Source organism: Blautia sp. MSK.20.85, assembly GCF_013317245.1.
Classification (GTDB): Bacteria; Bacillota; Clostridia; order Lachnospirales; family Lachnospiraceae; genus Blautia_A.
Window position 1 is genome coordinate 1 of record NZ_JAAIUN010000013.1, and the last position, 57,671, is coordinate 57,671.

Here is a 57,671-nt window from a genome sequence, read left to right on the forward strand (position 1 = left end):
TACCGGAATATATGGCTCCCATTCTCCGGAATGGTGGCTCTCAAAGTCCGGACAGGTGGCTCTGAGAGTCCCGGAATAATCATGTAAGAAACAAGACAACTATTTATAATGGAGGGTTATTACATGAGAAGAAAAAACACATTCTACAAAGCAACTGCATTAGCTATGACATCTGTTCTTACATTAGGAGCTCCCGTAATTGCACATGCCGAAAACACAGAAGGAACTGATCTTTCCGATGAAGGATACCCGGAAATTAATCCCGAAATCGCAACTCTGGAAAACCAGGAACTTGAAATATGGCTTCCTGCCGATCAGGGACAGGATCCTAATTTTCAGACTGTAAAAGAAAAATTCGAGGAAAGTTATCCAAACATTACTATCAATTATAATACTTCCATTCCATGGGAAGAAATGCCATCCAAAGTAAAACTTGCAGTAAATAGCGGTGCTGCTCCAGATCTTGCATTGCATCATTCCTTCGTTGCAGGTGCACAGGGATTTGCAGAGCCACTTGATGATCTCTGGGAAAAATGGGGTGCGGAAGATGAATTCATGGAAAGTTCTCTTCAGGACTGTACCTGGAACAATGTAAAATATGGTGTTCCGTTCAATATTACTTCTGTTTGTCTCTTATATAACGAAGATATGTATAAAGAAGCCGGCATTACAGAAGCTCCGACAACACTGGAAGAGCTCCGTGAAGTGTCCAAAAAACTTACCGATTCTTCAAAAGGTCAGTATGGTTTTACATGCTACGCAAATCCATGGGGATTATTCGGAGTTGTTGCTGCAGAAGGCTACAATTTAATTGATGAAAATAACAATCCTACAGTAAATGATAAAGGTGTTGTAGACACTTTGCAGACTTATATCGACATCGCAACCGTTGACAGTTCTTCTATCATTCCTCCGGCACAGGAATCACAGGCTGAAACTGCAACTGCTATGTATGGCTCCGGACGTGCCGCACAGATTCTTACAGGTGCGTGGGACATTGCCGCTTTGAAAAATCAATATCCAGATGTTTTTGCTAAAACCAAAGTCGCTCCAATGCCAGGAAGCAACCATAGTGGTGTAGCCGGTGGTGGAAGTCTCTTTATCCCTCTCGGAGCCCAGCATAAAGAAGCTGCTTTTGAACTTATGAAATGGTTAACTTCTGACGCATTTATTATTCCTTTCAGTCACAGTTTTGGACAGTTTCCATGTAAAGAATCCCAGCTGTCTTCTTTCTCAGACGAAATGCTTGATCCGTTCCTTGAAGCCCTTCCAAACGCAAAACCATACGTATTCGAAGCATTCCCTGAATCCGCAGATGCTTTTGAACAGGCTATCCGTGCCGGTTTTGATGGCGGCGACTTCGCAGCTATGATGGACAGCGCACAGCAGATCGCTGAGGGCGAGTTTCAGGAAGTTTTAAATTAGTTTTTAATGCAGCAGGGTCTCATACCACCCTGCTGCTATAGGAGATATGACCATGAAAAAAACATCTTCAAAAAAGCCACTTTCCAGAAGTGTTCTCCGCGGATACTGTACATCTTATTTATTTATTCTTCCTGCAATGATTTATTTTGCTATTTTTTCATTTGCCCCCATTATTTATATGGTGTATCTCAGTTTTACAGAATATAAATTTCCGGGAACTCCACATTTTAACGGACTGGCAAACTTTATCAAAGCATCCAAAGATACTCTTTACTGGCAAAGTGTATGGAATACTCTTGTATTTACATTTTTTGCGACTATATTCACTGTAGTTTTTGCACTTATAATCGCTGTATTTATGAACAGAAAATTCAAGGGAAAACGTGTTTTCCGCGTTATCTATTACCTTCCGGCTGTTGTGTCTGAAGTTGTAAACGCAATTCTGTTCCTCTGGCTGTTCAACGCCCAGTTCGGAGTTATCAATACCACCTTGATGAAAATTGGTATAAAAAATCCGATAGCATGGCTCCAGACTTCTCCATATGCAATGATCGTAATCATTCTGGTGGCTGTATGGCGTGGCGGATGTTGGAATGCACCTATTTTCTTGTCTGCACTCGAAGGAATCTCCAAATCTATTTATGAGTCAGCAGAAATCGATGGTGCCAACGGATGGGTAAAATTCTGGAAAATCAGCCTTCCTTCTTTAAATGATACCATGGTGTACGTTGTAATCATGACTATCATCGCAGGCTTTCAGGTTATCGCATACTGCGATGTCCTCACAAACGGTGCTCCATTTAACACAACCCTTGTATCCATCAAATATATCTGGAAACAGGCATTTGAATTCAACAACATGGGATATGCATCTACCCTGTCTCTGATCTTATTCCCGGCACTAATGGTTGTTACTTATTTCCAGGTAAGAGGGTCCGATAAGCGAGGTGATAACTGATGAAAAATAAACGAACTCCTTTAAACTCCTTCATCATCGCTGTTATTGCGATTCTTCTGACGATTCTGATCGCCGGACCATTTGTTTTTATGATACTGACAACCTTCAAACAGATTGGAGAAGTCATGCGCTTTCCGCCTAAACTGCTCCCTGATTCCTTTTATCTGCAAAATTATGTAAAAGCTCTGCATTCCTATATTCCAAGAGCTTTCCTGAACAGTCTTTTTGTAAGTGCAATGTCTGTTATCGTTACCTTACTGTTATCTCTGCCGGCAGCGTACGCCTTTTCCAGACTTAACTTTCCGGGACGTAACTTTTTCTTTATGCTTACACTTTCAACCATGATGATTCCTCAGGGACTTCTGGTTGTACCAATGTTTAACATTATGAAAAATATGCCACTGGTCTCTTCTGAATACGGCTGGATCGATACTTTTCCAGGATTGATTTTCCCATTTTTGTCCATCGGCTTTATTACATTTTATGTACGTCAATATTTCCTTGGCATTCCCAGAAGTCTGGATGAAGCAGCTCGTATCGATGGAGCCAATAAACTGCAGGTATTTTTTATGGTCATACTTCCATTGGCAAAACCAGCTTTATCTCTGGCTGTTATTTTCTCTTTTATGAATAAATGGAACGACTACTTATGGCCTATGGCAATCATACGATCGGAAAACCATTATACCATTCAGATTGCAATCAAAATGTTCCAGGGACAGTTCAATACAGACTGGCCTATGATGCTCACCGGTGCAACCGTATCCGTTATTCCAATCCTTATCCTTTACGTTGCTTTTCAAAAAGGCTTTGAGCAGGGTCTGTCCGGCGCCAGTGCAGGTATGAAAGAATAACATATACATATTAATTATTTTAAATCAAAAAAAGAGGTGCTCCTATGAAAAAAATAAAAGCAGGCGTTATTGGCGGCGGAAATATTGCAGAATTTCATCTTAACGATATGGTAAAAAACGAAAACATTATTCCTTATGCATTATGCGATGTAAATCAGGAAAGCCTGGATAAAACAGGTGACCGTTACAATATTCCGAAAGAAAATCGTTATACAGACTATAAAGAACTTCTCGCACGTTCGGATATTGATATGGTTTCCATATGCACGCCTAATGTAACTCACTTTTCCATTGCAATGGATACTGTAAAAAGCGGAAAAGCCTATGTATTGGAAAAACCAGTAGCAATGACATTAGCCGAAGCAAAAGAGCTTTATCTGGCAACAAAAAACACCGGTCTTACAAACGCCGTCGGTTTTTCCTACCGTTATCTCCCGGCGGTTCAGAAAGCCAAAGAAATTATTTCTTCCGGCGCTCTTGGCAAAATCCATCATGTCTACGCACAGTATATTGAAGGAAAAGATGATAATGAAAATATTCCTCTGCTGTGGCGTTATCAGAAAGAACTGGCCGGAAGCGGCAGCCTTGGCGATCTGGGTTCACATATGCTGGATATGATGCGTTACCTTGTAGGCGATTTCAATGAAGTCATCGGAACTTCCGGAATCATCATACCAAAACGACAGAAACTTGACGGAAGCGGACTTGGCGATGTCACAACCGAAGATTATTTCCATGCCATGGCTACTATGGAAAATGATATCAGTGCTACCATGTGCTTTACCAAATTTGCATGGGGAAGAAAAAATTCACAGCGTCTGGAAATCTACGGAAGCCGTGGTGGTCTGATCTACACTCTGGAAAATGGTCTCAGAGGTTCTGATCATCTCAAAGTCTGCCTTGGAAACGAACTTGCTTTAACCGGTGATTGGGTTGATATGAATCTCAAAGGTTTTGATGGTGTTTATAATACCAAGAGTCAGATGGATTGTTTTGCAGAAAAAATGCTTGGAATTAAAAATACAATACCGGCAGATATTGAAGATGGTTACTATGTTCAGGGAATCATTGAAGCTATGATGAATTCCACTCAAAGCCGCACCTGGCATAAAGTCAGTGATTATATTATCAAATAATTTTCTCTCAAACGGAGGTCTGCTATGAAACTTGGATTATATACAGAATGTTTTGGAAATCGTTCTTTTGAAGAAATGCTCTCTTTATCCCAATCTATGGGAATCAAATATCTGGAGATCGGAACCGGAAACTGGTCTAAACCAGCTCATATGGATCTGAACCTTCTTTTATCCAGTTCAGATGCCCGGGATGAATATCTGGGAAAAATAAATGAAAAAGGACTTTATCTGGAAGCTTTAAACTGTTCCGGAAATCAGCTGGAACCATCTGATACTGGTCGTGAGCACGAAGCTGTTGTATACAAAACTTTTCAGCTTGCTGAGCTTTTAGGCGTAAAAAAAATAGTCATGATGAGCGGTCTTCCCGGCGGCGGCCCCGATTCTCCTTACCCTGTATGGGTAACAAATACCTGGCCACACAATTTTACAGACATGCTTAACTATCAGTGGGATTCCATAGCTATCCCGTGGTGGAAAGAAGCTGCCAAAAAAGCCTCTTCTCATGGAATAGAACAAATTGCTATTGAAAACCATCCTAACAATCTTGTTTACAATGTAAGCACAATCCGCCGTCTCCATGAAGAAGCTGGAGAAATCATCGGTCTTAATCTTGATCCCAGCCATTCTTTTTATATGGGCGGTGATCCAATAATCATGGCAAAAAAACTTGCGACAGACGGCCTTATATATCATGTACACGGAAAAGATACCAGAATCGAAAAAGATATCGCTGACACAGAAATGCTGTTTGAAACCTGCGATCATATGGCTCCTCAGAATATCCGCCCCTGGAATTATGTAGCCGTAGGTTATGGACACGACCAGCTCTGGTGGAAAACCTTTATTGCAGCGCTGAAAATGAATGGCTATGATGGTGTTGTAAGTATTGAAGTTGGTGACACCTTGATGGATGATATCACTGCAATATCAAAATCCGCCGAATTCCTGAAAAAGGTTCTGATTTAAAAAAGTTATTCACAGATCCTCCTTCACCTGCTTTACTTATCCACACCTTAAAATGACTTTTCAACACCTTACAGTGCCCGTTTTGTCCGGGCACTGTTCTTTTTTTGCAGACGTTTCCATACATCAGATTCTTCTGATTGTGAATAGCTTAGTCTTATGAAAATTCATCTATTATTTTCTGACTTCTTAACTATATTCTTTTAAATTATGTCTTTTGCGCAAAACATTTAATGATATTTAGAATTTAAAAATGTCAATGGTTTTACAGTTTTTTTTTATTCGTTTTGCAAATTTATCATTTTACACAAAACATATGTTTAAATTTATTTATGTAAATCAGCTCATCCACATGGTTATCCTTGTGGATAATGTGGATAAATTTGTGCATAACTTGATTATTGGCGGATTTTCGGATTTTTGTCATGTGGAAAACTTTTTGCAAAGTTTTTCACTTATCCACCATAGTTCGACAGGTTTTGTGCATATTGCCAGAACGACCTTTTCAGGGCTGATATTGCCCGTATCCGCACGCACCTGTCTAACGTTGCCAATCCTCTCCGATGTTTATATCAAGCCTTTCTTTTTGCAGCTTTTTATGATGTTTCTCCTGCGTGCAGTCTTGACATCATTTCTGTTTTTTTGTTAAGGTGAATACACTAAAACAACGTGTGGATTTTTCAGTTCCGGATTTTTTCCGAAGCTGGGTATCCGGGGCGCAGCTCTGGCTACTGGCATCGGCGTTCCAGCGATCCTGAACCTGGCGCTGCCATCGTTCCTGTCATGGTTTATCACAACACGTTGAAAAAAGCCTGAGAATGCAAATGTCCGGCCCACCGACCTGTTTGCAGCCACCTGCAGTTTTACGTCCCGAAAACACAAAAAGCTTCGATCCACTCTCTGAGCACATCGCTCATCGATGAGAGTTGAATCAAAGCTTTCTTTTTTAACCAAATCAGGAAAATCCCATGAGTGATCGCTGATATCCGCCTGGCTCAAACGGATATCCATGATCTGCGTTCATTTAATTCGCAGAAATTTCCTCTGTATCTCTTACAGCAGTCCCTTCTCACGGATCAGCTTTAAAGCGCCTTCATCGGCCACTACCGTCACATCCGGGTGAAGCTGCAGGATAGATGCCGGCACGTTGGGCGTGATCGGTCCGTAGAGAGATTTGTAAAGAGCCTCTGCCTTTGCCTCTCCGGTAGCGACCAGAAGGATTTTCTTTGCAGTCATGATGTTTTTGATACCCATGGTATATGCCTGCTTCGGCACATCATCCATAGTCTCAAAGAATCTTGCATTTGCCTTGATGGTGCTCTCCGTAAGGTCTACGCAGTGAGTCTCCTTCTCAAATGCTGCACCCGGCTCGTTGAAGCCGATGTGGCCATTTCCGCCGATTCCAAGCAGCTGCATATCGATACCACCCACGCTGCGGATGATCTCATTGTAATCCGCACAGGCTTTCTCACTGTCCTCTTCCAGTCCGTTTGGCACATAGGTTCTTGCCTTATCGATATTTACATGGTCAAACAGATTTGTGTTCATAAAATAACGATAACTCTGATCGTTGTCTCCGGAAAGTCCTTTGTATTCATCAAGATTTACGGATGTGATCTGCGAAAAGTCCAGATCTCCTTTTTTGTACCACTCAATCAGCTGCTTGTACATTCCCACCGGTGTGGAGCCTGTAGCAAGTCCAAGAACAGCATTTGGCTTCATGATGATCTGTGCAGACATGATGTTTGCCGCTTTTCTGCTTACGTCATAGTAATCTTTCCCTGTATAAATGATCATAATCTTTTCCCTTCTCCTTATGGTAAAAAAGAACAACCGGATAACTGAGATTCTCATATCTCCTGCTTTTCCTGTTGTTCTTTTTTATTATTGATTCGTTTTTTTACTCAGCCATCTCTACTTCGAGAACATAGTCTACCGGGTCAGGAAGTACCGGGTCAGGTCCCAGATCAACGAATGCGATATCCGGGTAATCGCTGTGCATCCATGCGTTGGAGATCGGCACCTCATGTCCGTCATCCAGCGCACGCACCTTCACGATCTTATCCTTATCAAATCCCAGAAGCGGAAGTGGTCCCAGTGTATTCTCATAAATATGCACATAGTATTTGTTTCCGTTTCTGGTGATACGTCCGTAATCCGGCTTCGGAATGTTTTCAGCCGGTACACAGCCGTAGATACTGTCATGATTCTTATCCATCCAGCGGCCGATCTCAGCCAGGATCGCAGATGATTCCTTCGGGAATTTACCTTTGGCATCCGGTCCTACGTTCAGGATCATATTTCCGCCCTTGGAAACACACTCTACCAGCTTCTTGATCAGCATGGAAGCCGGTTTGTAATAATGATCGTTTGCACAGTATCCCCAGTTGTTGTTCATGGTGAAGCATGCTTCCCAGACCATCGGGTTGCCTTCCTTATCGCAGATTCCTTCCGGCGGGATGATCTGCTCAGGGCTTACGAAATCGCCATGGTACGGTGTCGGATCACACTCATACAGGGATCCTCTTCCCTCTCCGCTGGCTTCCAGACGGTTATCGATGATAACCTGCGGCTGTAAGCTGCGCACCATGTTGATCAGCTTGGTTGCGCCCCATTTTTCCCCTCTCATATCGTCGTAGGAGAAATCAAACCAGATGATATCGATCTGTCCGTAGTTTGTACAGATCTCTTCTACCTGATTATACAGATATTCTGTATAACGTGAGAAATCACGGTTCTCATTTCCGCACTCTTTGTGGTTTCTCATCGGATGGATACGATCTCCGTAATGCGGATAATCCGGATGATGCCAGTCAAGCAGTGTGAAATAGATTCCAACCTTAAGGCCTTCCTCACGAAGTGCCTCTACATACTCCTTGATCAGGTCTCTTCCTGCCGGTGTGTTTGTCACCTTGTAATCTGTGTATTTACTGTCAAATAAGCAGAAGCCGTCGTGATGCTTCGCTGTCAGGACTACATATTTCATACCTGCAGCCTTGGCCTCTTTTGCCCACTGCTTCGGGTTGTAGTCTCTTGCATCAAACTCTTTCATAAATGGAAGATATTCTTCCTCAGGTATTTCCTCTACGCTTCGCACCCACTCGCCTCTTGCAGGGATAGAATATAATCCCCAGTGGATAAACATTCCAAAACGGGCATCCTGGTACCACTCCATACGTTTTTCATATTCTTTTCTGTCAAACTGATACATGATTTTTTCCTCCTGTTTAGATTAAAAGCATCAGCCTTTGATAGCTCCGGAAAGCATACCTTTTTCAATCTGTTTATGGAACACGATGTAAATGATAAGCATCGGAATTACGGACATTACTACATATGCAAACTGACTTCCGATCTCCTGTGTATGTGCAGAAGAGAAGTTCAGCATCGCACGTGAAACTGTGAAATATTTGGTATCTGTCATCAGGATCATGGAGAATACAAGTTCACTGTATCCATAGATGAATACGAAGATCGCCTCTGTTGCGATGATCGGCTTGCAGACAGGGAAAAGGATCTTCCACAGCAGCTGCCAGTTGTTACATCCATCAATGATCGCCGCCTCATCCAGGTTCCTGGAGATTCCATCCATGAATCCTGTATAAAGGAATATCGCCTGGGACATACCAAACGCAACATAGATCAGGATCAGGAAGAACAGGTTGTTCTTTGCATTTAATGCTGTTGCAATGTTGTTGATCGGGATCAGTGTACAGTGAACCGGAACCATTACTCCAATCATGAAGAATACATATACCCATTTCAGGAATTTGTAATCTTTTCTTGATAAGATGTATGCTGCCATCATTCCGACTACAGTATTAAATACAGTTGTCAGAGTTGCTACAACCAGGGAGTTCTTGATGGTATTCAATGCATCCGCTGTTTTGTTTGCGCTGATATAGTTCTGGAACATAATCTTCTTAGGGAAGCTTAACAGGTTCAGGTAAATCTCTGAGTTTGTTTTGAAGGAAGCCATTACGGTCACTACTACCGGAAACAGTGTAACAACTGTCCACAGGATCGCAATAACGTACAGCGCTATCTTTCCTCCATGCATTTTCTGTTTATTAGCTGTTTTTTCCATATCGTCTCTTCTCCTTCCGCCTACATTGCAAGATCTTTATCTTCACGGAACAAATGATTGGTTATAAGACTCAGTACAACACCCAGCACTAACAGAATAACGCCGTATGCACTGCTTCGTCCGAACAGCTTATAGGAGAATCCCTGTGTATAAAGCATGATTGAAGGTGTGGAGCTGATATCGTTCGGGCCTCCTCTTGTCATTGCCCAGATGATATCGAATACTTTCAGACATCCTGTAATACACAAAATAGAGAATACCTTGAAGGAGTTTTTCATCAGAGGAAGGATGATATAGCGGATCCTCTGCCATCCTGTAGCACCATCCAGCGCTGCAGCCTCATTTAACTCATCAGGGATCGCCACCAGACCAGCTGCAAAGATCAGCATGTTATATCCGGCATACATCCATTCGTTTACCAGAACAACGATCCAGACGTTTACAGTCTTTATCGTCAGCACATCAGGGATCGTACCATGAAGGCCGAAAATATTTTCAATGGTATTAAAGATACCAAAGTTCGGATTTAACATAAATGTCCACATCAGGGCTACTGCTGTTGTTCCTAACATATTCGGAAGGAAGTAGCAGGTTCTGAAGAATCCGGTTCCCTTGATCTTTGCAGTTACCAGCATTGCGAGACCAAATGAAAGCGGCATCAGGATAACGAAACCACCGATCATAAAGTACACACTGTTGAGCATTGCATTCCAGAACAGCTTATCTGAAAAAATCTTCTGATAGTTCTCAAGTCCTACCCATTGCTTTGCCGCACCAAACATACCGTTCCATTTACGGAATGATAAGCCTACGGTATCAAAAACAGGGTAGATGACAAAAATAACAGTTATTAAAATTGCCGGAAGAAGGAACGCTAAAGAAAGCGTAAGATCTTTTTTATCCAGCTTCTGTTTTACCTTTGGTACAGATTTACCTGCCATATGTATACCTCCGTAATAAACAAGGGGAAGCAGATGATGCTTCCCCCTGTTTCTCTTATCCACACATCATGCGTTCAGTCAAAATTCTCTTTATTCGTAAGCAGACATTTTGTCAACGATATCGTCTCCAACTTCCTGTGCACTTGCGCCTGTCGCTAATGCCTGAAGAGAATTACGGATTGTATCCATAGCTGCTGTGTTGCTGTCATATGTAGGAATCTCAAGTTTAGACTCTGTATTCTCAGCCATGATCGCATTTACATCGTCAAGCAGATAGTTACCTGTATCGATCGTAACCTTCTCAGCATATGTTGTCGGGCTGGATTTGCACATTTCGTTGATGGAATCTACACTTGTAAGGTATTTGATGAATTTAACAGTTGCTGCGATTTCCTCATCGCTCTTGTTTAATGTAGTGATGTAGTATGTATCAGAACCGCCGCCCATCTCTACAGTCTTGTTTGCTTCGTCGATATAAGGAATTCTTGTAACACCGATCTTCTGAGCATCGAAGAGAGTTGTATCGGAGTCATTCTGGAAGTTACCGCAGTTCCATGTTCCGTCAACTGTGAATGCAGCTTTTCCTGCCTCGAACATATTTCTCTCTGTGTTGAAGTCTGTGCTGAGGATTCCATCTCCCCAGTATCCTGCATCGATCATATCTTTCATCTTCTGATAGATTGCAACCATCTTCTCGCCGTTGTAAGCCTCTTTGTCGCTTGCAAGATCATCTGCGATGCTTGTTCCGTAAGCTTTCAGAGCAAGAGCACTCATCAGATGCTCGAAGTGATAGTTATCTTTGTCAGAGTAGTTGAATGGCTGGATTCCTGCATCTTTTAATTTTGCGCAGGCATCAACAAGATCATCCCAGGACTCCGGAACATCTACGCCAACCTGATCAAGGTAATCTTTGTTGTAGTAGAGACAGAGCTGATAAGCGGACCACGGAATACCATAGGTTCCTTCAATGCCGTCAAACTGTGTTGTCTCCCATGCAAAATCCTGAACTCCCTCTTTCCATTCCGGATACTGTTCAAAGTATGGTGTCAGATCCAGTATATATCCTGCATCTACATACTCTCTTGTACGGCTTCCGCCATACTGAAGGAATGCGTTCGGTACATTACCGGAAGCGAAATCTGTTGTAAGCTTCTCTTCGTAATCAGACTCTGTAGAAATACTCTCATCTGTTACATGGATCTTTCCTTCGTTCTCTTTATTGAACTCTTCAAGTGCTTTGTAATACCATTTAGCCTGTCCGTCTGTATCAGATCCGTTGTTAAATCTGAATGCTACACGAAGCTCAACGTTTTCAAAATCCATATTGTCTACATCGTAGTTTGTGTCACCCTTTGCAAATACGGCGCTTCCTGTTACGCCTACTGTTGACATTGCTGTTACACCGGCGAGACACAGTGTTGCAACTTTTTTCATTCGTTTCTTCATGAATAAATCCTCCCTTAATATGATTTTTTATTATATAGTTTTCCCATTGATGTTCATAAATTGATCAATCGATGATCGCCTCAAAGATCGGCTCTTCTTCCTCAAGCTCCAGGCATACACAGTAGTTCTTTGCCCCCTGAAGCTTCTCCGGAAGCTCTACCTCTATCATCGAGTTTCCTTCGCAGCACTTTAATGCGCGGCACGGAAGCTTTTCTCCTGTGCTTACCACATATGCACCCTTTAACTGATTACCGATGTTCAGCAGTTCAACTCGATATCTCGGTGCAAGGACGTGTACGTAAAGCTTATGTGGTCTCTTTGTAAATTCAATGCTCGGGATCTCATACGGATAGATACCAACATTCTTGGTTCCGTAAATTGCTTCCGCATTCTCAGTCACGTATTTACCAACCTCATTCATAACCTCGACACAAGCTTCCGGAACAGTTCCGTCTGCCATTGGTCCTACGTTCAGCAGGTAATTTCCGCCTCTGCCGACGATCTTGAGAAGAAGGTTCAGGATATCATCCGGATTCTTCCAGTTTGTATCGTATTTATTATAACCCCATGTATCATTTACAGTTGCCGGTACTTCCCAGTCACCGTCGTATGGAAGACGTGGAATAAAGTTATCACCGGTGGTCATGTAATCGCCCTTCTGGTGTCCGATACGTCCGCTGATGATGCAGTCAGGCTTAATACCCTTAACCCAGTCTCTTAATTCCTGAGCTTCGTCTGCGGTCATTCCCATCGGAGTATCAAACCAGATCAGGGAAATATTATCGTAATTCTCAAGAAGCTCTTTTAACTGCGGTTTGCATTTCTCATCGAAGTATGTACGGAATTCCGGCTTCCATTCGTTCTTGTCTTCGTAATCCTTCTTATAGGCATTGTCATCATCCCAGTCCTGAGCCTGTGAATAATAGATACCCATTGTCATGTCATATTTCTTACAAGCATCGGAAAGCTCTCTTAAGATATCTCTTCCTGCAGCCTTCACTACATTAAAATCACTGACCTTGGAATCGTACATTGCGAATCCCTCGTGATGCTTGGAAGTAAGAACGATATATTTAACACCCCACTGCTCTTTCGCTCTTTTCACAAACATGTCCGCGTCAAATTTGTCCGGATGGAACTCATCTTTCAGCTTTCTGTAATCTTCCTTGTCAATGTTGAGATTGTTCTCGATCCACTCTGCGATACGGTCTGTCTTGGTGACCTCGCCGGTCTTCGGATCTTTCCATTCTCCTGCAAGGATGGAATAAAGTCCCCAATGGATGAATAATCCGTATTTGGCATCTTTATACCACTGCTGCTTTGTGTCTGCCATAACCTTCTCCTTGTTTCGTATAGCTGATTTTCTTGTTGCATAAAACGTTTCGTTTTTTGTTAAGACTATCTTACCGCATCCGAAGCAGCTTTTCAAGTAAAATCATAGGGCAAAAATCATTTTTCCTATTTTTTTACAATTATTTCGTCTTGTTTTTGTGTACTTTTTCGTATCAGGTTTTGTTAAACGTTTCATTTTTATCAATTTTCTGTACAATACGCTCGTTTTTTCTGATACTTTATGTGTAAAAAATGCCATGTGTATTGAGGCATTTTCTTTTTCATGATATAATATGAAAATACTCTATTATCTGTAAATGTATCAGAACCGGAGGTTTTACATGAACGTTACGATCAATGATATCGCCCGTGCGACAGGCCTGTCCACCGCAACGATCTCCAAATATATAAACCACAAAAAAATACGGGAAGAAAATCGTATCCTTATAGAAAAGGCAATTCAGGAGCTTGGATATACCCCAAACCGGAATGCCCAGCTTCTCCGTGCCAAAAACACACATACCATCGGTATCCTGATCTCAGATCTTGGTAATTATTTCTGGGGCGAGCTTGTCAACTCCATTATCAAGCATTTCACGGATCATGGCTATACAGTTATTGTCTGTTCTTTCTTTTTTGAACATCAGAAGGAGATCGATACGATACAGGATATTATCTCCCAGCACTTTGACGGAGTCATCATGCTCCCATCCTGCTGGCATGATGACCTGTACCAGCTCTTACAGAATGCCGGCATACCGGTTGTAATGCTCGATCAGATTCCTGCTTCCATGAGACATTTTCCTGTAGACTGTGTTATTTCTGATAATTACAGAGGCGGTGCACTGCTGGCAGAGCACCTTTTGGAAAAAGGCCACACAAAGGTCTGGATCATGGAACAGTATCTGGACTCCTACACCATCGAGCAGCGGATCCAGGGCTTTGTGGATGTATATCAGAAAAATGGCATTGACCTTCTGAAACAGCAGGATTCTTTTCCCCCTGTTTCTTTTGGTTCCACTGCAGAAACGATCACCCAGAGCAACCTGCATTTCCAGAAGCTTATTGATTCTTCCGATCCCCCTACTGCTGTTTTTTTTGACTGCTATCTCTCCGCAATGGGCGGTTTAAGCGCTGCCAGCCAGGCACGAATTTCCGTTCCTCAGGATATTTCCTTTGTGTGCTTTGATGATGATCCGCTTTTCAAGACCATGAGCGCGACTATGACCTGCGTCTCACAGGATCTGACAAGCATGGGGAAACATGCTGTGGAATTACTTTTAAAAAGGATCCATGGAGACTATACGGATTTTCCCAAAATAGACATGCTGGATGTTGTATTCCACCCGCGGTGCTCCGTAAAAGACCTGTCCGAACACAACAGTACAGCATCCGGAAAGGATTGATTTATGAGTGCAACCATCAAGGACATTGCCAGAGAAACCGGTCTGGCATTGGCCACCATTTCAAAATATATCAACGGCGGAACTGTACGGCCGCAAAACAAAAAGCAGATCGACGAAGCGATCCGGAAACTGAATTACGTTCCACGAAACACGGCCCGGGGACTTCGTTCCTCCAAGACTTACCGTATCGGTCTGGTATCCGGTCCTCCCAATACTCCGCATAATGCTTTTCTTCTGAGCAAAATAGAAAACACCATGCGCGCTCACGGTTATTCTCTCACATTTATGAGCGGCGACAAATATAAGGATCATGTCAATAAATTCGTCCCTCACATGCTCCGCTCCGGGATCGACGGCCTTATCATTACCTCTTTCAGTCTGAACCAGGACATCTGTTCTGCTGTGGAACACGCCAAAATCCCTGTTGTGGAGCTGGAAGAACACAGCCATTTCCACCGTACAGACTGTGTACAGACCAGCTGTACCTCCGGAGCCTACGAGATCGTGGAGCATCTGATAAAAATGGGGCATCAGAAGATCGCCCTTGTCACCGGTTCCCCTGCATCCTATACTGCATGTGAACGAAAAAAAGGCTATCTCCGGGCACTGGAAGACTACGATATTCCTGTTAACCCCGATTATATCATCGCTGAAAATTACACAAACGACTTTGGATATCAGGCAATGCAGAAATTATGGAATCTTCCGGAACGTCCGACTGCCGTATTTTCTGCGAACTATACACTATGCCTCGGTATTTATGAAGCGATCTACAGCCTTGGCATCCGGATCCCGGAAGACCTGTCTGTTGTCTCCTTTGATGATTTTGAACTGTCCATGCTGCTTTCTCCTCAGCTGACCGCTGTCCGTCAGCCGCTGACCGGTCTGGCAGAGCAGGCCTGTGATCTGCTGCTTCGCAGAATGAACGGAGACTACAGTGATTTTCCAAGGACGATACGCCTGAAGCCAGAATGTATCTACCGGGATTCCGTGCGTGATCTCTTTTCTGACGCTAAGTAATGCAAAGCAACTTTTATTACGGCAATTTCGGGAAGCACAACAGGCATTTTCATTCCGATCTACCCGCATATTCTGAGCATCTGAACCACTGCAATAATTTCACAGCTTTTACAAAAGGCACAGACCGTCACCGACACAGTCGATGATACGGTCTGTGTTCCTTCTGTATATATCCGTTATATCTGTCACAGCAGTCTCAGCAGCATATCTCCGGTTCCCACATTGTATCCGCTGGTTGCATAGATCCCATTCAGGCTTCCGTTTGTCACAATGATCAGCGGAAGCTTATCCGGATCTACGTACATTCTTCTTCCCAGTGTATTGATGAGCTCTGAAAAATCATCATATAAGATCTGAATATTTCCAAGCTTGCCCAGTGTTCTTGAAAGGGTAGGGGTCTCCAGCGCTTTTTTGCTTTTTACTACAAAAATGATCCTCTTCGCATATCGGGAAAAAGCTTCTTCCTGCTCCATCATCTCATTTAAGATATGCTCCGTCGGTTCTTTCTCCTCTTCCAGAAACGCCAGGATATGCTTCCCATCTGCCGTCAGTTCTGACGCCTTCACGGTGCTTCCATCTTCTTTTCTGAGAGTAAATTCCGGTATGGAGATATTCTCCAGCATGTCTTCCAGGTTTGCATTCCGAAATGCCAGCTCCACCCTCTTCATTTCTCCGATCTGAACCTCAAAATAATACTCCGCTGCAAATATATTTCCATTTGGCAATCTGTTTGAGGTAAGGATCCTGTAATTTCCCGCTTCCAGCGGCAGCTTCATCACCTGATCTCTGAAATTTTCGGCTTCCAGCTTCCGTGTGATATATTTTCCGGCTTCCAGTTTTGCGATGCTCCAGTTCTGGAAATATTTCCACTGTGTATCCGCACTTGCCTTCAGAAGGATCGATGCCTTTTTCTCCGTTTCCGCAGATACCGGGATGAATTTTCCGTTTTTCATATACTCCATGGAACGGTCATGAGGGTTCAGGCGTGCCGGAATTCCCAGCGTTCTCGCCATTGCCACAAAAAGGATCTTCTTTGACAGAAGACTTCCTGTTCCCGTTTTCAGACATCCGGACGGCGTGGTGATCACACTGCTGCGTTCTTTCTCCGGGCTGGAAACGATCTTATCCTCAATCCACTTCCAGATCTTCGCCGGTTCCTTTTGCAGCATATTTTTTTCTTCTTCCGACAGTTGCTCAAGAATCGTTTTTCTGTATTTCTGCAAAACTTCATCGTCAACTCTCGGGTTCAGTACATATGGTACAAAAATATCTGCATCCATGTTTTTTTCATACGGTAATGCAGATTTCAGGTGCTCCTCCAGAACCTGGCTGATACAGTCTGTTCTGTCTTTCTCTGTGAGGACTTCAAGGAGTTTTTTTCTCATTGAAGAATCTCCAGTTTCTTTTTCCAGGAATTTCCGACACTCCAGATTGCTCAGGTTTCTTACCTTCTGTTCCCTGTAAGCGTTTGCCTCTGCCAGACGTCTGCTGCCTCTTTCCTTCTGCTCCGATGTTGGCATATCTTTATTTACAGGTGCATCATGAGGTGCGATCATATCGATCTCCGTCCACTCCTCATAAAAAATACCCTTTTCCTTTCCTACGGGCATCAGACAGATCTCACAACAATCCTCTGTTTTTGTATCCATGCTGTTTTCTGCATGCAGCCATTCTCCATCTGCATACATCCTTGCAGAAATATGGATACTTCCAAGCCCTGTTGTCAGGCTGACTTTTCCCAGACTGTCGGTTTTCAGTTCTGCGATCGGGGCATATTCCGAATAATTCAGCACCTCAAAAGAAACTTCTGCACCTTCTGCCGGTTTTCCATGTGAATCCTTTACGGACACAGTGATCTCTTTTGTCAGTGCATATCGTTTCAGCTCGTTGAGCATAGTCACCATACCATCTTTGCCGATCACTTCTCCCTCCGGGATCATGGTATCAAAAACTCTTGAATGGACCATCATGGCCCTTGAGGAAGCGTTGGTAAACCATCCCTTATTCAGGATCTCCTCCGGCTCACAGGCTCCCAGAAAATACCAGCTTCCATCGCACCAGATTTCCACCCACGCATGATTGTCATCACAATGAGACCACTTTGGTGCATATACCTGACGGGCAGGTACACCAACACTTCTCAGTGCATTAACGGTAAATACAGATTCCTCTCCGCATCTTCCGTTTCCTCTGCGGTATACGGCAAGTGCAGACAGGGTACGATCATCTGTACAATGATAGGTAGCCTCCTGTGCACACCAGTAGTTCACCTCCAGGGCAGCTTCCCGGAAGCTCATTCCCTCAGTTCTCTCTCCGATCTCCCTGCGGAAAAATGTACGGCAGGGTGCGATCTCCTCCTCATTTACTCTATGAAACAGCACATAATTCAAAAAGATTTCCTCCGGCAGCTCTGCCACCCCGGAGTTTTCCTTCCATAAATATACGCCATTCTCCGCATAATCCAGGAATACTTCAAACGCGTAATTTCCGATATCACTGTACGGCATGAACGCATATAAATATTTGCACGCCAGAGCCACTTCGTCTGTGCATTCCGCAAGCTTTTTATCAATCTCCGCAAAAACCTGCGGTAACCCCATCATCTGCTCCCGATATTTTTTTTCGATCCGATCACGGTTTTCTTTCAGAAAAATCTTCCCCTCAGCCATTATAATTCCTCCAGAACTTTCTTTGCAGCACGAACATTTTCAATATCTGTACGCCATATCTCATATTCACTGAATGTCGGAAGTCCCATATTGACACCTTCCTTGCGAAATTGCATCGCACTGTCCGTTACAACCTTGCCGCTCATATGATAAGCCTTGATCCCGGTAAGAGGATAAAGCTGGCGGATCACTTCCGCACCGACGCCACTCCCCGCCTGGATGGTGATACGTCCCTGACTCCTGGTTTCCAGTTCCTTCAAAAGCTCCGCACCCTGAAGGCAGGTATTCTTCTGTCCGGAGGTAAGGATTGTATCGATTCCCAGAGAGATTGCCTGTTCCATAGCCTCGATCGGATCTGCGCACACATCAAAAGCCCTGTGCAGCGTAACAGACATATCTCCCGCCGCATCCATCAGCTCTTTCATCTGTTCCATATTCAAGGTGCCATCCGGTTTCAGGATACCTACCACGACACCCTCCGCTCCCATTTTGCGGAAATCCTTTACTGCATTCCTTATCATAGAAAATTCCGCATCTGTATAACAGAAATCTCCAAACCGCGGACGGATCAGCGCATGGATCCGGATATCTGAACGCTTCCTTATTTCCTCAAAAAGCCATGGGCCGGGAGTTGTTCCCCCGATGATCAGATTACTGCAAAGCTCCAGTCTGTCCGCACCACCCTCGGCTGCTGCCATGGCGGATTCCACAGAATCCACACAGGTTTCCAGAATATAGTCTTTCATGTAAAAATCCCCCTTTGTTACTGTCTGCTCAGAGTAATTTCACTCCGGTATTCCTCAGTATGTTCACAATGGTATCATCCGGAAATTCATCGGTAATGATCCCACTGATATCATCAAAATGTGTATATTTATAAGATTCGTTAAAATAAAACTTCTCTCTCTCCATAACCACATATTTATGTCTGCTGCTCTGCACTGCCGCCTTCTTGGTCAGCCCATCCTCCACTCCGGATGTAGTAACTGCAAAATCTGTCATATCCACGCCACAGCTTCCCAAAAATGCCCGGTCAAAGCTGTACTGCTTGATCACCTCAATGGCCGCAGCTCCCATAAATCCGTTCACCGAACGGTACATAGTTCCCCCTGTGCCTATGGCCGTGATGGACGGATTCGCAGCAAGGATCTGCAGGATATCGATCATATTGCTGACAACCACAACATGCATACCCGACGAAGCGATAAGCCTTGCCAGCTCTATATTTGTAGTGGAAACATCCAGAAAGATCGTTTCGTTATTTTTGATCAGCTTGAAGGCTTTCGCAGCGATCACTTTCTTCTTATCAAGATTGTACATACGCCTGTCTACTACGTTTCTCTCCAGAGGATACTCCTGTGACAAGATCGCTCCGCCGTAAGTCCTCTTTAATCTGCCTGCATTTTCAAGGATCTTGAGATCCTTGCGGATACAGTCCTCCGTAACCTGAAACATCTCGCTTAATTCTTTGACCCTGACTTTTCCTTTTTCGCGGAGACATTTCTCTATTGCATTCTGTCGTTCTTCTGTAAACATGTTCCTATCTCCTCTTCCCTGATTTTTCTATAAATAATCATCTATAAAAGTTCCAGAAATCAATGCTCCGCAAAACAATATCCGGCGCATTGATCTCTGGAAAGTCTGTAATTTCAGTATAACAGTTCGGTATCTTACTGTCAATTATTTAGTATTATTTTTTATTGTTTTATCGTATTTTGACCAAATCAAGTAAGTTCCATGATTCAATTGCGAACATCCACTTGCCCCTGTTCCGGAAATCCCTTACAAAGCTGCAAATATCCCCCTGACTCAAAGCCACATGTTCTCTTGCGAAATTATAAAGGTCAATAAACATTGAAAATATTGAATAACTTATGGGGACTTGCCTGTACTCTTCCGAAACAGACAAGTCCCCACAGTTCCATAACAAATATCCAGTTATGAGCAGATAAAATCAGATTTTTACTATCTGCACATATATTCATCCAGCTCTCTGATAAATTTCCCCGGCATCTTTCTCTCAAATGGGAAAACCTCCGCATTCCCCAGTTCATCTGCAATACATCCCAGAAGGATCGCACTTCTCTCCAGCGACCAGGCAGACAGCAGATCAATGGTATCGTAACGGGTATGCATGCCAAAACCATCCCGGTTCAGAGTCATGGCCGGAATTCCCTTCCATGCAAAAGAATTGGAATCACTTCCCCAGATCTGATTCTTCACAGACGCTCCGATCCCTGCTCCGTCAGCGATCTCAAGAAGCTTATCACAAACAGAAGCCTCTCCCGTCACTCCCAGAACATTTCCTCCGATCAGCTGCCCGGCCAGATCTACATTCATATTAAAACGATGCGGTCCAAGCTCACTCTCATGAACTCTGATATAATCCCGGCTGCCCAGCAAGCCCTTCTCCTCAGCACCAAACCACACAAACTCCATAGTCCTGCGCGGTCTGTACTGCTGAAAATATCTGCAAAGCTCCATGATGATCGCCGCTCCGGCCATATTATCATAGGCCCCCGGTCCCTCCGGTACCGAATCATAATGCGCCGTAAGCGTTAAAATCTCATCTTTCTTATCCGTACCTTCAATCCTCGCCACTACATTTCGGGATGTACAGGCCGTCACTTCCTGTTCTACAGCCAGACAAACCACAGCTGCACCCTCCGTCACCAGCTCCACCGCATCTTTATAATGAAGATTCGCACCCGGGATCCTACCACTATATTTTTCCTGCATCTCGTGAATATCCTCTGAAGACTCCGACAATCCTTCTATCTCTCCTTCTGCATTTCCCGGAAAGATCATCGGCAGGCTACGCTGACAGGGAACCCTGTCCACTCCTTCATCCAGCGGAGAACCCTCCACACTGACAAAACCAACAGCCCCGGCGCTCACCAGTCTCTGATACACATCACCACTCACCCGGCCATTCACCATAACGATCTTACCCTTCGCCCGGGAAAGACTGACAGCATCTCCATTCTCCACATACAAAAAATCCGCTTTCAGACCTTCTGCCCCAGTATTTCCACATCTTCCATACCCGGTCACCACATACTCCTTCTGATAAGGCTCCACAACCTTAAGCACCGCCCTGTTGATCCGAAAACCCCAAAAAGAAAACTCCTCCATCCAATTCTTCACTCCGAAGCTGTCCAAAGTATCCCTGATCATCTTCGCCGCCTTCACTTCCCCAGCAGTACCCGCTTCTCTGACAAAATCAAACCCGGCCAGAAACTCCATCTGCCGCTTACCACTGATTTCCTTCGTATTCATAACCCCACAACCTTTCTGAATTTTATCTAAGTCCCCACCCACTGCTTATTGCTTTTCGCAACCCCGCAGGGAACTTCCTTGGTTCGGTTAAATTATACACTATTTTTCTTCAAAAAAACTGCCCGCAGCTATTTTTCAGCCAACCCAACCAAAAAATCTCCGCAGACAGTTTATATTTCATATCAGTAAATCATTTATATCTATATCCTAAGCCACAAACGAACCAACCGCAGCCGGAGCCCGGTAATCATAGTCGGAAACCTTAATCCCTGTAGCTGCTGTACTGGCGTGAACGATCTTGCCATCACCAATATAAAGAGCCACATGATCAATACCACCATCACCATAAAAAACCAGATCACCAGCCTCAATATCCGCAACACTCTTCTTCTCAGAAGCCGCACACTGAGCCGCAGCAACACGAGGAAGCTCATACCCAAACTCCGCAAACACTGACATCACAAACCCCGAACAATCCGCCCCGTTAGTCAGACTCGTACCACCATAAACATAAGGATTCCCCACAAACTGCAGCGCAAAATCCACAATCCCCTGTCGCATCTCCAGACGCGCCTCCTCAGCAGCCTTCCGCTCCTCTTCCGCCTTACGCGCAGCCTCAGCAGCCGCTTCAGCCTCAAGCCTCTCCTGTGCGATCACCTCAGCCTCAGCCTTCGCCTCCTGATACCCCTGAACCTCAGAAACCGTCTTATCCGCCAGAGCACTGGCAAAAGCAGAAATAGAATCCGCTCCATCCGAAAAACCATCCTCAATGGAAAGCACCTCCACATCTCCATCAGACACAGCACTAACATCATCCACATCCGCAAAAACAACAGAAGGAACCACACCCACAAGAACAGCACTCAGAACAACAGCAGCAAATTTCTTATAAAACATAAACAATAAAACTCCTCTCAGAAAACCACGCAGCAACACAATCCATCCATTCAGACAGAGATTCACAATCCACTTCGCCACGCTCCTCGCTCACTAATTTGTTACAATTTTATTAATTTTGTTACGTAAGTGTGTATCCTACCATAAAAATCCCCACCTGTCAAACCCTTTCACAAAACCTTCACACACCAATCAGCCATCCAGCACAGCGACGATGGCACATCCCTCACCTTCAGGCCACAGGAAACTCAGCCTTTCCTCCCAGCCATCCAGCGCAGCGCTGATGGCTCATCCAACTCCCGGGAATCCACTCAATCCTCCAGCCCTCATCAATCCCCACTTCCGCCAGTCTCCCCACACCCCCATCACTACCTCCCGCCCGGAACCGAACAGCCGGGGAGACGGGTGCCGGTTGGCTACGACTCTGCAGGAGGGGAGCTGATTCTTGGCTGGCGGAAATCTGCGTTGTTTTTAAAAAGTCCGCTGTCTGAGCGGCAGCAAGCCGCGAGTTCGGACTTTTTAAAAACGGTTTTAGCAGAATTCCGGCAGCCTAGAAGCCAGCCCCCGACGAAGCCCGGAGCCAACCGGCACCCGTCTCCCCGGCGTCCGTCATCCGCCATCCGCCCTCCACCCTCCACCACAAAAAAAGAGCGCCCCGCAGCCCATCCAGACCACAAAGAACGCTCTCCTAATTCCATCAGCTTACAATCATACACAATCACCTACGATCAGCATACAATAATCCCATACGATTGCATCAAATATAACTCATAAACCCCTTCCCAACAACCTCACTACTCTTAGTAACCATCAAAAACGCCTGCGGATCCACCTCATCAATAAACCTCTGCAGCAACACCGCCTGCCTCACATCAACAACCGTCAGAATAATCTTCTTATCCTTATGCGAATAAACCCCCTCCCCATGATAAACCGTAGCACTCCGCTCCAAACCATTCATAATAAACTCACAGATTTCATCCGGCTTACTGGAAATGATCGTAAAATACTTATTCAGCTTCATCCTCTCAATAGACTTATCGATCATCAACGTCTTAGCCATAAGCCCCAGCACAGAACAAAGCCCCGTAGTAAGATCAAACACCATAAACGAAACAACAACGATCACACAATCCACCACAAACAACGCACCCGAAATATTCATCGTAGAATACTTCTTAATGATCATCGCCACAATATCCGTGCCACCACCCGAAGCATTCTCAAAAAACAGCAGCGCCGCAGCCAACGCCGGCAAAATGATCGCAAAACAAAGCTCCAGCATAATATTCCCCGTCAGCGCCCTGTCCATAGGAAAAGCCTTCTCAAACACATTCAGAAGCAAAGAAGAAACAACCGTAACATAAGCCGTCTTCACTCCAAAATCTCTGCCAAGAATAACAAACCCGATCACCAGCAAAATAAGATTGATCACCAGGTTGATCTGCGCAGACGTCATCGGAATAAAATGCGAAAACACAACCGCCATACCCGAAACACCACCAAAGGAAAAATTATTCGGAAACTTAAACACATAAATCCCCACATCCATCAGAACAACAGCAAATGTGATAATGATATACTCCATCACACGCTTCGGTATCAGATTTTTCATTAAAAAATATCCTCCTGATCTCCTCAAAAAATTTTCACTGGGAACTACCGGTCAAAGCCGGCAATCCCCTCATCCTCTTCGTTTATCATACCTTATATCACAGAAAATGAAAATAAAAAAAGACAGAGAAAAATACATTTCCCTGTCTCTTATGTCAGCGATCACGATCGCCCACAGCTTACAGCCCGAAAAACCTCTCCAGAAATTCCGCCACACCATCATGATCATTATCTCCGGTCACCTCATTGGCGGCATCCTTTACATACTGTTTGGAGTTGCCCATAGCAACACCAATGCCCGCACCCTCCAGCATTTCCAGATCATTCTCATTATCTCCGAAAGCGATCACATGCATCCGGTCAATACCAAGCTTTGTGCGGAGCATGGCAAGACCCACACCCTTGTCCACACCTGCAGCATTAAACTCCGCATTGCCGCTGATGGAAGTGGTCACTGCCACATCATCCAGATCCTTCCATTTCTCACGAAGTGCCCTGCTGGTCTCCATATCATCAAAATAAATATTGATCTTCTCTGCCTGATCCAGAATATCTTTCTGATGATAAAAATCCTTAACATATACATGTCTGCTGAGGAAATAATCTACAAAAGTTTTTTCCAGCAGATCTTTATCCGCTACAGATGCCACATAATCTCTGGCATCCGCATCAGAATAGGCGATTCCGTTTGCATAAGCCTCTGCGATCCAGCCTTTTGCGCCGCTGTTTTCCACATCCTTCAGAATTTTGCTTACCATTCCTTTGGGCATGGTTTTTCGCCAGATCATCTCATTTTTATCGTAGTCCCAGACAACACAGCCGTTTTCCACGATTCCCCATTTCACACCCCGGAGCACAGAAAACTCCTGGGGGATCAGCTCTCTGGTCCTTCCGGTTGCCGGTACCACATAATGTCCGTCATCGATCAGCCGCTGCAGAACATTTCTGTTCCTCTCGGAAATCTTATTCTCACTGTTCAGAAGAGTTCCGTCCATATCCACTGCAATGATATATTTTTCCATAATTTCCTCCTGTTTGTCTTTTCCTCACAGGCAAAAAGCGCATCTGCACTGCACCCGGATATCCTTTGGCAGTACAGATACGCACAAATACTCATACCTGCTCTCTGTAAAGCGGAGACTTTTCTTCCACTTTACTACTACATATACAACAGCTCAGGAATTATCGGATCCTCATCATAAACGCCTCGTACGGTCTTAAGTCCGCTTTGATCCCTGTTCTGTCCTTATAGTTTGCAATCTTAATATCCTCTTTATCGGACACATATTTTGCAAGACCTTCTGTACTTACCGTATCCTCAGAAAGGTTTGCCACCACGATCCACTGCTCTTTGTCGGAAGTTCTTAAATATGCAAAGATCTTCTCGTCTTCCGGAAGAAGGAGCTGATAGTCACCTTCTGTGAGAAGCTCTTCCTCATGACGAAGACAGATCAGATCCTTATAATAATAAAACACAGAATCATTTTTTTCCAGAGCTTTTTTTACATTGATCTCCTGGTAACGGTCAGAAAGGCGGAACCATGGCTTGCCGGTTGTAAATCCTGCATTTTCGCTGTCATCCCACTGCATCGGAACCCTGGCATTGTCACGACTCTTGTTCCATACTGCCTTGCGGAAATCATCTTCAGAGATGGTTTTGTTCTTAATAACAAGATCCTGGTATGCGTTACGCACCTCGATATCCTCGTATTCATCCAGCGGGAACTGTACATTTGTCATACCGATCTCCTCACCCTGATATACATAAGGAGTTCCCTGCATGCCGTGGAGAACAGTAGCGTAAGCTTTTGCACATTCCTCACGGTAAGTGGTATCATTTCCCCATCTGGAGATCACACGTGGCTGGTCATGGTTTTCGAAGTACAGAGCATTCCAGCCCTTCCCATAAAGCTTGTTCTGCCACTGGGTCATCACACGTTTCAGCTCTCGGAGATCAAAAGGTTTCAGCGCCCACTTGCGGTTTACAGAACCTGGGATACGGTCGATGTTCATATGCTCGAATGTGAAGATCATGTTCAGCTCTTCCCTCGTCGGATCTGTGAAAAGTCTTGCAACTTCCGGTGTGGAACCTGGCGCCTCACCTACCGTCATACAGTCATATTTTGAAAGCACCTCCCGGTTCATCTCATGGATAAACTCATGAAGTCTTGGTCCGTTGCTGTGATATTTTCCTGTATAATACTTGCGGTCATCAGTCTTCGGGTAATCCGGGAAGGACTGATCCTTGGAGATAGACGCGATCACATCCATGCGCCATCCATCAGCACCTTTATCCATCCAGAACTTCATCAGATCATAGATTTCCTTACGGACAGTTTCATTTTCCCAGTTGAGATCCGGCTGCTTTCTGCTGTAGAAATGAAGGTAATACTGGCCACGCTCTTCGTCGTATTCCCAGGCACTTCCGCAGAAGCTGGAACCCCAGTTGTTTGGCTCACTGCCATCTGCTTTCGGGTCTTTCCAGATGTAATAATCACTGTATTTGTTGTCTTTTGACTTCCGGCTTTCCACGAACCATGCATGCTCATCGGAAGTGTGGTTGACAACCAGGTCCAGAACGATCTTGATGCCATGTTCGTGAGCTTTTTTGATCAGCTCATCCATGTCCTCGTTGCTTCCGAAACCTGCATAGATCTTTCGGTAATCACTGATATCGTAACCGTTGTCGTCCTGTGGGGAATCAAAAACAGGGCTGAGCCAGATCACATCGATCCCAAGGTTCTGAAGGTAGGGGAGTTTTTCAATAATGCCCTGGAGATCGCCGAAGCCGTCTCCGTTGGAGTCCTTAAAGCTTCTTGGATAAATCTGATATACAACGGAATTCTTCCACCAATCTTTCATTTCTTATGTCTCCTTTATTTTGCATTGAGCAGATATTTATAATCCGTATTTGCTGCTTATTTATATCCGGTCAGGTGTTCTTCAACTGCCCTTTTTGCGGTCAGTTATTTCGATATAACTTTTTTTAGGCTTTTTTATAGGCGGACCCTATACGGCCCGCCTTTTCATAATTCTGATCTTTATTCCTTATCCTTAAGGCTTATGCAATTCCAAGAAGAGAGAGAAGGATGCTCAGGATGATAACACCAATGATCAGAACTGTGATGCTGATATTTTTCTTTTTCAGCAGATAGTAGCACAGAAGAGTCAGTCCAAGAGGAACGATGCCGATAAAGATCTGGTCCAGCATGTTCTGGAGATTCAGAACAGATTCACCCTTCATGGTGAGTTCATAAGTGGAATTAAAGGTTACCATGCTGGCAGTCATACCGCCGACCATGATCAGCCCTACAATGCTGGCAGCCTTTGTCAGGATGTTCATAAGACCGCTTGCATAAACCTTCTGGATGTATTCGGAACCAAGCTTGTAGCCCAGGAAGGTTCCGTAATATTTCACAAGAATAGACGGAATGTTGAAAAGAAGCAGGAACACGATCGGTGCCAGAACGTTTCCGGATGCACCAAGTCCTACTGCGATTCCGGCTGCGATTACACGGAGAACGCCCCAGAAAATGGAATCACCGATACCGGCCAGAGGTCCCATCAGGGAAGATTTCACCGCATTGATGGAGCTTGCATCAAAATCCTTCTGCTCGCTGTTTTTCTTCTCCATGGATGCCACAAGACCCATGATGAATGTAGATAAGGTGATGGTTGTATTGAAGTAAGACATACTTCTTGTGAGGGCAGCTTTTTTGCCTTCCTCATCGTTTTTGTAAAATTTATTGATAAAAGGCATCAGGGAATAGCAGAAGCCGGAAGCTCCCTGTTTTGCCGGGCTTACTGCCGCATACAGAGTAAAGGAACGCCAGAACGCTTTTCTCAGCATTTTTCTTTCATCTGCAGGAATGGATTTCGTTAAATTACTCATGAGAAAAATTCCTCCTCTTCTTCGTCAAGATATTCGTCAGCGCTACCGGCCGGTGAAACTGCTACTCTCTGTGCTGCAAGCTGATTCAGCTTGTAATCGTTCATACCAATGGAAATGGCAATGATCACACCGATCACGGCAAGGGCGATCAGCGGAAGGTTTAAGTATGCTGCAAGGACAAATCCCAGGAAGTAGAACATGCAGATCTTGTTGTCCCAGAGCATTTTCATCAGCATCGCCATACCTACTGCCGGAAGAAGTCCACCGCAGACGGTCAGGCCGTTCATAACAACATCCGGGATCGCATCCAGAAGTGCGCTGACTGCGTCAGATCCGAACAGGATTCCGAAGAATGCGAACAGGGAATACAAAAACCAGTTTACAGCCCAGAGTCCGTAATGAAGGGCGATAATCTGTTTCTCCTTGCCCTCTGCTGCCAGACGGTCGAAAGTTTTTGCAAACATACCTACAATAAAGATGTAGAGAACGGTCTTGATCTGAAAACCAAGGATACCAATTGGAAGTGCCAGTGTCAGGGCTACCTCAGAACCTTTGCCCAGCATGATGGCAAAAGCAGTTCCTACGGCTGTGGCGATTCCGGGTTCTGCCGCGGAAGCACCTCCGATGTTTACAACTCCCATAAATACGGCTTCCAGTGAAGCTCCGATGATCACTCCTGTATGAAGATCTCCAAGAAACAGACCTACCAGCGGTCCGATGACGATCGGACGGTTCAGCATGGTAAATCCGATCAGCTCTGCACCGCCGACACAAATAAATACGGCAAGTGCTACAAGAAATGCGTTTAACATTTTTTCTTTCCTCCCTTTTTTGTTACGTTTTACTTATTCAGTGGATACTCACATTCCACGATCTGCATTCAGATAATTATTACGTTCATTCTTTTTGATATGCGTCAGTTTAATTTATCCAGCACATCCTTCACAAGCTTCTGCTCATCATTCGGTACCTGCTGCATACAGGTCTTCGGTTCAAGGGCAACCAGGCCTTTCAGTGCCTGCTGCTCTGCTTTTGTCAGCATGATGGTCGGTGTCAGGACAAGTTTCTCGGAAACATCGATTCCGTCGAAACGTCCGGTATTTCCTACATTGAGGAAGCCGATCTCACCAACGCTCTGTCTTATTTTCAGGGCATCTTTTACGGTTCTTGTAAGAACCAGAATACGCATCCTGGATGCTTTCGGATTATTTAAGATACGGATGGCTTCATCCACCGGTTTGATCAGGGATTTGATTCCTCCCGGTACTGCCATTTTCAGTGCCATCTTCTGGGTATTGTCGTTGGCTGCCTCATCATTGGCTACTACGATTCCCTGTACTGCCAGCTGTTTGGTCCAGGTCATAGCAACCTGTCCGTGAATCAGACGGTCATCTACACGAAGTGCGGTGATCTTTGCTGTGGAATTGTCGTAGGACTGCGGGGCCGGTGCTTTTTTCGGTGCGGATTTTTCTACATCCGGCGCGGCGGTCTGCGCTGTGATTTTTTCTCCCTGTGCAATGCTTTCTGCATCATGTTTTCCCGTTGTGGATTTCTTTCCACCGCCCAGGTCTACCACCTGAAGTTCCTCTCTGGCATCATCGATGAATTCCTGGATCTCTTCCTCCGTCACATCGTCATCTGCCATCATTACCTGCATCAGCACCGGAAGGTTGGTTCCTGTGATCAGCGTAACATTTTCCTTCTGGCTGTATCCCAGAAGCTTCTGGTTTACGCTTCCTCCCATAATATCTGTGAAAACGAAAATCCTGTCGTTTTCATGCTGTGCGAAATATTCTTCAAACTTTTTCTCCACATTGTCTTCCGGTGTCACATAAGCATCAATGGTTGTGATCTCAGCCATTTTTCCAACGATCAGCTCTGCTGTATAACGAATGCCGGAGGCCATTTTTCCATGTGTGGCGATCAGAATCTGTTTCATCTGGTATTCACTCCTTCTGTACTCTTTCCCTTTGGTTATGTACCTAACCTTTATGTTCACACTATAGCATCAAAGCCAGGCTGTGTAAATAGGTTATGTACATAACCTATTATTGTGACAAGTTGGAAATTATGGTTTTGTGCAGGTTTCACATAAGAAATTTTACCAAAAAAGCCGAAAATACTCTGGCTGCCAGATACTGGCAATTCCCGTATATTTCGGCTTTTGACATTTTTATTCTGTTTAATTCTCATCCTGCGGCTGTACCGACTTCCTGGGGATCAGCGTAACCGGAAGCTCGATCTCATTCTCCCGCTCTTTTTCCACGCCGTTGATCCGCTCCATCAGGATCTCTACGGCAAGGGAAGCTTTCTGCTCCACATTCTGGCTGATCGTAGTAAGCCTTGGCACGGAAAATTCCGCATAGCTGATATTATCGTATCCCGCGATTCCGATTTCCTCCGGGATCTTTACTCCACGGCTGCTGAAAAAGCTGATCGCCTCCAGTGCATAAAGGTCTGACAGGAAAAACAGCGCAGTCTTCGGTTTTTTCCGCTGGATCAGCCACGCATAGCTTTCTTTTCGTTTGGCGTAGTTCATTCCAAGAGCGGTAAACTGCACCTTCTGTTTTTTTCCCGCAAATTCTTTTGCTGCGCGCTGGGCACCCATGTAACGGAAATGATCCACACCATTGTCACGGCCTGCACAGACCTGGATATGCTCATAGCCACATTCCAGGAGATATTTTGTCATAAGGTAGCCGCCGCTCTCGTCATCCAGTCCAATATTCAGGACATGGTTTTCCTGGCCTGCGTCAAGCTCACCGTAAGCATCAATGGAAACGATGGGCTTGTTGATCAGCTGGTAGATTTTTTCGCAGTTACTTTTACTGAAAGAAATGGCAATGACGCCGTCCACATCCCAGCCCATGACCATCTGAAAGATCTTGTCCGTATCCTTTGCAGAATAGAGCATCAGATAGTAGCCAAGTTCCTGCACGTACTTCTCAATAAAACCGATGATCTTCCCATAAAAAGGATCTCCGATAACAGAATCCTTGAAGTCTTTATGATGATTGATCACAACTGCGATCAGCTGGGATTTCTCCTTATTCAGAACTCTCAGTCCCATTTTCTGGACATATCCCATCTCCCGGATAAGATTCTCGATCTTCTGAATGTTGGCAGGAGATACTTTTTTTGTTTTTCCATGTATGACGTTGGAAACAGTTGTTGTACTTACACCTGCTCTCTGCGCGATTTCCTTAATGGTTGCCATTGTCTGTCCTCCAGAGATATTTCTGTGCGGAAGCCACTGCATTGGCTCCGTCTGAAACAGCAGTTACTACCTGGCGAAGTGCCTTGGTTCGGATATCTCCCGCTGCAAAAACCCCAGGTGCGCTAGTAACACCTTCTTCTCCTGCACAGATATATCCGTTCTCATCCAGCTTAAGCTGGTCTTTTACAAGTGCCGTACTGGGAACAATGCCCACTGCGATAAAGACACCATCTGCTTCCAGTTCCCGTTCTTCCCCGGTTTTTACATTGCGGATCTTAAGACCTGTCACTTCCTCCTGTCCAAGGATCTCCTGGGGAATGCTGTCCCACACCATTTCTATATTTTCGCAGGCAAAAACCTTCTCCTGAAGAGCCTTATCCGCCCGAAGCGTATCACGGCGATGGACAAGATATACTTTTTCACAGAGGCCGGAAAGAAAAACCGCATCTTCTGCAGCCACGTTTCCGCCACCAACTACCACTGCAATCCTGTCCTTGTAAAAAGCTCCGTCACAGGTAGCACAGTAGGAAACTCCAAGACCGCCAAGGTCATCTTCTCCCGGAATATCCAGCTTCCGATGCTCCGCCCCAAATGCAAGGATCAGTGTTTTTGCCTGGTATTCATGCTTTTTTGTGCGGATCGTCTTAATATCTCCGGAAATATTTTCCAAAGAAAGGATCTTCTCGCGCTGCGGTTCCAATCCCAGTTTCCGGGCATGCTCCCCGAAGGCTTCTCCCAGATCCATACCTGAGATTCCCGGCATTCCCGGATAATTATCCACCTCATAGGTAGCTGTGATCTGACCGCCCGGTGCGAAATTTTTATCGATCCATATGGTATTTAATCGGGCCCTTGACGCATAGATCGCCGCCGTGATCCCTGCCGGACCTCCGCCTAAAATTGCAAGATCATAGATATCGCTCATGTTATTTCTCCATTTTCAGGTCGAACGGATAATACAACACCATCCTCCGCAACATTTCGGAAAGTAACATCATTCTTCATGCACTTATAACTGAGGAATCTTGTCTGTGCTCATGATCCGCTGACACTTTATGATTTTATACGGAATAGCCATTCCATAGTTTCCATTTTTGTATATTTCCGCTCACATAATATCATAGATTCCGTAATTTTCCAATATGATAGAACAAAGCGCCGCTCTGAAAGGACGTTACTGTTTATTTCGAGGCCAGCAACATACTCTGCGGAATATTGCCTGTAAACAGTAATGAAAGATGTCTTATGCCTCTTAAAATAAGGAAAAATAAATCCCCTCTTTTCATCATCCTGCTTCTTATTCTGACATTACTCACCGGCCTTACTGCCGGCTATTTTTCCGCTCATGGGATCACGGAAAACGGAAAATTCGAAGCTTTTTCCAGGAAAGTTTTTCAAAATGAAGTCTCCGGCAGCACCCTCACCCTCCACTATACCCTTGCACATCCGGAAAAACAGGGCATCCCGCGGAAAAAAACAACTCTTGGAACCATCCCGACAGACATGAAAAATACATATCAGATCTGCAGCCAGTACGAAAAAAAGCTGAAATCTTTCCGCTACAGCTGTCTTTCCACGAAAAATCAGCTGACCCTGGATTCCATGCTCCTCTATTATCATACGGAAAAATCTCTGGGCGACAATTATCTTCTCCAGGAACCACTTGGCCCAAGTCTCGGCATTCAGGCCCAGCTTCCCGTACTTCTGGCGGAATACGCTTTTTATGAAGATCAAGATATCACCGATTATCTCAACCTTCTCACCACCATCCGGCCTTACTTTCAAAGTATCCTGAAATTTGAGAAAAAGAAATCCGAAGCTGGTTTCTTTATGAGCGACACTACTCTGGACCGGGTTCTGGCACAATGCAGCGCTTTTATCCAGAATCCGGACAACAATTATATGCTGGATATTTTTCAGAAAAAGCTCTCGGATTATGGAAAACTTTCCGTTTCAGAACAGAACGCTCTGATCCTGACCCACAAAAGTCTCATGAAAACAGAAGTCATTCCCGCCTATCAGGAACTTATGACCGGACTGGAAGCTTTGCGTGGCACAGGGAAAAACAATCGTGGCCTGACTTATTTTAAGGGAGGAAAAGCCTACTATCTCTATCTTCTCCAGAGCCAGACCGGATCTTACGTTCCTGTGAAACAAATGGAAAAACGCCTCTCCAGACAGCTTTCCAGTGAGATCGGTATTGCAGGAACCATGCTCCGCAAAAACCCGGAACTTCTGGCTACACTCAACCAGGGAATCACTTTCAAAGAAATGAAACCCGCCCAGATGCTGAACGCCCTTCAGCAGAAGATCCAGGCAGATTTTCCAGCCCTTGCAGATGTCACTTTTGAACTCCGCACAGTCCACGATTCCATGAAAGATTACTTAAGTCCCGCCTTTTATCTCACCCCGCCCATGGATACCGGAACGCCTAATGTGATCTATATAAATCCGGCTGCCAGTTATCAGGGTCTGGAACTTTTTACCACACTGGCACATGAAGGATTCCCGGGACATCTTTACCAGACTGTCACTTTTGAGCGCCAGAATCCCTCCGGCATCCGGAATCTGCTCTGCACCTCCGGTTTTGCGGAAGGATGGGCCACTTATATTGAGCCCTTTGCCTACAAGTACGCAGCCGGTTATATAAAGGATCCTTCTGCCACAGAACTTGCCAGGATCTCCTGGCTGAACCGCAGCATCAACTTATGTATGTACTCACTTCTGGATATTGAGATCCACTACAACGGCTGGACCCAGGCCGAAGCAGCCAGCTTCCTGAAAGCCTTTGGCATCGAAGAAAGCACCGTTGTCTCCGAAATCTATCAGTACATCCTGGAAACCCCCGGGAATTATCTGAAATACTACTGGGGCTACTTAAGCCTTCTGGACCTGCGCACCTCCGAGCAGAACCGTCTGGGCCAGGATTTTGACCTGAAAAAATTTCACAGCCAGGTGCTGAAAATCGGCGGTGTGCAATTCCCGGTGCTGGAGAAGTATATTGATGCGGAATTTTAACCGAATCCCTGGACCAAAATTATAACTCTTTACTCCAGCCCCGCAAAAAACAGCTCATAAAAATCATCTTCACCCTCAAGCATCGGAGAATTCTCTCCACCACCATTGGTGCTCCGCTTCATAGCTGCATAAAACTCTTCCCCTGCCGCGATCAGATCCATCTCATAAACCGGAACCCCAAGTTCCCGGCACTTCTTACAGAAAGCAGCCAGCGGCTCTTTCTCCTTACGGGTAGCAAGCAAAACCTCCCGAAGCGCCGGGTCCCTGCGGGCCTTTTCCTTCAGATTATCAAGCATCTCCACAACTTCCATCCTGCTCACTCTCCCTTCACGCAATTTCTGAACAATACATCCAGTTCCGGAATCTCCCTCTTCAGAGAAATCAGCTTCCCATCCCTGGTAAAACAATGCTTCGAAGAAGCCACCGTACAAACCTCATCCCTGGTCACATTAAAAAACTCATAATCCAGTTCCAGAACCGCACCACTGTACTTCCTCACAGAAACCGAAATCTCCACCACATCATCAAAAAGCACCGGCTTCTTATAAGAAACCGAAACCCCGGCAACCGGAGAAACGATCCCCCGCTTCTCCACCTCACCATAACCGAACCCCATCTCCTTCATAAAATCAATACGGGCCTCCTCCATCCATTTCACATAATTGGAATGATGGATGATCCCCATCTGATCCGTCTCATGATACTGCGCCTTACGTCTGTAAACACCCATGACTGCATCCTCTCTTTTGTCAAAGTCTGATATTGTAGTCAAGCGGATATTCGCAATCCGCTTCGCTACTTTCTCATAACCAAATAACTGCTCCGCAGTTTATCATGAGGAGCTTGCACTCCTCCTGATACAAGCAAGTCCCCACCCACTGCTTATTGCTTTTCGCAACCCCGCAGGGGACTTACTTGATTTGGTTAAAATGTCTGCTTTATTTCTTGCAAACTATATTCCTCATACATCTTAAATATATCATACAAAGCCGCGAAAATTCCACCATAATTCAACAAGCTGATAGCAAGATATCGTAATCTTCAGTCAGATAGATGGAAATTTTTTCGCTTTTCAAAGAAATGCGAGGAGGGGAAGCATTCATAGTTGCGAAGTCCATTTTCCCTCCTCGCGCTCCTCCCCTCCGGCCACGCAGTTTTGTTGTACGTTGTGGGGATGTGTGTATGTACTGGTGGGGCGATGGATGCTGCGGTATCGGATATAAAACGCTGTGCCGATTTATTCCTATTCTCCACAACTTTTTACAGTCAATCACTTACTCCCCTCAAACCACAAGGAAACTCAGCCTTTCCTCCACGCCGTCCAGCGCAGCGCTGACGGCTCATCCAACTCCCAGGAAACCACTCAGCCTCACACTCTAAACCGAACTCCCACCCCGCCACTCTATCCTCATGCCCTGAACCTCACTGCCCGGACAGCCACCAGCACTTCCCGGCTTGAAAAACCAGCTGGCAAGGCGTGTGCTGTCTGGCGACGACTCTGCAGGAGGGGTGCTGATTTTCAGCGGCTTAGAAGCCAGCCCCCGACGAAGCCCCGGCGCCAGACAGCACACGCCTTGCCAGCGTCCGTCCAACAACTCCGCATACCAGACAGCATCCCCGGCACGGGCGTACGTTCACCCCCACCACCCTCTTCCCACGAAAAAAAAAATCTGCTATAATACAACCACGCAAACCAATTACATTCAAAATCCAAAGAAAGACAAGGTAAACCATAAATGAAATTCTCACCCAACATCAAAATCCCCGACTCCCTCAAACGAGTCCTCAAAAGAGAATCCACCCCGGATCCTCTCCGCGAACCCAAACGCCCCATCAGGCGCAACCCCAAGGACAACATCCCATTAAACTTCCGCGAGCGCAGCAACGCCCGCCTGAGCCTCATAGCCTCCATCGTTGTCCTGGCTATTCTGGTCCTCTTCTTCAACCAGCTGGACTACCGCCTCATCCGTAAACCAGCCATAGATGCCCGCAAAAAAGCCACCATTTCAAAAGAAAAACAGGAAACCACCACTACCACCGGTGAAACCACCACAGCCTCTGTCATCGCAGTAGGCGACAACCTCTACCACCAGAGCCTCATAGACGCAGGCGCATCCTCTGACGGTAACTGGAACTACGACAAAATCTACACCCACATCCAGGACGCCATCAAAGACGCAGACATCAAAATGATCGACCAGGAAACCGTCTTCACAACCGACCATGACAGCGTAAGCTCCTACCCCTCCTTCGCAACCCCGACCGAAGTAGGAGACGCCATCATAAAAGCCGGATTCAACGTAGTGGAATCCGCCAACAATCACATTGATGATTTCGGCGAAGGTTTTCTCACCGACACATTGAATTTCTGGAAAACCACCTATCCGGATGTCACACTTCTTGGAATCCACGACTCACAGGAAGATGCAGACACCGTCAAGATCCGCGAAGTAAACGGTATCAAAATTGCATTTCTGGATTATACCTACGGAACAAACGTAGGAGGCATTGAAGGAAAAGACTACATGATCGACATGATCCGTAAGGACAAGATCACAACCATGATCCAGAAAGCCAAACAGCAGGCCGACTGCATCATCTTCGTGGCTCACTGGGGCACTGAAGACGAAACCATGCCAAATGAATACGAAAAGCAATGGGCAGCCTACCTCATGGAACAGGGTGTAAATGTCATTATCGGAGGACATCCTCACGTACTTCAGCCATACGGCCGTCTCACCGATGATAAAGGCAATGAAACCGTAGTCTTCTACTCTCTGGGAAATTTTGTATCCACCCAGCAGAAACTGGAAGAGCTCCTTGGCGGAATGGCAAAATTCACCATCCAGAAAACAGTAAAAGATGGAAAAACTTCAATTGAAATCCTGACTCCAACCGTAGAACCTCTGGTCATGCACTATAACAGTGATGCCGGAGAATTTGGGCCATATATGCTTTCCGACTATACGGAAGAACTGGCATCTCAGAACGGTGTCCAGAAATACATTGGTTCCGGTGTATTCACTCTCGACAACCTGAAAAAGAAATTCAATGAGATCATGTCCATGAATGTTACCCCATCCACAGGAACCAATCTTCTGGACGTAACCATTAATACAGACCTGAACATGATCGATGCTTCCGGAAATATCGTAGAAGATACGGATTCCATCACAGCAGAGCAATATTATGCAGACAAAGGAATCGACATCAATTCCGAAAACTTCAATTCTGCTGATAACGGTTCCGGCAGCACAGACGACTCCTCAGATGATGGTTCTGATGATGATTCCGGTTCCTATGACGACAGTTCCTACGACGACGGCTCTTACGATGACAGTTACGACGAAAGTGAAGAATAAAGCTTTAACGAATGCGGATTGCGAAGATTCGCTCGACTCAGCAAACCAGCCAATCCAGCAACGTGCATAAAAAATACCGGAGATCCGGCATCCCTGAAGTACACACTTCAAAGGATCCGGATCCCCGGTATTTTTTTACATCATCAGAACTTTACCATCCGTTTCAGTCCCTGAATCACCAGCATACTTACCCCTGACAGTCCGTAAACCGCCAGAAGTTCTCCAATTTTAAGCGTCTGCACCGCAAAAAATCCATGAAGCACCGGAACTGCAAGCACAGCTGTAAGAAGCACAAATCCAGACAGAAATGCTCCCTGCATAAAGCGATTATCAAAAAATTCCCCTGTAAAGATTACCGGTTTTCCAGCCTTACAGTTATATCCGTGAAGTAATCTGGACAGACACAGCACTGCAAACGCCATGGTACCTGCCAGTACCTCATTGCCGTCCCGGTAGCCAATCAGAAATGCCGTCAGTACCACAGCACCGATCACACCACCTTCCACACCAACACGGATCAGGAACTCTTTTGTAAGAATAGATTCTTTTACAGGTCTGGGCTTTTTTCCCATCACATCATGATGGTAAGGTTCCAGCCCCAGAGCAATGGCCGGCAGACTGTCCGTAAGCAGGTTGATAAACAGAAGATGAACTGGTGCAAAAGGCACTGGAAGATTCATCAGAGAAGCTGCAATCACTACCAGGATCGCCGCAAAATTTCCGGAAAGAAGGAACTGTATAGCCTTTTTGATATTTTCATAAATATTTCGTCCACTCTCCACAGCCTTGATGATCGTGGCAAAATTATCATCGGTCAGAATCATTGAAGCCGCATCTTTTGCTACCTCTGTTCCTGTGATCCCCATAGCAACTCCCACATCTGCCTGTTTCAGTGCAGGTGCATCATTGACTCCATCTCCGGTCATGGCCACAATGTTTCCCCTCTCCTGCCACGCACGCACAATACGTATCTTATGCTCTGGCGTCACACGTGCATACACCCGGATATTTTCCACAAACTCGTTAAGCTCCTCATCACTCATACCATCAATCTGAACACCCTCACAGGCCTAGGAAATATCATCCAGAATTCCGATTCTCTTTGCAATAGCGGCTGCTGTCACCTTATGATCTCCCGTAATCATCACCGGGCAGATACCTGCACGCTTACAGTCCGAAACCGCCGCTGCACTTTCCGTACGGGGCGGGTCCATCATTGCCAGTAACCCCAGAAAAACCAGCCCCTGTTCATCCTCTGTGGAGATATTTTTTTCCACCGGAAAATGGCGGTATCCGATTCCAAGAACACGTAAACCTGACTCTGAATACTGTTCATTAACTCTGCAGATGTTTTCCACATCCACCTCTGTAACAGGAAAGATTTTTCCACCTTTCTGGATATAATCCACACGTTTCAGCATCACATCTACCGCGCCTTTGGTGATCATGGTATATCCATCCTTCATCTTATGGAAGGTAGACATCAGTTTCCGATCACTGTCAAAAGGAACCTCGCTGCTTCTCGGACAGGCATCCCTGACTTCCTGTGCCGAAATTCCTTTTTTATCTCCCAGGTTTACCATTGCTGTTTCTGTAGGATCTCCGATCTCCTGGCCTTCCACATTGGTAGAATCATTGCAGAGAATGCTGAACTTCAGCATCTGTTCCTGCAATGGGTTCGCCGGATCAATCTGATCTGCCGGAATATCCCGTCCATCCACATAATAATGTTCAATAGTCATCCGGTTCTGTGTCAGTGTTCCCGTTTTGTCAGAACAAATTACCGATACACTTCCCAGCCCTTCCACAGACTGCAGTTTCCGTATGATTGCTCCTTCTTTCGCCATCTTTCTGGTTCCAAACGCCAGCACAATTGTCACAATGGAACTGAGTGCTTCCGGAATCGCCGCCACAGCCAGTGCCACTGCAAAGAGAAATGCATCTGCAACAGCTCCGCCTTTCAGCACCTGCAGGGCAAAAAGTACAGCACATAACAGAAGAATGATCATAGAAAGCTTTTTCCCAAAGCGATCCAGATTAATCTGAAGCGGTGTTTTCTTCTCCGAAGTATTCTTTAAAAGACCGGCGATTTTTCCGACTTCTGTGTTCATTCCAATCCCGGTTACAAGAAAAACACCTCTTCCATAAGTCACATAGCTTCCGGAAAATACCATATTCCTGCGATCTCCTAACGGAAGTTCCCCGGTAAGCGGAGCGCTGATCTTATCTACACCAATGCTTTCTCCGGTAAGTGCACTTTCATCAACCTTAAGGCTGGCACTTTCCAGCACACGTCCGTCCGCCGGAATATAGTCTCCAGACTCCAGATGGACCACATCTCCTACTGTAATTTCCCTTCCCGGAATTCTCACCACTGCACCGTTTCGAACCACCTTCGCCTCCGGTGCAGCCAGCTGTTTCAGGCTTTCCAGGGAATTCTCTGCCTTAATGGTCTGCACAGTTCCCAGAATAGCATTCATAGTAATCACAACCAGAATTACCGCCGCACTCTCTGTTTCCCCCAGGAACAGGGAAACCACCGCCGAAACAATCAGGATCAGCACCAGAAAATCTTTATACTGCTCCAGAAAAATCTGCAGGCCGCTTTTTTTCTTACCTTCCGCAAGTTCATTGAATCCGAATTTTTCCTGCCTTCTTTTTACTTCCTCATTCGTCAGAAAATCCTGTTCCCCATTCAGATCTCTGCGTACAGTTTCTACCGTTTCATTGTAATAAGCTTTCACAGATACCATTCCTCCTTTACAGATCCTCAGCAAAATCCCTGTTAACAGTATGGGCAGAATCGTAAAAAAAGAGACTTTTATTGCACAAAAAACATGCAATAAAAGTCTCGCTGTTTCATCACGATACGGACAGGTAGATACCCATCGAGATTGACGATATCATGAACACTGACGTGCCAGCTACTCCCCTTTATATGGCTTACTATACTGTCCAAAAAGACATTTGTCAACCCGGAATATCAGTATGTAAATACGCCGACTCCATAAGCTTCCAGCGGATATGCAAAAGAAAATTCCCGGTTGTCGCAGTTCTTCTTCTCTGCCTTGAATGCCTTGCCTTTCGGAAGAAGTCCCTGCTCATTCATAATCAGTTTGTACTGTTTCTTCTTCGGTACACCTACACGGTAATCCGGACGTGCTACCGGCGTGAAGTTGCATACAACCAGAATGTTGTTACGTCTTGTGGGGGATTTTCTCACAAAACTAAAGATGCTTCTGTCGCCATCGTTGGCATTGATCCACTCAAATGCAGACGGATCATTGTCCGCACCATAAAGTGCCGGATATTTCCTGTAAATATGAAGAAGATCACTGACATACTGCTGCAGTTTCTGATGATTCTCCTCTCCAAGAAGATACCAGTCAAGCTCTCTGGCCTCACTCCACTCCCGGAGCTGTCCAAAATCCTGTCCCATAAACAGAAGTTTCTTACCAGGATGTCCGAACATGAAGGTATAGCCAGCCTTCAGGTTCTTGAATTTATCATCCAGTTCGCCTGGCATTTTTTCCAGCATGGAGCACTTCAGATGTACTACCTCATCGTGGGAAAGAACCAGAACATACTTCTCACTGTATGCATAAGTCATGGAAAATGTCATCTTATTATGATTAAATTTACGGAAATACGGATCCAGCTTCATATATTCCAGGAAATCGTTCATCCATCCCATATTCCATTTCAGGGAGAATCCCAGGCCGTCATCTTCTGCCTTGCCGGTTACCATCGGCCATGCGGTAGATTCCTCCGCAATCATGACAGTTCCATGATTTCTTCCGAGAACAACCGTATTCAGATGCTTGAAGAATTCAATGGCTTCCAGGTTCTTGTTTCCACCGTATTTATTGGCAACCCACTCACCGTCTTTTTTACCGTAATCCAGATAGAGCATGGATGCAACCGCGTCTACACGGAGACCGTCAACGTGGCATTCTTCTACCCAGTAAAGGGCATTGGCGATCAGGAAATTCTTTACTTCCGGACGTCCGTAATTGTAGATCTTGGTTCCCCAGTCCGGATGCTCGCCCTGTCTCGGATCTGCATGCTCGTATACTGCAGTTCCGTCAAAGTTGGCAAGTCCGTGTGCATCCTTCGGGAAGTGCGCCGGTACCCAGTCAAGGATAATACCAATCTTCTGGCGATGGAGATAATCAACCATATATTTGAAATCCTGTGGTGTTCCGTAACGGGAGGTCGGTGCATAATAGCCGGTAACCTGATAACCCCAGGAACCGTCAAAAGGATGCTCTGCGATGCCCATAAACTCAACATGTGTGTAACCCATTTTCTTGACATACCCGGCAAGCTTCGGGGCCAGCTCTCTGTAGGAATAGAAACCATCCTCGTCTTCCGCAGTCTGCGGATGTTTCATCCATGAACCCGGATGCACCTCATAAATAGACATGGCACTTGTATCCGGATCAAAGGCCTCACGGTTCTTCATCCAGGTATCATCTTTCCATTTATAATTGGTGATGTCGGTAACACGGGAGGCTGTTCCAGGACGCATCTCAGCAGCGTTGGCATAGGGATCTGCCTTGTAAAGTTCCTCGCCATGTGCACCTGTAATGTAAAATTTATACAGTTGTCCAATCTTCGCTCCCGGTACAAATGTCTCATAAACACCAATGGGTCCAACTTTTTTCATGGGATTCTTCTTTGTGTCCCATTCATTGAACTCACCTACAACAGAAACCGCCTGTGCATTAGGTGCCCACACTGCAAAATAAACTCCTTTTTTCCGGTTCTGCGTGTCCGGATGTGCTCCCAGCTTCCTGTAAATATCATAATTCGTGCCCTGACCGAACAGATACTGGTCAAGCTCCGTAAATTGTAATTTCTTTCCCATTTTCAGGTACCTCCCTTTATAGTTCTGCCACCGTCCATTCCCCAATTTTAAGTGGAGTTTTTTATTCTATAATTATACCAATCCCCATATTTTCAGTCAAGGAAAAACCCTCCCATATAATATGTGTCTATTATCCGACAGTGTCGTATAAAGTCAAAAAAGAGACCTGAATGACACACATTTTGTCACTCAGGTCTCCTGGTATTATTCTTTAGTATTCTTCACTTCCGTCATCATAGGAACCATCGTCATAGGAGCCATCATCATAGCTTCCGTCATCGTAGCTTCCATCATCATAGTTTCCGTCGGAAGAACCATCCGATCCGTCACTGCTTCCGTCTGTGGAACCATCTGATCCATCACCACTTCCATCAGAAGAACCGTCCGATCCGTCACTGACTGTACTGTCTGTGGAACCATCACTGACGTCTGTACTATCTGCGGAGGTACTGTCTGCAGAAGCGCTGTCATCAGAAGTTATACTTCCGTCAGAAGAATCACTGCTGTCTGTTGAATCACTGGAATTTCCTGCATATCCTGCAACACGTCCTGCCTGAAGGGAGCTGTCCCAGAAGTCAGAATAGGAAGCACTCTGTAAAGTAACATCTTTAGCTGCTGCAAGTTCACTGACTGTCACCAGCTTATATCCCTCATTGACCAGTTCCGGAATCAACTTCTCAGTAGCACATTTTACAGATGGCTCATGGATATCATGCATCAGAATGATAGAACCATCACTCAGATCGCTGTTCATGATCTCATTGTAATCCGCATCCGCATCCATCAGTTTCCAGTCCAGGGAGTCTGTGGACCACATGAAAAACGGTTTGCCTACTGCTGCCATCTGTTCTTCTGTGATTGCTCCATACGGTGCACGGCACACGGTTGCAGCCTGTCCGCAGGCTTTCACCAGCTCGTCATCTGTTTTCTGGAATTCCTGTACAACAGAATCCAGATCCATATTCGGAAGAGTCTGCTCCGGATGATCCCAAGTATGGTTACCAATCTCACATCCAAGCTGTAACATTCTCTGTACAGTAGATTCCCGTCCCTCAACATTCTGTCCCAGCATAAAGAAGGTAACATGAATATTATATTTCTCAACTGTATCAAGAAGAGTCTCTGTATACTCTCCCGGTCCATCATCAAAGGTCAGTGCGATCATCGGACGTTTCTTGGAAGGATCATAAGAACCATCTTCATTAAAGTAATAATCCTTCACACCTTTCTCAACCCATCCTGTCTGCATATAACCATTCTCATCAAAACTGTATGTAGTTCCGTCGATTTCGGCAAAACCATTGATATAATATGTACCATCCGGATTCTGATACCACTTTCCTGTGGAGTCTTCATGCCATCCCGGTGTCATAACAGAAAGTCTGTCTCCTGCTGTACTGCCCTTTATCGGCATCACCACAGCATCTGTACTGCTGTCACCGGATGAATCCGATGTAGCCGAATCAGCCGATGCAGATGCATCCTCCGTACTTCCATCTGAGGAAGTTCCTGCTGTATTCGCCTGTACATTCACAGTCTCCGTATCCTTACTGCTTCCTCCGCCTACACGGTTGACGATTGGTAAAATTACTCCTCGAACAACAAAAACCAGCAGAAGAATCGCCGCAAACACACAGGTTATCCGCTTCATCATCCGCCGCCGTCTTATTTGCTGCTGCTTTCTGCGCATTCTCTCGCGCAAAACTCTTTTGTCCATTTGATTATATCCCCGTCTATATATTTATAACTTTCCTTAATGTCTGAACTTAATCATACCGCATTTAATGTTCAAATACAATGGTAATTCCCGAAAGAATCTCTTAATTTTCTTTTTATGTGTTACTGTCAAAAAAGCGGTTCCCGGAAATTCTCCCGGGCCCCGCACTTTTTTGTACGCATCACATAATGCGTGTGATTTTTTGTTATTCTGCTGATGCATCTGATGCGCTGTCTGCCTCTTCTGTCGGTTCTTCCTCAGGAACCATATCTGTCGCTTCTGCCGTTTCCAGCTCTTCGTCAACAGTTCCCTCAGCACTGCTTCCATCTACAGACGGATCATCTCCGTCCACACCTTGTGTGTCACCGGCAGTTACTTTTTCTTCAACGGTTGCGTTATCTATGATAAAGTCCTCCACACGGAGCAGTCCGATAGATTCATCCACAGCTGCCTGGCCATACTTATCTACCAGTGCCGCGATATCCTTTACATTATATGATTTGATCAGTTCGTTCTGGATACCAAGAGATTTTTCATCCTCAAGTGTCATATTTTCCGCATCCATGATTCCCTGCACGATCAGGTTCTGTTTCACCTTATATTCCGCATACTGGCTGCTCTGCTCTTCAAAATCATCCATGGAAATGCCCTGTGCCTTTACAAAATCCTCCAGGGTCATATCACCCTGTTTTGCATAATTTTCGTACAGAGTCTTAAATTCTGTTTTTGCCGTATCCAGATCATCCTGTGGGTATTCTTTTACTTCGGAAGCAGAGAGCACTGTGTTCCATGCTGTCTCACGAAGAGTATTCTGGGCGCTTGTTTTTGCTTCTTCTTCCAGTGTCTTGCGGATTTCTTTTTTGTAGTCTTCCGCAGTCTTACAGTCAGTATTCTTGGCTGCCCAGTCATCGGTCAGTTCGGGAGCACGTTTGAAGCTCTGCAATGTAACTTTAAACACAACCTCCTGGCCTGCCAGTTCTTCGGATGAATATTCTTCCGGAAATGTAAGGTCGAGATCTTTTGTCTGGCCTTTTTTCATTCCGATGATTCCATCTTCAAAACCATCAATAAAAGTTCCGGAACCGATCGTCAGCTCATAATTGTTGGCTGTACCTCCGTCAAAAGCTACTCCGTCTTTGGTTCCTACGTAATTGATCGTAACAATGTCACCGTTCTGAACCGTACCTTCTGTTACTTCCTCTGCCTTATTCTGAAGTTCTTCCTGAACCCTTCCATCAACCATGTCATCGGTCACAGCTTCTACAGAATTATCAAGTGTCAGGCCTTTATACTGTCCGATCGTTATATATTTGCTCACATCATCCACAGAAACAAGTCTTGTATCTCCGGAGGCTGTATCTTTGCTGTTTTTATCTGAATCCGATCCTGATTCTGCTGAATCTGTTTTATCGGCTGTATCCTGTGTTTCTGCTGTAGATTTTGTTTCCCCTTTATTGTCTGCAGATGTGCCGCAGGCTGTTATCGCCAGCGCTGTACACAATGCAAGCACAACGAGATATGTTTTTTTCTTCATATCTTACTCCCTTCATATCAAAATCATCTGAAAATACACATATATTCTAACCATAATAGATTATAAACATTTTCTGTATACTTTTGTAAAATCTATTTCCTTACATTTCTGGAACCGGTGTCGGTCTGGAATCGTCCCAGACTTCAGATACATCAAACAGGTCGCTGAGCATATCCGGATTATAATACATACGATAACCATCCAGGTTCCGTCTTCCCTGTCGGAAATACTCACTTGTGATCTGCACAAAATACTGACTGGAATCTACATTGCAGAAATAGCGGTAGCCACGACTCTTATAATATTCATACTTGGCATTATCAGAGGTATATCCTTCCCAGTCGCCGATATCTGCGCCAAAGGCAAAAATGATCATGTCGGTTTTTCCAAGGATCGGTGCTACATATTTCTCCCATTTCTTGTTATCTGTTTTCAGTTCGGCCGCAGTAGAAGAAGTTGCATTTCTGTGGCCCCAGGTATGGCTTGCAAATTCCCAGCCGTCTTTTTTCATGGCTTTTGCCACTTTTTTGGCTGCTTTTACTTCTTTATTATAGTCAAAATCCGGATTAGCCTTGAGAAAAGCTTTCTGGTCGTCCTGAAGGTTCTTTTTTGACTTATATGCACCATCTGTACGGTATCCCAGCACTCCGTCATAACCGGTCATTGCCAGGATCCCCTTTCTTCCATGGTAGGAAAAATCAGGATGTTCCTTAATAAAAGAATCCAGGATCGGCACAACATCGTAATCGCCGGTCACAACCGTTCCGTCAGCCTTTTTATATTCACATTTAATGTCTCCATTATCATCGATCACCAGTTTTGTGGCAAATCCATCTCCATCCATGTAATGATAATAGCTGACATCATCTTCAGAAAGTACGAAAGGAATCTTGCCCTCCGGAAGCATGATCTTGCCTCTGCTCATGGTTCCGTCATCATTCACTACCGCCATGTCGTGAGGGCTTACCAGAACATATCCCTTATCATACATAATCTGGATCATTTTTTTGAACTCACTGACTGTCGTCATCATCTGATTATATCCTGCCTCATCAGAATCCCCGTCAAAAGCCAGAGAGGTGTCTACGATAAGGGAATGGAAAAACACATGTGTCACCTGCTCAAGAGGATACTCTACACAGGCATCTCTTTTTTTCATATAGGAAGCAGCTGCCTTCTGCATTTTATCACTGGTGGCAAATTTCCAGTTGTTCTTCAGAACAGAAATCGCTCCTGTATAATCATACTGCTGAGCCAGTTTCTTTGCCTTTGCGAGAAGTGCCTTTTCATTGGAGGAAGTACTGCCGGAAGTGTCCTCTGACTTCTCACGTTTCTGTGTTTCTTTTTCAGCCTCTTTCTCTTCTTCCGGTGTCTCGGTTGCTGCCGGCTGGTCTTCCGGATCTGCTGCTACCTTAGCCTCTTCTTCCTCCACTTCAGTCTGTGTATCCTCTGCGTCTGCCTCATCCGACTGTGTATCTTCCGCATCTGCCTCATCTGACTGCGTATCCTCGTTGTCCTGCGACTGTGCGGTCATATTATCCTGCTGAACAGTAACTGGTGCGTTTCCACTGACAAAAAGTGATGCTGCAAGTACTGTTGTCAGGACCCCTGCAATTTTTTTCTTCATAAAATAACTAGCCCCTTTCTTTTAAGTCCCCTCGTATCTTTCAAAATCCGATCATCCCATCGGTGGTACCGGCGTTGGTCTTGCCGGGTCAAAAACATCTTTTGCGTTAAAAAGATCTTCCAGAAGTTCCGGATTATAATACATCCGGTATCCGTCCAGGTTTCGTCTTCCCTGACGGAAATAGCGGTCCCGGATCTGTACATAATACTGGCTGGAATCCACATTACAGAAATAATTGTATCCCTGTCCCTTCAGATATTCGAATTTATCACCGGAATACTCTGGTTCTGTTGTTATATCTGTTCCAAAAGCAAAAATAATGATATCCGTTCCCCCGATCAGCGGATCTACATTTTTTTTGAATTTTTCGGTATCTTCCTGAAGTTTCTCCAGAGAGATCTGACCTACATTCTGATGTCCCCAGGTATGGCTTGCAAATTCCCAGCCTTCTGCTTTCATGGCATCGGCAACCTTCTTCGCCCCTTCCCGTTCCTTTTCCAGGCTGAAATCCGGATGTGCATCGAGCCATTGTACTTTATTTTCGTCCAGATCTGCCGGGCGGGTTTCATAACTCTCATCTGTACGGTATCCCAGGATTCCGTTATATCCGGTGAGTGCCACGATTCCCTTGGCACCACGGTAGGAAAAATCCGGATGCTGCTCCACAAAACGGTCGATCAGCGGAACCATATCGTAATCACCTACAGACACACTTCCATCATCTTCCACATATTCGTTGCGGATCTTCCCTTCTTCATCCACAACCAGTTTTGTGGCAAATCCATCTCCATCCATGTAATGATAATAACACACGTCATCCTGTGAGAGGACAAACGGCGTTTTCCCCGGCGGAAGAAGGATCTCTCCTGCTGTGATATTGCCGTTTTCATCTGCTTTTGCCATATCTTTAATGCTTACCATGACATAGCCCTTGTCATACATGGTCTGAGTGATCTTATTGAACTCATCGATCGTGGTCATAACCTGGTTATAATCCGCTTCTTTATAATCTCCGTCAAAAGCCTTGGATGTATCTTTTATCAGAATATGATAAAAGACATGTGTCACCTGTTCCAATGGCCATGCCGTACATGTTGCTTTTGTATCTTCGTATTCTTTTACAGCTGCCTGCATCTTCTGGTCTGAGCCATAAGCAGGATCATTTTTCAGAAGATCAATGGCTTTATCATAATCATACTGCTGAGCCAGAAGATCCGCCTGCGCCAGAGTATCGCCGGAAACTGTATCACCGGATGAATCACCGGAAGCCTCTGTAGAAACTGCTTCGCCGGAGTCTGTTCCCGTTTCCGTTTTATTTTCTTTTTTCGTATCAGAAGTTACCACTTTCCTGTCTGATCCGGAAGCAAACCTGTTGCTTAAAGCAATTGCGCCTGCCGACACTCCACCTGCGATCAGTACCGCTGCCACTCCTATGGCGATCAGCCGTTTCCTGCGTTCCCGTTTCAGCCTCTCTCTGCGGCGTTGCAGCATACGTTTACGCCATTCCTCATACTCCGGAGTTCCCATTTCCGGTCTGGGTTTCCGGTGTTTTTTCTCTTCCATACTTTATTTCCTCCATCTGTTGTGTATAAATACATTGTCTGTATCTGAATATCCATCTATCCTGCGGTTTGTATTGTAAACCGCAGCACATTCATTATACCTTGTAAATACTGAAATTTCCACCGTTCCTCCTGTCTTTTTCGCTTTTCTTTTATCTTGCCTTTTTAAGAAAACAATGCTAAAATGTTTTGTACGTAATGTAACCGATTGCGAAACAAATATACATACAGGGGGATTCTCAAATGAGTACAGTTACCATTGTTCTTCTGGTCATCCTCGTTATTCTGATCGCAGCAGTAATCGCACTCTACTTCTTCGGAAAGAAAGCTCAGAAAAAACAGGACGAACAGCAGGCTCAGATCCAGGCCAACAAGCAGACAGTTTCCATGCTGATCATCGATAAAAAGCGGATGCCACTGAAAGATTCCGGACTTCCACAGATGGTCATTGACCAGACACCGAAGCTTATGCGCCGCTCCAAACTTCCGATCGTAAAAGCTAAAGTTGGTCCGAAGATCAGCATCCTCATCGCAGATGAGAAAGTATTCGATCTGATCCCGGTTAAGAAAGAGATCAAAGCCGAAGTCAGCGGTCTTTACATCGTTGGCGTAAAAGGAATCCGTGGTTCTCTTGAAACACCACAGAAGAAGAAAAAAGGTTTCCTCTCAAGATTCCGTAAATAATCCGAATATAAAGCAACCGCCGTGGTTTCAGGAATTTTCCCTGATACACGGCGGTTATTTTTTATAAGACAAAATCCTTACAGTCTCTGGGCTGTACCTGGATCGCCAGGTAACAGTCTGCCACATGTTCCTCATTCATATCCAGCGCGTAATCTGCTTTCATCTGAAGATTCTCTTCACTCTCCATAAGCTCCAGGTTTGTGGCGGCAATTCCCATCTGAAGTGTTCCATACGGTGTGGAATAATAAGTCATATTCTTCTTACCCTGCTCAAATACCATATGGACATTTACCAGACCCTTTTTACTTACTTCCAGACCTTTCTCTGACATTTTTATGTAATTGATCGTAGGTTCAGCGGTTTCATCGAGAAGTTCCTCATATCTGAGATAATGAGAACCATTGCGGAAATAATACTGTCCCGCTACGACGATCTCGATCGGCTCCTGGTCTCCCTGTGCGTCCATCATCTGAAGCCCTCTTACATGGATCAAAACTTCTTTTTGCATTTTTTTCTCCTAATATTTCTCAATATCGATCTTCTGTGTTTTCTCTACATTATATGACAGGATGGAATTGGCAAAATCCTTAAATTTCTCGGCAAGATCACTTACATAGAAGCGATACGGAAATTCCTCCTGTGCCGCCTCATCACTTGCTAGATCCAGATCTGCCAGAAGCTTCTTCAGTTCCAGTGCAGTCTCATAGGCCGGATTCACAAGCCGGACATCCTCCCCCATGATCTTACGGATCGTAGATCGCAGAAGCGGGTAATGTGTACATCCAAGAATCAGTGTGTCGATCTCCTGATCCTGAAGTTCCTTCAGATATCTTCTTGCAACCTCTTCTGTGACAGGATCATGATACCATCCCTCTTCCACCAGCGGTACAAAAAGCGGACATGCTTTCCCGATCACGGTGATCTCCGGATCCAGCTCCCTGAGATAGGAAGCATGGATACCGCTGTCTACCGTACCTACTGTGCCAATGATCCCTACTCTCTTGTTCCTGGTCTCCTCAGCAGCCACTTTAGCACCGGCTTCGATCACTCCGAGAATAGGGATATCCAGTTCATCCTTTACCGCATCCAGAGCAAAAGCACTGGCTGTGTTACAGGCTACAACAATGGCTTTTACTTTCTGTTCCTGCAGAAAATGAATGATCTGGCGGGAATAACGGATAACTGTCTCTCTGGACTTACTTCCATATGGAACCCGGGCTGTATCTCCGAAATATACAATTTTTTCGGACGGCAGATTCCGCATGATCTCACGGGCCACCGTCAATCCTCCGATACCGGAATCAAACACACCAACCGGTGCGTTTCTGTCTATATTCATTGATCTTATTCTCCTGAAATAATTAATCGAGCGCTATAATTACTCGTTGGAATATTGTATCACCAATCCAGCGCTTTCGCAAGCCAGAAGGAAATCTTCACCGGCTTATTTTCCCCGTTATCCTCCACTTTTTCAAAACAGAATTCCGGATAGATGGTTCCCCACCAGGCATAAACCTTTGGATCCCGGGAAGAAAATGTGTCCTGTGCTCTGATACCGCCTGCAAGGATCATCGACACGAGCAGAATGGCCCATCCTGTTCTTTTTAATATATGAATACGACTCTTTATCTTTATATGCTCCATGAGTAAAACCTCCTGCCAAAATCTTCTTTCTGATAATCCTGTCCAAAGATGATGGTACCTGCCATCTTTTTAAGAATATCTGCATTATTGACAGTTTATCGCCTGTTTATTCAGCACTTCCATAATCCACTTCCAGAAGATCCCCATTTACCCATACAGAAGGAATCCATGGTAATGTTCCGTCCTGGTAAAACTGATGATATGCCTCTCTCAAAGTCACTCCTTTTTTCTGCTGCCCGGTAGTACGGTTCTCCTGGATTCCCTGAAGATATTCACCCACAGAACTTTCCTCTGCTCCCTTCCAGTGAAAAACCTCTCCCAGCATTCCGGTCCGGAACATGTACACATCTTCGCCTACATGTTCTTCCTGCTTCAGATATTCGAGAAAAGCCTTTCTGTTTTCTTCTGTCAGCATGCTCTCATCCAGAATCACTACCTGAAGGTGTCCCAGATCCAGAAATTTTTCCTGGGAACGATTGTAGACTTCCTCGATTTCCTGAAAATTTCTGCCCGCAAGGGTCAGTACGGAAACCGGATCTTCTTCCGGCTTTTCCTGCCCGGTGGTCACATTCATATCCGGCATGGCATACTTCAGCACAAAGCCTTCTTCCGAAACGCCGGCCCCCAGTGCCAGCGGATACATCCTTTTTTCCGGTTCCACAGCCGCACACCCGGTTCCCATAAGGCTTACAAAGAAAAACAGGCTCACAGACAACGCTTTTTTCTTCCAGCGGCCTTTATTTTCCACACTGAGAAAAATCTGGATCACAAGAAGCAGCGGCACAAAAATATATGCCAGATACCATCCATAATACTTTTCTATCCCGGCGCCGTTTCTTTCGTAGAGCGAAAGGATCCACCCTGCTGCCGGAATCCAGTACCGTCCACTTCCAAGCTTTGTTTTTTCCGCAATCTGATTCCCGTAATGAAAAAGACTTCCCAGAGAAAAAAGAAGCCCGAACACCAGAAATCCCATCCATATCACATCAAATCTTGCCAGCACATTTCCCGGAAGATCTGCCCCGTCCAGAAGAGGCAGCACCGGATATGTTTCCGCCAGAAGCCTGTTTTTTCCAAATACAGCAGGAAGCAGAACCTGCATACCAAGGACAATTCCACACACGGTAAGAAAGGCCAGGATCACCGGCTTTCTGGCACTTCCCTGTTTTTCTACTTTTTCAAGCCCAAAAGGCAGAAGCCCCACTCCGGAAAAAACACAGAGAAATGCATACACATCCCGGATCATCCATTTCCCGGAAAACCTGCTACCGGTACCCTCCACGGTTTCCAGAAAATATTCCGCTTTTCCCTGTCCTGCACTCAAAATCATAAGAAGGAGAATCCCTGCCAGAAAAATCCCTCCGGAAATTTCCGCAATCCTTCCTCTTCTCTGCATTCCCCGGTGCGTTCCCAGACTGCATGCTGCCACAGCAAGCAGAGACAGCCATTTCCCGGAAATCCCGCTGATCAGACTCTGTGGAATTACTTTTGCAAGAAGATCCGCCAGAAAAGCCGCACTTAAGATTACATATAAAAGAAAGGACAGTCCAATAAACCGTACAGTAATATTTCCTGTCATTCTGGAAAGTTCTCCATAAGCAGGAGCAAGACGGATCAGCCAGATCACATAAAATGAAAGAAGCACCGCCGCCAGGATCGTCCCTGCCATAGCATTCACTCCCAGCATTTCTCCGTTTTTAAAAAGGCACAGAAGAAAAGGCGCCGGAAACACAAGTATGATCTGCCGGAAAAGCTGTCTGTGGGAAATCCTGTTATTTTCTGCAAATCTCATAATCCTTTTCCTTTCTGTCTCCATGGCTTTGTCCGCAGTCTGCGCTTCTGGTCATCTTTTGCATACAACGGCCGGAATTTCCGTTTCCGGAATGGCTGGCGCAAAATTCTTCCTCCTGTTTCCGCCTGGCCGTTTTTTTCTACAAAGGGTACCAGATATGGGACACCAAAGCTTAAAAGTCCTGCCAGATGTGCCGCCGTCAGATACAGTCCCAGCACAATTCCGAAGATGCCAAGATATCCTCCCAGAAAAAGAAATCCATACTTCAGAAGCCGGAACGCAGACGCAAATTCCTCATTGGGGATCGCCAGAGATCCAAGCGCCGTTAATGCCACAATAATTACCACCACGGGGCTTACCAGATTAGCCTCCACAGCTGCCTGTCCAATAATCAGGCCTCCAACAATCCCGATGGCATTTCCAAGAGTTCCGGGAATCCGTACGCCCGCCTCCCGGATCAGCTCAAAAGACAGCTCCAGAAACACCAGCTCCACCACGCTGGAAAACGGCACTCCTTCCCTTGCCTGTGCAAAAGAAAGGATCAGATTGGCCGGAAGGATCTGGGTGTGAAACCGTATCACAGCCAGATAAAGTCCCGGAAGCAACGTTGCCACAGCCATGGCCAGATATCGCAGCACACGCAGGAATGAAGTCATTTCAAAACGGTTATACCAGTCCTCGCTGCTTTCCATAAAGCTGTTAAACGCACCTGGAATCACCAGTGCCACCGGTGAATTGTCACAGAGCAGCACGGCTTTTCCATTGAGAAGTTCCTGTGCCGCCCGGTCCGGACGTTCGGTTGTCTGAAACTGTGGAAAAGGCGAATACCAGGCTTCTTCTGTCAGCTGCTCCAGCATTCCGCTGTCCAGGATTCCATCCACAGTAAAAGATTCCAGCCGTTCCTTCACCGCAATCAGAAGTTCTTCGTGCACCAGATCTTCCACATACAGAAGCTGCACCACCGTGTTGGAACGCACCCCGATATTTTGCTGTTCCACTTTAAGGCGGGTATCCCGGATCCGCTTCCGTACAAGGGCCGCATTGGTTTTTACGCTGTCGCAGAAGCCTTCTTTGGAACCCCGCAGCACTTTTTCCGTTTCCGCTTCTGATACATCCAGCCCCGGATAGCCTTTGCTGGATATCTTCATGGCCCTGTCATAACCGTCCATAAAGAAAACCGCATTTCCGGAAAGAACCGCCCCGAAGACTTCTTCCATGGAAAAAAGTTCTTCCACATCCGCAATTCCGAGACTGTTTCTCCGAATAAATTCCCGGATCTTTTCTTCCGGAATTTCCCAGAAATGATTGATCATCTTTCCAATGGCAGAATCGTCCAGCATCATGTTGGAAACTGCCACTTCAATATAAACCATCAGACAGTCCACTTTATGACCCTCTCCCAGGCGCATGGGCCGGATCAGAATATCATCGCAGTTTTCACAGCGCTTCCGGATATAAGATTCATTTTCATGGAGAGATACTGAAATCTTTTTTTCTTCCACAGCTTCACCATCCTTTTCCAATAAAAAAGAGATGCCAGTGGCATCTCTCTTAATATCCCCGGATATCCGGTTCTTATTCTTTTTTCTCGGATTCTCTGGCAGCATTTTCCGCACGGATGGTACGGATAATTGCCATTCTCTGATTCTCCAGATGGTGAAAAGAAATATCCTGTGCTTTCTGCACATCACCCTCCCGGATCGCTTTTACCAGTTCTTCATGCTCGCTGACAAGGAGATTTCTGGTCTGCTCTTCCTTCAGATATTCCACACGGTAGCGGTACATCTGCTCGCGGAGATTATTCAGTACCTGGTTCAGACGCTTGTTATCGGAAGCCTGGTAAATGATCTCATGGAACGCCACATCCGCCTCCGCAAGACGAACAAGATTTCCCTCTGCTTTTGTTTTCTCGAATTCTTTGGCTGCTACCCAGAGCCGTCCAAGCTCCTCCTCTGTGATCAGCTTACATGCCTTTTCTATGGCTACATTCTCAAGCGCGATACGCACCTCAAGAACATCGTTCAGATCTTTTTCGGTGATGCTTGCAACCTGGGCTCCCCGGCGTGGGATCATCACTACAAGGCCTTCCTGCTCCAGCTTACGCATGGCCTCACGCACCGGTGTTCTGCTGACACCCAGACGCTCTGCAAGAGCGATCTCCAGAAGTCTCTCCCCCGGTTTCAGTTCTCCTTTCAGAATTGCCTGCCTCAAGGTGTTAAAAACAACATCCCGAAGTGGCAGATACTCATTCATATCCACAGAAAAATCACTTGTCATTTGTAACTCCTCCATCCCTGTTGTAAATATCCGTGGCAAATACTGTTTTTGCCAGTCCGCTCTTTCTGAGACTTCTGGCTGCCGCCGCCATCTTATCTCTGTTATCAAAAATACCAAATACCGTTGGACCGCTTCCGCTCATCACCGCTTTCAGCGCTCCTTTTTCTTCCATGAGTTCTTTGATATTTCCAATTACAGGATACTGACGGATAATTCCAGGCTCAAATACATTCTCCATTTTTGATGCCATGGCATAAAGATCACCGTCCTCAATATCCCTGATAAGTCCATCGATATCCGGATGTTTCCCGATTCCTGCCAGATTGAGATTTTCGTAGGCGGTTTTTGTGGAAACATTGATTCCCGGTTTTCCTACCAGCACATAGCATTCCGGAACTTTCGGAAGTCGCTTCAGCTTCTCACCGATTCCCTCTGCAAGGGCTGTTCCACGCATGATACAGTACGGAACATCTGCTCCTACCTTCACTGCGCGCTCCATCAGCTGCTCTTCCGTCAGGCCCAGATGAAACATCCGGTTCACACCTACAAATGCAGCCGCAGCATCAGAGCTTCCGCCTGCCATACCTGCCGCTACCGGAATGAACTTGCGAAGTTTAATGGAAAGTCCCTCTTCTATTTCAAATTCTTCCATCAGCATCTCTGCTGCTTTATATACAAGATTTCGGCTGTCAGTGGGAATAAACGGAAGATTGGTTGTCAGCACGATTCCCGGCCGTTTCGTCTTTCTGATATCCAGGATATCATACATACGGATGGTCTGCATGATCATGCGTACCTCATGATAGCCGTCCTCTCTCTTCCCCAGAACATCAAGTCCGAGATTGATCTTTGCCATTGCTTTTAAACGCATAAGCCCCTCCATTTGTACTTTGTATACAGTATTTATATGTATATTTTATATGATTTTTGCAGTCTTTTCAACAGCAAAATTTTCCAGCTTTTTTCATTTTCTGCTGTTTTTTTCTCATTTGATCTGTCCTTCTACTTTTTTCACCACAAGAAGCGGTGTTCCCGGAGATGGCTCCTGATTTTCCTTAAGCCCGTTCAGAGTGCAGATTTCTTCAATGGATGTATGATATTTTCTTGCGATATCCCACAGCTCATCTCCCGGTTTTACCATATAGATCAGGATTCCCGGCATAGCCTGGATCTTTTTCATATCCAGAGGTTTTTCTTCCACTTTGTCAATGATAAATACGGGTTCCCGGATGACTGCAAGAAGATTCAGGCCCACTGACGCCCGGATCTCGATCTCATTTCCGTCCGCCATGGCTGCAGAAAGCTGTTCCAGTTCTGCCTTTAACCGGTAGCTGCTGTCCGGCCGGATTCCTCTCGCTTCCACCACATGAGAAAACGGGATCATGGCCTCCATGGAGTAAAAAGGCATACTGTCGTTTCCGATAATATACAGGATCTTCAGCATGATCACTCCATCTGCCTGCACTCCGTTTTCCACGATCCTGGTCTTATCGATCTTTACTTTTCCCTGGCTGTGACAGAGCTGGAGGATTTTCCCCTGGGTTTCTTTTACCTGAATGCGGTCAGTGATCCGGCATCTGGAGAAATTCCGCACCAGAAGTTTTTCCAAAACTTCATTTTTCCCTTCCGGAACGCATTCCCGAAGTGGTGTATACACATCTGTAACCAGTGAATATTCTTCCTCCCGGAAAAATTTCATATCCAGTTCCAGCACTACATCAGAAACCAGTATCCGTTCCTCTCCATCTGCATCCGGCTTTACTTCCAGGCTCTGGTGCATCACGGAAACTTCAATATCCGGGATCAATTCTTCTGTACAATCCGGACATTCCACTTCTCCTGAAAAAGGAAGTGAATATTCCAGCCACTGTACCGGTGTCTCTGTATCTTCTGATTCGTACAGTACAAAAACCGTCAGCTCTCCCCTTGCTTTTACGATGTTTTCTTCCGGTTTCAGATCCAGTCCCCGTATATCCATGGTATACCAGATCAGGCCGGAAATGTCCGGACGGTTGGAAGCAATGGTATATTCATCCTTAACACGCAGGGTATCTTTTTTATGTACGGTAAGTCCCAGAAATCGGACTGTTTTCTTTCTGACAGAGATATCCGTAGCATCCAGCGCTACCGGAAGACGAACCTGCTCCGTCTCATCTACTGCTCCATAAAATGTTACCAGTGCTTTGATATTCAGCTTTCTGGAATGGATCAGCCGGATGGTAAGATCCTCAATCTCCCACTTCAGGCACAGTTTATCTCCATTTACAATGTCTTTCAGGTTCAGTGTTTCCTCAAACGGCAATTTTGCCGTAATGCTGCTGATAATTCCGTTTTCTTCTCCCACATAAAGAATATCTACCTGCAGATCTCCTCTCAGGATCCCTTTTCCGTCAGCGAGATGGACATCATCCATACTGATCCTTCCTTTATACTGGATCAGCCTTCCCA

General features: G+C 45.4%; 44 protein-coding genes and 1 pseudogene (1 of these 45 running past the window's edge). 10 read left to right on the forward strand and 35 right to left on the reverse strand.

Going from position 1 to position 57,671, the window contains the following annotated elements; genetic code table 11:
• The first annotated feature begins 123 nt into the window (after positions 1-123).
• From G5B12_RS08975 to G5B12_RS08995, 5 genes are read left to right on the forward strand one after another with little or no spacing between them, the layout of a single operon-like run.
• Positions 124-1,425, forward strand: coding sequence for an ABC transporter substrate-binding protein (locus G5B12_RS08975; RefSeq protein WP_161206340.1), 1,302 nt, complete (start codon positions 124-126; stop codon positions 1,423-1,425).
• A gap of 52 nt (positions 1,426-1,477) precedes the next feature.
• Entirely contained in the window at positions 1,478-2,383 is a 906-nt protein-coding gene (locus tag G5B12_RS08980) for a carbohydrate ABC transporter permease (RefSeq protein WP_161206339.1), read from the forward strand.
• Positions 2,383-3,237 (forward strand): carbohydrate ABC transporter permease, encoded by an 855-nt coding sequence (locus G5B12_RS08985; protein ID WP_118062562.1) that lies wholly within the window; start codon positions 2,383-2,385, stop codon positions 3,235-3,237. The genes G5B12_RS08980 and G5B12_RS08985 overlap by 1 nt, the downstream gene beginning before the upstream one ends.
• Positions 3,238-3,281: 44 nt before the next feature.
• Complete coding sequence (locus G5B12_RS08990; RefSeq protein ID WP_118062561.1) at positions 3,282-4,373, forward strand: Gfo/Idh/MocA family protein; 1,092 nt, start codon at positions 3,282-3,284, stop codon at positions 4,371-4,373.
• Positions 4,374-4,397: 24 nt separating this feature from the next.
• Entirely contained in the window at positions 4,398-5,339 is a 942-nt protein-coding gene (locus G5B12_RS08995; RefSeq protein WP_129974703.1) for a sugar phosphate isomerase/epimerase family protein, read from the forward strand.
• Positions 5,340-6,389: 1,050 nt separating this feature from the next.
• On the opposite strand, the gene nagB is transcribed toward G5B12_RS08995, so the two are convergent.
• From nagB to G5B12_RS09025, 6 genes are all read right to left on the reverse strand, one after another.
• Complete coding sequence (nagB, locus tag G5B12_RS09000; RefSeq protein WP_174088075.1) at positions 6,390-7,133, reverse strand: glucosamine-6-phosphate deaminase; 744 nt, start codon at positions 7,131-7,133, stop codon at positions 6,390-6,392.
• A 103-nt stretch (positions 7,134-7,236) separates the two neighbouring features.
• Entirely contained in the window at positions 7,237-8,547 is a 1,311-nt protein-coding gene (locus G5B12_RS09005; RefSeq protein WP_021653144.1) for an alpha-L-fucosidase, read from the reverse strand.
• A 30-nt stretch (positions 8,548-8,577) separates the two neighbouring features.
• Positions 8,578-9,423, reverse strand: coding sequence for a carbohydrate ABC transporter permease (locus G5B12_RS09010; RefSeq protein WP_243004449.1), 846 nt, complete (start codon positions 9,421-9,423; stop codon positions 8,578-8,580).
• A 20-nt stretch (positions 9,424-9,443) separates the two neighbouring features.
• Positions 9,444-10,364: a carbohydrate ABC transporter permease gene (locus tag G5B12_RS09015; protein WP_118607932.1), complete on the reverse strand. Its 921-nt coding sequence runs from the start codon at positions 10,362-10,364 to the stop codon at positions 9,444-9,446.
• Positions 10,365-10,454: 90 nt separating this feature from the next.
• The gene (locus G5B12_RS09020; RefSeq protein WP_059086268.1) at positions 10,455-11,810 is read right to left on the reverse strand and encodes an ABC transporter substrate-binding protein; all 1,356 of its coding nucleotides are present in this window, start codon (positions 11,808-11,810) and stop codon (positions 10,455-10,457) included.
• A 64-nt stretch (positions 11,811-11,874) separates the two neighbouring features.
• A complete protein-coding gene (locus G5B12_RS09025; RefSeq protein WP_255493919.1) occupies positions 11,875-13,239 on the reverse strand; it encodes an alpha-L-fucosidase in 1,365 nt (454 codons plus the stop codon).
• A gap of 244 nt (positions 13,240-13,483) precedes the next feature.
• Here G5B12_RS09025 and G5B12_RS09030 point away from each other — a divergent pair, with 244 nt between their 5' ends.
• Both G5B12_RS09030 and G5B12_RS09035 read left to right on the forward strand, forming a co-directional pair.
• On the forward strand, positions 13,484-14,548 hold the full coding sequence (locus G5B12_RS09030) for a LacI family DNA-binding transcriptional regulator (RefSeq protein ID WP_174088076.1): 1,065 nt from the start codon (positions 13,484-13,486) through the stop codon (positions 14,546-14,548).
• Positions 14,549-14,551: 3 nt separating this feature from the next.
• Positions 14,552-15,568 (forward strand): LacI family DNA-binding transcriptional regulator, encoded by a 1,017-nt coding sequence (locus G5B12_RS09035; RefSeq protein ID WP_015525383.1) that lies wholly within the window; start codon positions 14,552-14,554, stop codon positions 15,566-15,568.
• A gap of 185 nt (positions 15,569-15,753) precedes the next feature.
• On the opposite strand, the gene G5B12_RS09040 is transcribed toward G5B12_RS09035, so the two are convergent.
• The 13 genes from G5B12_RS09040 to trxB all read right to left on the reverse strand — a co-directional run bounded on the left by G5B12_RS09040 (position 15,754) and on the right by trxB (position 32,061).
• On the reverse strand, positions 15,754-18,237 hold the full coding sequence (locus G5B12_RS09040; protein ID WP_174088077.1) for a transglutaminase domain-containing protein: 2,484 nt from the start codon (positions 18,235-18,237) through the stop codon (positions 15,754-15,756).
• Complete coding sequence (locus G5B12_RS09045; protein ID WP_015525380.1) at positions 18,237-18,983, reverse strand: copper homeostasis protein CutC; 747 nt, start codon at positions 18,981-18,983, stop codon at positions 18,237-18,239. The genes G5B12_RS09040 and G5B12_RS09045 overlap by 1 nt, the downstream gene beginning before the upstream one ends.
• 28 nt (positions 18,984-19,011) lie before the next feature.
• Positions 19,012-19,773: a DeoR/GlpR family DNA-binding transcription regulator gene (locus G5B12_RS09050; RefSeq protein ID WP_015525379.1), complete on the reverse strand. Its 762-nt coding sequence runs from the start codon at positions 19,771-19,773 to the stop codon at positions 19,012-19,014.
• Positions 19,774-20,202: 429 nt separating this feature from the next.
• Positions 20,203-21,516, reverse strand: a complete 1,314-nt coding sequence (locus G5B12_RS09055; RefSeq protein ID WP_021977198.1) for a M28 family metallopeptidase — start codon at positions 21,514-21,516, stop codon at positions 20,203-20,205.
• A 207-nt stretch (positions 21,517-21,723) separates the two neighbouring features.
• Positions 21,724-22,413, reverse strand: coding sequence for a C40 family peptidase (locus tag G5B12_RS09060; protein WP_021977197.1), 690 nt, complete (start codon positions 22,411-22,413; stop codon positions 21,724-21,726).
• 757 nt (positions 22,414-23,170) lie between these two features.
• On the reverse strand, positions 23,171-24,028 hold the full coding sequence (locus G5B12_RS09065) for a YitT family protein (protein WP_021651178.1): 858 nt from the start codon (positions 24,026-24,028) through the stop codon (positions 23,171-23,173).
• Positions 24,029-24,206: 178 nt separating this feature from the next.
• On the reverse strand, positions 24,207-25,049 hold the full coding sequence (locus G5B12_RS09070) for a Cof-type HAD-IIB family hydrolase (RefSeq protein WP_119247957.1): 843 nt from the start codon (positions 25,047-25,049) through the stop codon (positions 24,207-24,209).
• A gap of 160 nt (positions 25,050-25,209) precedes the next feature.
• Complete coding sequence (locus G5B12_RS09075; protein ID WP_174088078.1) at positions 25,210-26,889, reverse strand: glycoside hydrolase family 13 protein; 1,680 nt, start codon at positions 26,887-26,889, stop codon at positions 25,210-25,212.
• Positions 26,890-27,088: 199 nt separating this feature from the next.
• Positions 27,089-27,919, reverse strand: coding sequence for a PTS system mannose/fructose/sorbose family transporter subunit IID (locus tag G5B12_RS09080; RefSeq protein ID WP_021651182.1), 831 nt, complete (start codon positions 27,917-27,919; stop codon positions 27,089-27,091).
• Positions 27,916-28,731, reverse strand: a complete 816-nt coding sequence (locus tag G5B12_RS09085) for a PTS mannose/fructose/sorbose/N-acetylgalactosamine transporter subunit IIC (RefSeq protein ID WP_174088079.1) — start codon at positions 28,729-28,731, stop codon at positions 27,916-27,918. Before G5B12_RS09085 ends, G5B12_RS09080 begins: the two co-directional genes overlap by 4 nt.
• Before the next feature lie 104 nt (positions 28,732-28,835).
• Entirely contained in the window at positions 28,836-29,858 is a 1,023-nt protein-coding gene (locus G5B12_RS09090) for a PTS mannose/fructose/sorbose transporter subunit IIAB (RefSeq protein WP_174088080.1), read from the reverse strand.
• A 243-nt stretch (positions 29,859-30,101) separates the two neighbouring features.
• Positions 30,102-31,136: a LacI family DNA-binding transcriptional regulator gene (locus tag G5B12_RS09095; protein WP_174088081.1), complete on the reverse strand. Its 1,035-nt coding sequence runs from the start codon at positions 31,134-31,136 to the stop codon at positions 30,102-30,104.
• Positions 31,123-32,061: a thioredoxin-disulfide reductase gene (gene trxB / locus G5B12_RS09100; protein WP_021976994.1), complete on the reverse strand. Its 939-nt coding sequence runs from the start codon at positions 32,059-32,061 to the stop codon at positions 31,123-31,125. The genes G5B12_RS09095 and trxB overlap by 14 nt, the downstream gene beginning before the upstream one ends.
• 320 nt (positions 32,062-32,381) lie before the next feature.
• Between trxB and G5B12_RS09105 the strand changes: the two genes are divergently transcribed.
• Positions 32,382-34,154: a DUF885 domain-containing protein gene (locus G5B12_RS09105; RefSeq protein WP_244096073.1), complete on the forward strand. Its 1,773-nt coding sequence runs from the start codon at positions 32,382-32,384 to the stop codon at positions 34,152-34,154.
• 29 nt (positions 34,155-34,183) lie between these two features.
• Here the strand turns inward: G5B12_RS09105 and G5B12_RS09110 are convergent, their stop codons facing one another.
• On the reverse strand, positions 34,184-34,465 hold the full coding sequence (locus tag G5B12_RS09110) for a hypothetical protein (RefSeq protein WP_021976992.1): 282 nt from the start codon (positions 34,463-34,465) through the stop codon (positions 34,184-34,186).
• 5 nt (positions 34,466-34,470) lie between these two features.
• Positions 34,471-34,884 carry an acyl-CoA thioesterase gene (locus G5B12_RS09115; protein ID WP_180214425.1) on the reverse strand — a complete coding sequence of 138 codons (414 nt, stop codon included), beginning with the start codon at positions 34,882-34,884 and terminating at the stop codon, positions 34,471-34,473.
• 1,006 nt (positions 34,885-35,890) lie between these two features.
• Here G5B12_RS09115 and G5B12_RS09120 point away from each other — a divergent pair.
• Positions 35,891-37,516 (forward strand): CapA family protein, encoded by a 1,626-nt coding sequence (locus G5B12_RS09120; RefSeq protein ID WP_021976990.1) that lies wholly within the window; start codon positions 35,891-35,893, stop codon positions 37,514-37,516.
• A 143-nt stretch (positions 37,517-37,659) separates the two neighbouring features.
• Here G5B12_RS09120 and G5B12_RS18310 read toward each other — a convergent pair.
• The 6 genes and pseudogenes from G5B12_RS18310 to G5B12_RS09150 form a co-directional block, all read right to left on the reverse strand.
• A pseudogene (locus G5B12_RS18310) lies at positions 37,660-40,269 on the reverse strand (cation-translocating P-type ATPase).
• Between the two features lie 230 nt (positions 40,270-40,499).
• Positions 40,500-42,386 (reverse strand): 1,4-alpha-glucan branching protein GlgB, encoded by a 1,887-nt coding sequence (gene glgB / locus G5B12_RS09130; RefSeq protein WP_021976987.1) that lies wholly within the window; start codon positions 42,384-42,386, stop codon positions 40,500-40,502.
• A gap of 211 nt (positions 42,387-42,597) precedes the next feature.
• Positions 42,598-44,040 carry a polysaccharide deacetylase family protein gene (locus tag G5B12_RS09135; protein ID WP_244096074.1) on the reverse strand — a complete coding sequence of 481 codons (1,443 nt, stop codon included), beginning with the start codon at positions 44,038-44,040 and terminating at the stop codon, positions 42,598-42,600.
• Positions 44,041-44,308: 268 nt separating this feature from the next.
• Entirely contained in the window at positions 44,309-45,637 is a 1,329-nt protein-coding gene (gene tig, locus G5B12_RS09140; protein WP_021976985.1) for a trigger factor, read from the reverse strand.
• 100 nt (positions 45,638-45,737) lie between these two features.
• A complete protein-coding gene (locus G5B12_RS09145; protein WP_021976984.1) occupies positions 45,738-47,264 on the reverse strand; it encodes a polysaccharide deacetylase family protein in 1,527 nt (508 codons plus the stop codon).
• Between the two features lie 51 nt (positions 47,265-47,315).
• Positions 47,316-48,827: a polysaccharide deacetylase family protein gene (locus G5B12_RS09150; RefSeq protein ID WP_021976983.1), complete on the reverse strand. Its 1,512-nt coding sequence runs from the start codon at positions 48,825-48,827 to the stop codon at positions 47,316-47,318.
• A gap of 242 nt (positions 48,828-49,069) precedes the next feature.
• Here G5B12_RS09150 and G5B12_RS09155 point away from each other — a divergent pair, with 242 nt between their 5' ends.
• Positions 49,070-49,510 (forward strand): type IV pilin, encoded by a 441-nt coding sequence (locus G5B12_RS09155; protein WP_021976982.1) that lies wholly within the window; start codon positions 49,070-49,072, stop codon positions 49,508-49,510.
• Positions 49,511-49,571: 61 nt separating this feature from the next.
• On the opposite strand, the gene G5B12_RS09160 is transcribed toward G5B12_RS09155, so the two are convergent.
• The 8 genes from G5B12_RS09160 to G5B12_RS09195 all read right to left on the reverse strand — a co-directional run.
• The gene (locus G5B12_RS09160; RefSeq protein ID WP_021976981.1) at positions 49,572-50,018 is read right to left on the reverse strand and encodes a DUF1934 domain-containing protein; all 447 of its coding nucleotides are present in this window, start codon (positions 50,016-50,018) and stop codon (positions 49,572-49,574) included.
• A gap of 9 nt (positions 50,019-50,027) precedes the next feature.
• Positions 50,028-50,849, reverse strand: a complete 822-nt coding sequence (murI, locus tag G5B12_RS09165) for a glutamate racemase (protein ID WP_021976980.1) — start codon at positions 50,847-50,849, stop codon at positions 50,028-50,030.
• A gap of 59 nt (positions 50,850-50,908) precedes the next feature.
• Positions 50,909-51,154 carry a hypothetical protein gene (locus G5B12_RS09170; protein ID WP_021976979.1) on the reverse strand — a complete coding sequence of 82 codons (246 nt, stop codon included), beginning with the start codon at positions 51,152-51,154 and terminating at the stop codon, positions 50,909-50,911.
• 106 nt (positions 51,155-51,260) lie between these two features.
• Positions 51,261-52,946, reverse strand: coding sequence for a GerAB/ArcD/ProY family transporter (locus tag G5B12_RS09175; protein ID WP_021976978.1), 1,686 nt, complete (start codon positions 52,944-52,946; stop codon positions 51,261-51,263).
• Positions 52,943-54,448: a spore germination protein gene (locus tag G5B12_RS09180; protein ID WP_174088083.1), complete on the reverse strand. Its 1,506-nt coding sequence runs from the start codon at positions 54,446-54,448 to the stop codon at positions 52,943-52,945. Before G5B12_RS09180 ends, G5B12_RS09175 begins: the two co-directional genes overlap by 4 nt.
• 73 nt (positions 54,449-54,521) lie before the next feature.
• Complete coding sequence (locus G5B12_RS09185; protein WP_021976976.1) at positions 54,522-55,223, reverse strand: GntR family transcriptional regulator; 702 nt, start codon at positions 55,221-55,223, stop codon at positions 54,522-54,524.
• Entirely contained in the window at positions 55,213-56,094 is an 882-nt protein-coding gene (gene ispE / locus G5B12_RS09190) for a 4-(cytidine 5'-diphospho)-2-C-methyl-D-erythritol kinase (protein WP_021976975.1), read from the reverse strand. Before ispE ends, G5B12_RS09185 begins: the two co-directional genes overlap by 11 nt.
• Before the next feature lie 114 nt (positions 56,095-56,208).
• Positions 56,209-57,671, reverse strand: partial view of a DUF3794 and LysM peptidoglycan-binding domain-containing protein gene (locus tag G5B12_RS09195; RefSeq protein ID WP_174088084.1) — the 3' portion only. It continues 106 nt past the right edge of the window; the window shows 1,463 of its 1,569 coding nt (coding positions 107-1,569); its start codon lies beyond the right edge, outside the window; the stop codon is at positions 56,209-56,211.

Excerpts from the sequence above, each read along its gene's own strand:
- G5B12_RS08975 (WP_161206340.1), top strand. The coding sequence starts at position 124 with ATGAGAAGAAAAAACACATTCTACAAAGCAACTGCATTAGCTATGACA.
- G5B12_RS08980 (WP_161206339.1), top strand. The coding sequence starts at position 1,478 with ATGAAAAAAACATCTTCAAAAAAGCCACTTTCCAGAAGTGTTCTCCGC.
- G5B12_RS08985 (WP_118062562.1), top strand. The coding sequence starts at position 2,383 with ATGAAAAATAAACGAACTCCTTTAAACTCCTTCATCATCGCTGTTATT.
- G5B12_RS08990 (WP_118062561.1), top strand. The coding sequence starts at position 3,282 with ATGAAAAAAATAAAAGCAGGCGTTATTGGCGGCGGAAATATTGCAGAA.
- G5B12_RS08995 (WP_129974703.1), top strand. The coding sequence starts at position 4,398 with ATGAAACTTGGATTATATACAGAATGTTTTGGAAATCGTTCTTTTGAA.
- nagB (WP_174088075.1), bottom strand. The coding sequence starts at position 7,133 with ATGATCATTTATACAGGGAAAGATTACTATGACGTAAGCAGAAAAGCG.
- G5B12_RS09005 (WP_021653144.1), bottom strand. The coding sequence starts at position 8,547 with ATGTATCAGTTTGACAGAAAAGAATATGAAAAACGTATGGAGTGGTAC.
- G5B12_RS09010 (WP_243004449.1), bottom strand. The coding sequence starts at position 9,423 with ATGGAAAAAACAGCTAATAAACAGAAAATGCATGGAGGAAAGATAGCG.
- G5B12_RS09015 (WP_118607932.1), bottom strand. The coding sequence starts at position 10,364 with ATGGCAGGTAAATCTGTACCAAAGGTAAAACAGAAGCTGGATAAAAAA.
- G5B12_RS09020 (WP_059086268.1), bottom strand. The coding sequence starts at position 11,810 with ATGAAGAAACGAATGAAAAAAGTTGCAACACTGTGTCTCGCCGGTGTA.
- G5B12_RS09030 (WP_174088076.1), top strand. The coding sequence starts at position 13,484 with ATGAACGTTACGATCAATGATATCGCCCGTGCGACAGGCCTGTCCACC.
- G5B12_RS09035 (WP_015525383.1), top strand. The coding sequence starts at position 14,552 with ATGAGTGCAACCATCAAGGACATTGCCAGAGAAACCGGTCTGGCATTG.
- G5B12_RS09040 (WP_174088077.1), bottom strand. The coding sequence starts at position 18,237 with ATGGCTGAGGGGAAGATTTTTCTGAAAGAAAACCGTGATCGGATCGAA.
- G5B12_RS09045 (WP_015525380.1), bottom strand. The coding sequence starts at position 18,983 with ATGAAAGACTATATTCTGGAAACCTGTGTGGATTCTGTGGAATCCGCC.
- G5B12_RS09050 (WP_015525379.1), bottom strand. The coding sequence starts at position 19,773 with ATGTTTACAGAAGAACGACAGAATGCAATAGAGAAATGTCTCCGCGAA.
- G5B12_RS09055 (WP_021977198.1), bottom strand. The coding sequence starts at position 21,516 with ATGAATACGAAGGAAATCAGTGGTAAGCGGCAGATGGAGTTTCTGGCC.
- G5B12_RS09060 (WP_021977197.1), bottom strand. The coding sequence starts at position 22,413 with ATGTTTTATAAGAAATTTGCTGCTGTTGTTCTGAGTGCTGTTCTTGTG.
- G5B12_RS09065 (WP_021651178.1), bottom strand. The coding sequence starts at position 24,028 with ATGAAAAATCTGATACCGAAGCGTGTGATGGAGTATATCATTATCACA.
- G5B12_RS09070 (WP_119247957.1), bottom strand. The coding sequence starts at position 25,049 with ATGGAAAAATATATCATTGCAGTGGATATGGACGGAACTCTTCTGAAC.
- G5B12_RS09075 (WP_174088078.1), bottom strand. The coding sequence starts at position 26,889 with ATGAAAGATTGGTGGAAGAATTCCGTTGTATATCAGATTTATCCAAGA.
- G5B12_RS09080 (WP_021651182.1), bottom strand. The coding sequence starts at position 27,919 with ATGAGTAATTTAACGAAATCCATTCCTGCAGATGAAAGAAAAATGCTG.
- G5B12_RS09085 (WP_174088079.1), bottom strand. The coding sequence starts at position 28,731 with ATGTTAAACGCATTTCTTGTAGCACTTGCCGTATTTATTTGTGTCGGC.
- G5B12_RS09090 (WP_174088080.1), bottom strand. The coding sequence starts at position 29,858 with ATGAAACAGATTCTGATCGCCACACATGGAAAAATGGCCTCCGGCATT.
- G5B12_RS09095 (WP_174088081.1), bottom strand. The coding sequence starts at position 31,136 with ATGGCAACCATTAAGGAAATCGCGCAGAGAGCAGGTGTAAGTACAACA.
- trxB (WP_021976994.1), bottom strand. The coding sequence starts at position 32,061 with ATGAGCGATATCTATGATCTTGCAATTTTAGGCGGAGGTCCGGCAGGG.
- G5B12_RS09105 (WP_244096073.1), top strand. The coding sequence starts at position 32,382 with ATGCCTCTTAAAATAAGGAAAAATAAATCCCCTCTTTTCATCATCCTG.
- G5B12_RS09110 (WP_021976992.1), bottom strand. The coding sequence starts at position 34,465 with ATGGAAGTTGTGGAGATGCTTGATAATCTGAAGGAAAAGGCCCGCAGG.
- G5B12_RS09115 (WP_180214425.1), bottom strand. The coding sequence starts at position 34,884 with ATGGGTGTTTACAGACGTAAGGCGCAGTATCATGAGACGGATCAGATG.
- G5B12_RS09120 (WP_021976990.1), top strand. The coding sequence starts at position 35,891 with ATGAAATTCTCACCCAACATCAAAATCCCCGACTCCCTCAAACGAGTC.
- glgB (WP_021976987.1), bottom strand. The coding sequence starts at position 42,386 with ATGGGAAAGAAATTACAATTTACGGAGCTTGACCAGTATCTGTTCGGT.
- G5B12_RS09135 (WP_244096074.1), bottom strand. The coding sequence starts at position 44,040 with ATGATGAAGCGGATAACCTGTGTGTTTGCGGCGATTCTTCTGCTGGTT.
- tig (WP_021976985.1), bottom strand. The coding sequence starts at position 45,637 with ATGAAGAAAAAAACATATCTCGTTGTGCTTGCATTGTGTACAGCGCTG.
- G5B12_RS09145 (WP_021976984.1), bottom strand. The coding sequence starts at position 47,264 with ATGAAGAAAAAAATTGCAGGGGTCCTGACAACAGTACTTGCAGCATCA.
- G5B12_RS09150 (WP_021976983.1), bottom strand. The coding sequence starts at position 48,827 with ATGGAAGAGAAAAAACACCGGAAACCCAGACCGGAAATGGGAACTCCG.
- G5B12_RS09155 (WP_021976982.1), top strand. The coding sequence starts at position 49,070 with ATGAGTACAGTTACCATTGTTCTTCTGGTCATCCTCGTTATTCTGATC.
- G5B12_RS09160 (WP_021976981.1), bottom strand. The coding sequence starts at position 50,018 with ATGCAAAAAGAAGTTTTGATCCATGTAAGAGGGCTTCAGATGATGGAC.
- murI (WP_021976980.1), bottom strand. The coding sequence starts at position 50,849 with ATGAATATAGACAGAAACGCACCGGTTGGTGTGTTTGATTCCGGTATC.
- G5B12_RS09170 (WP_021976979.1), bottom strand. The coding sequence starts at position 51,154 with ATGGAGCATATAAAGATAAAGAGTCGTATTCATATATTAAAAAGAACA.
- G5B12_RS09175 (WP_021976978.1), bottom strand. The coding sequence starts at position 52,946 with ATGAGATTTGCAGAAAATAACAGGATTTCCCACAGACAGCTTTTCCGG.
- G5B12_RS09185 (WP_021976976.1), bottom strand. The coding sequence starts at position 55,223 with ATGACAAGTGATTTTTCTGTGGATATGAATGAGTATCTGCCACTTCGG.
- ispE (WP_021976975.1), bottom strand. The coding sequence starts at position 56,094 with ATGCGTTTAAAAGCAATGGCAAAGATCAATCTCGGACTTGATGTTCTG.